This window comes from Maricaulis sp. (assembly GCF_030149425.1).
In the GTDB taxonomy this organism is placed as follows: domain Bacteria; phylum Pseudomonadota; class Alphaproteobacteria; order Caulobacterales; family Maricaulaceae; genus Maricaulis.
The window spans coordinates 56,917-113,299 of the sequence record NZ_JASBRQ010000053.1 but is presented as its reverse complement, the minus strand read 5'-3'; the positions used below and the strand labels follow the sequence as shown (position 1 = coordinate 113,299).

The window sequence follows — 56,383 nt, the reverse complement described above, 5'->3', positions numbered from 1 at the left end:
AACCCGCCGCCGCAGGCAAGCCAGCCACGCCTGACCATGGTGCCCAATGACCGGCGTATCCAGGAAGCCGGCTGGGCCCGGCGCAATGTCGCCGGCATGATCGCCATGCTCGGGGATGGCCAGTTCATCGGTGAGTATTTCGATGGCGACAGCCGCATGAACACGATTGTCCGTACGGAAGGCTGGTCGACCCCGGATGAGCTGGAGGGCCTGCCCATCGTCACGCCGACCGGCGCCGTGGTGCCGCTCGGAGATCTCGTCAGCATCCGCGAAGGCGTGGGTATTGGTGGCATCCAGCGGCTCGACCGGCGGCGCACCATCACCATCAATATCAACCAGCCCGAGGACATTACGCTCGAGGAAATCCTCGACATTGTGCAAAACGAGGTCGCACCGGCGATCGAGGCGCAATTGCCTCCTGACGGTTCGATCACCTATGGCGGCAGCGCTGACAGCCTGGAGCGCGCCAAGCGTACCATGCTCAGCAATATCGGCATGGCGCTCGTAGTGTTGTTCCTCATTCTGGCCGGCCTGTTCCGCTCCCTGCGCGATGCCGGCCTGGTTCTGGTGTCGATCCCGCTGGCTGGGGTTGGCGGCGTTATAATGCTGCAGATCCTGAACCTGTTTATATCGGTGCCGCTGGATTTGCTGACCATGATGGGGTTCTTCATCCTGCTGGGACTGGTGATCAACAATGCCATCCTGCTCGTTGATCAGACCCGTCAGGGTGAGCGGCGCGGTCTGGCCCGGCGCGATGCGGTCGATCAGGCCCTGCGCATGCGCTTGCGGCCCATTTTCATGAGCACGCTGACCAGTCTTCTGGGCATGCTGCCGCTCTTGCTGTTCCCGGGCGTTGGCAGTGCGATTTATCGCGGCCTCGCTGCAGCCATTGTCGGTGGCATGAGCGTCTCGCTCATTTTCACCCTGTTACTTATCCCGGCCTTGTTGCGTCTGGGCGAGAGCCGGCAGAGCTTGCGCCAGCCCTCTGCTCAGCCCGCTGAGTGATCCGGAGGAGATGATCCATGATCCGTCAAACCACTATCATCACCATCTTCGCCGGGTTGATCGCCCTGACCGGGCCGGATAGCGCCAGGGCGCAGAACGGGCCGCCGCCGGCAACAGTGCGTGTGGCAGAAATCGATGCCCGGCTGATGTCCCGCACGATCACGTCTCCCGCCAGTGTGATCTCCCGCAATGACGCGCACATATCTGCGGAGACGACCGGTCGCATAACCCAGATTGCCGAGCCCGGCGACGTCCTCGAGAGCGGCGAAGTCATCGCTCAGATCGATGACCGGCAGGCCCGGATCCAGCTTGAAGAGGCCCGGGCGCGCCTGTCCCGCGCCAGCGCCAACGCGGCCTATCAGAACGCCGAGGCGGAGCGTTTCACCCAACTGGCAGCCAATGGAACGGTTCCGCCGACGCGTCTGCGCGAGGCCGAACTTGCGCGTGACATGGCCGCGTCGGACTTGCGCGAAGCCCGCTCAGCGGTGGCGCGCGCCGAGCTCGAGCTGGATCGCACTCAGATCCGCGCGCCGTTCACCGGGCGGGTGGTCGAGCGTCTGATCGAGGTCGGCGAACTGTCATCGCCGGGTCGTGAAGTGCTGCGTTTCGTGGATGTCTCGCGCAAGGAAGCGGTTGCGCAGGCGCCGGTCTCGATCGCGCCCTATCTCAGCGTCGGCCAGGAGGTCACCCTGACTGGCAGTGATGATCAGGCGATCAGTGCCCCGATCCGCGCCATCGTCCCGGTTGGCGACCGTGTGTCGCGAACCTTCGAAGTGCGGATTGATCTGGCCGGGTCGGACTGGATTGTCGGTTCTGCAGCGCGCGCTGTCTTCCCGGCGGAAAACCCGCGCACGCAGCTGACCGTTCCCTATGATGCGGTGATCCTGCGGGCCAATGGCAGCCATGTTTTCATCGTCGACGCTGATGATATCGCCCGCCAGGTGAGCGTTGAGCCCGGTGTACGCGAGGGCGGTTTCATCGCCATTGAGGGCGATGTCGAGGCCGGTCAGACGGTCGTTATCTCCGGCGCCGAGACATTAAGCGATGGCCGGCCGGTGCAGATACAGGGCGAGGATGCCTAGCACTCCACTACATTGACCGCGAGGCCGCCCTGGCTGGTTTCCTTGTACTTTTCCATCATGTCGAGACCGGTCTGGCGCATGGTCTCGATGACTTGGTCGAGTGACACTTTCATATCGGCGGAGGTCGCGCGCAGGGCGAGACGCGCGGCGTCGATGGCCTTGATTGCGCCGATCGCATTGCGCTCGATACAGGGGATTTGAACCAGCCCGCCAACCGGGTCACAGGTCAGACCGAGATTGTGTTCCATGCCGATCTCGGCGGCGTCTTCGATCTGGTGATTGTTGGCGCCCATGGCCGCTGCCAGTGCCCCCGCGGCCATCGAGCAGGCCACGCCGACCTCGCCCTGGCAGCCGGCTTCAGCCCCGGAAATCGAGGCGTTCTTCTTGTACAGGGATCCGATCGCTGCAGCGGTCAGGAAGAAGCGCTGCAGGGCCTCTTCATCATCCGGGTCGCGATGATAACGGTCGAAATAGCGCGCCACGGCAGGGATGATCCCCGCGGCACCGTTGGTCGGCGCTGTGACGACACGGCCACCGGCAGCGTTTTCCTCATTCACCGCCATGGCCCAAAGATTGATCCAGTCCATCGCCGCAAGCGGGTCTTCCTCGGCGGACACGGGATTGTCCTTGATATCCTTGTACATCTGCGGCGCACGTCGCTTGACCTGAAGTCCGCCCGGGAGGATCCCGTCCTGGGAAAGACCGCGATCGATACAGTCTTCCATCGTGCGCCAGAGGCCTTCAATTCCGGCCCGGATTGTGTCCTCCGGCAGGAAAGCACGCTCATTGGCCAACATGATCCGGTGGATTGAGAGCCCCGTCTTCTCCCCGATCTCCAGCAGTTCTGCCGCCGAGTTGAACGGGTAGGGTTCTCCCTCCTTCACATCCGCAGCGGAATTGCGTCCGGCTTCATGCTCATCGATGACAAAACCGCCACCGATTGAGTACCAGATCTCTTCCAGGATGACGCTTTCACCCCTCCCGATAGCGATGAATTTCATCGCGTTGGAATGGAAGGGAAGACGTACCTCTCCGCGAAAATCGAGGTGCTTCTTCTCGTCGAATTCAATCACCTCACCATTGGCGAGGTGCAGGGTTTTCTCGCTGCGGATGCGAGAGAGCCTGGCCTCGATCGTGTCCGGATCAATCTGGGCGGGGTCGTGACCTTCAAGGCCCAACAGGACAGCGGTATTCGTGCCGTGGCCCAGACCGGTCAGGGCGAGGGAGCCATAGAGCTCGCACTGCAGGCGGATGATTTCGCCCTTGCCCGAGCGTTCAAGCGCCCGGTCCACGAAGCGCTTGCCGGCTTTCATCGGGCCGACGGTATGTGAGCTGGACGGCCCGATACCGGTCTTGAACAGGTCGAAAACGCCAAAATGCATGGAAGTCGGTGTCCGCCTTAGCCTTCGCCGAGCCCGCGGTCGCGGGTGAAAGCGTTGAAGCAGATAATCGTCTGAGTGTCCTTGATACCGGAAATGGTCTGGACCTTTTGATTCACAAACCGGCCTATGTCCTCGTCATCGCTGAGAGAAAAGTGAGCAAGCAGGTCAAAGGCGCCGGAGATCGAGTGCACCATGGGCGCTTCATCAAGGTCATCGACCAGAGAGGCTGCGACATCATAGGTGCGGCCGAGCTCGCATTTGATAAAGACGTAGAATTGGCGCATGTCGCACTCCTTTAGCCGGATCAGTCCTGCAGACTTATCGTTTCCCGGCGCAGTTTGAAACGCTGAATCTTACCCGTCTGAGTCTTGGGCAAAGCGTCGATAAACTCGATGTCGCGCGGATATTTATAGGGCGCAATCATCGACTTCACATGGGTTTGCAGCGCGGTCACCAGATCGGTCGTTGCCTTGCGTCCCTCGGCCAGGACGATAAAGGCTTTGACGATGGCGCCGCGTTCTGCGTCAGGAACGCCGATGACCGCGGCTTCGCTCACAGCGTCATGGCTTAGCAGCGCTTCTTCCACTTCCGGTCCGGCGATATTGTATCCGGAGGAGACGATCAGGTCGTCGGCGCGAGAGACATACCAGTAATAGCCGTCTTCATCGCAGCGATAGAGATCGCCGGTCAGGTTCCAGCCGTCCTGCACGTAAACCCCCTGGCGCTCATCATCGAGATAAAGGCATCCGGTCGGGCCTTGCAGGGCGAGGCGGCCGATCTCGCCCTGCGAAACCGGTTTGCCGGCCGTGTCGATCAGGCAGGCGCGATATCCGGGGACCGCCTGTCCGGTTGCCCCGGGGCGGATGGCTGCGCCGGCGGCAGAGATGAAGATGTGGATCATCTCCGTGGCTCCAATACCGTCGATCAGGCGCAAACCCGTGCGTTCATGGAAGGCGTTGGACGTGGCTTCAGGCAGGTGTTCCCCCGCCGAGACGGCTTTGCGCAGCGAAGTGAGATCATAATCACCCCAGAGCACCATCATCGCGCGGTAACCGGTCGGGGCGGTGAATACGGTGGTGGCCTTGCACGCCTCAATGGTCTCGCACAAAGCCTCGAAACCGGGGCGCTCCGGCAGGGCCACGGTCAGACCGAAACGGGCGGGAAACACGAGGAAAGCCCCCAGCCCGAAGGTGAAGGCAAGCGGCGGGGTGCCGGTATAGATCTCGTCTTGTTCGGGCTCCAGCGTGTACCTGGCGAATGTATCTGCCATGGCCAGGATGGCGGAGTGAAAATGGGCGCAGGCTTTGGGTTCGCCCGTCGTACCGGACGTGCAGGCCAGCAGGGCGATGTCATCGCGTGCCGTGTCTGCATTGGTGAATGATCGGGACAAACCGGGCAGGGCATTCTCGAGATCTCCGCCTTCGCCCCAGGCGGATATCCGGTTCAGCTTGCCGGTCTCCGACGCAGCCTCTTCGACCACGCCTTTCAGCCGGCTATCGCAAAGCGCGAACTCAACCTCGGCCTTACGGGTGATCTTGCTCAGCTCGGCGGCCCGCAGCATCGGCATGGTCGTCACCGCGACGGCGCCGCACTTGATGACCGCGAACCATGCCGCCGACAGTTCGATAGAGTTGAAGCCGTGCAGCAGAACCCGGTTGCCCGGTACCACCCCCATCACTCCGGTGAGATAGTTGGCAATCCGGTTGGCTTGATCCAGCAGGGCCCTATAGCTGATCTGGCGCGTCGGCGTAATGATCGCCGGTTTGTCGCCAAACCCCTTCCTGACGGCGGCGTCGAGCAGTTCCGCGCCTGCATTGAGGCGGTCCGGATAGTTCAGCTCTGGCAGGTCAAAACGGAAAACTGGCCAGTGCTCCGCCGGCGGGAGATGATCCCGCGTGAAACTGTCTGTGTGGCCGCTTTCGATCATCGTCATGACATCCTCCCCGATGGCTGCGACGAAGCGATGGTTCAATGCGGTATGACCGCTGTGGTCTCAATTTCGACCTTGGCCCGGTCTTCGATCAGGGCGCTGACCTCAACGAAGGCCATGACCGGATAGTGCGGTCCGATCAGCTGCTTCCAGATCGCACCGATGGCGCGCAGGGAGCCGAGATACTCAGCCTTGTCGGTCACAAATCCGGTCATACGCACAATGTGTTCCGGCTCGGCCCCGGCTTCCGCAAGCACCGCCAGCGTGTTGCGCAGGACCTGTTCGAACTGCTCAGAAAAATCGTCGGACACCAGGTGTTCGTTTTCATCCCAACCGATTTGACCGGCGGTGAAGACCAGTTTGCCCTCCGCCACGATGCCGTTGGAATAGCCCTTCGGGCGGGGCCAGTTCGGGGGCTGCAAGCGCTTCATGACTGACCTCGCTGGTAGGCTTCGATTTTCTGGCGTAGAGCGTCGGGAATGCGAACCGGACGGGTCGCCTCAAGCTTGACGAAGACCAGCACTGGCCTGGCGATCAGGCGGATCTCATCCTTGCAGCGGGCGGTGATCGCGGCCTGAATTGAACTGCCGCCCATGGCCGTCACGTCGAGGGTGAAATCGAGCCAGTCATCAAGCTCGCTGGGACGCTTGAAGTCGACTTCTATCGTGGCCAGCGGCACGCCATAGCCATCGCGCCGGATCATCTGCCCGAAGCCATAGCCGATGTGCTCGAACCAGTCCTCGACCGTCGCATTGATCATTTCGAAATAGCGCGGATAGAAGACGATCCCGGCCGGGTCGACATCGGCAAAGCGGATCTGGCGGCGTGAAACGAACACTATCGCGCCCCCGCCAAATGCTGACGGGCTATGACCAGCTTTTGCACCTCCGAGGCGCCTTCATAAATGCGCAATGCGCGCACTTCCCGGTACAGGGCTTCGGGGACCGATCCCTTGGTCACCCCCAGACCGCCAAAAATCTGAACCGCTTTGTCGATACCGTGCTGGGCTGTCTCCGTGGCGTGGAGCTTGGCCATGGCAGCTTCACGGGTAATCCGTGCCGCGCCGCTATCCTTGGCCCATCCGGCCCGGTAGATCAAAAGCGCGCTGGTATCGATATCGAGCGCCATTTCCGCCAGCTGGGTCTGGACGCCTGGCAGGTCCGCGAGGCTGGACCCGAACAGCTCACGCGTCTGGGCTCGTCTGGTCGCCTCGTCGAGCGCGCGGCGGGCAAAGCCCAGCGAGGCGGCCCCGACGGTAGACCGGAAGACATCCAGCGTCGCCATGGCAATCTTGAAACCCTGACCGCGTTCACCGATGAGCCGGTCAGCGGGGATCCGCATTTTGTTAAAGCGCAAACGGGCCAGAGGATGGGGTGCAATCGTGTCGATGCGCTCAACCACGTCCAGTCCAGGGTCATTGGCTTCAATGATAAAGGCGGAGAGGCCGCGGGCGCCGGGAACGTCCTCGCTGCGGGCAAACAGGACGTAGAGATCGGCGATACCGCCGTTGGAGATATAGGTTTTCTCGCCCTCAATGACCCAGTCCCCGCCTTCAAGCCGTGCCTGCGTGGCGATGGCGGCGACATCGGATCCCGCCTCCGGTTCGGTTAGTGCAAAGGCGGCGCACAGATCGCCGCTTCCGACCCCGGGCAGGTAGCGTGCTTTCTGCTCGGGCGCGCCGAACAGGCTGATCGCCCCTGAGCCCAGGCCCTGCATGGCGAAAACGAAATCTGCCAGCCCGGACCGGTAGGCCAGGGTTTCGCGGATGAGGCATAGCGAGCGGACATCGAGCTGATTGTGGTGGCCGCCAAATTCCTCGGGAATACAATAACGTGTCAGACCCTGGGCGCCGAGCTGACGGCGGATGTCGGCGCATTCCTCGTCAATATCGCCATGATGCTCAAACCCGGTTTCACCGAACGTGTCGGCAGCAAAGGAACGCACCTGCTCCGCCAGGCTGCGGTGATCCGGGGTAAAAAACGGCCAGTTGAGGAAGCTGCTGTCCATGGTCTAATCGCCCTCAAACACAGGTTTTTCCTTGGCCACAAAGGCCTGATAGGCGCGCTCGAAATCGCGGGTCTGCATGCAGATGGCCTGGGCCTGGGCTTCAGCTTCGATGGCGGCATCGAGGCTCATATCCCACTCCATATTGAGCTGGTTCTTGGTCATGGCATTGGCGAAATTGGGCCCGGACCGGATGCGTTTCGCCCATGTTTTTGCGTGATCGTGGAGCGCTTCGGGTGCCACCACGGCGTTGAAAAAGCCCCAATCATGTCCTTCCTGTGCGCTCATCGAGCGGCCGAAAAACAATAATTCGGAGGCGCGCCCCTGACCGATAATGCGCGGGAGAATGGCGCACGCGCCCATATCGCAACCGGCCAGGCCGACACGGTTGAACAGGAAGGCGGTCTTGGCTTGCGGCGTGGCGATACGCAGATCCGACGCCATCGCCATGATCGCGCCGGCACCAACGCAGACGCCGTCAATGGCGGCGATGATCGGTTGCGGGCAGGCCCGCATGGCTTTGACCAGATCGCCGGTCATGCGCGTGAAGTCGAGCAATTGCGGCATGTCCATTTCGACCAGCGGGCCGATAATGTCGTGCACATCACCACCGGAGGAAAAATTGCCGCCGGCTCCGCTGAGGATGATCGCCTTGACCTCACGGCAATAGACCAGGTCGCGATAAAGATCGCGCAGCTCGGCATAGCTCTCGAAGGTGAGCGGGTTTTTGCGATCGGGCCGGTTCAGGGTGATGGTGGCAATCCCGTCGTCGAAGGACCACAGGAAGTGTTCCGGCTTGTAGGTCTCAGCTTGCATCGGGTGTTCGGTCCTCAGTCGGATTCATGTGCCGGCGCAGAGCGCCAAGATCGTCTCGTAATCGGTGCGTCAGCTCCGGGTCTGCGGCGCCGATGAACTCGTTCAGCCACGACGCATGGGCGCTGGCCATTTCGTCAAAATCCCGCTGTCCCTTGGCGGTCAGCTCGATAATCATGATGCGGCGATCGTCAGGATCGGCGGTGCGGGTCACCAGGCCGTCATCGACAAGGCGCGAGATCAGCCCGGTGACATTGCCATTGCTGACCAACAAGCGACGGGAAAGGGCGCCCATCGTCATCGGCTTGTCCTCGCGGACCAGCGCGGCCAGCAGGTCAAAGCGGGCCAGGCTGACCCCGAATTCCTGGGTCAGGCGGGAGCGGATGCGCTGCTCGATCAGGCCGGCTGTCTGGTAGATTTGCAGCCAGAGCCGGACCGCTTCGCGATCGCCGGTATGAGCAGCCGCCTCCGGCATCAGATGGCGCCGCCTGACACCATGATCGCCTGCCCGGACACCGAGGCCGACAATGGCGAGCACAACCAGCTCACAGCCTCGGCGACCTCTTCCGGCGCGATCAGGCGGCCCTGGGGATTATTCTTGGTCAGCTCGGCCAACGCCTCGTCGCGGGAGCGGCCGGTCTTGGCCATGATATTGGCGACGGAGTTGTCCACGATGGCGGTGTCGACATAGCCCGGGCAGATCGCGTTCACCGTCAGCTGGGTGTGGGCGTATTCCAGCGACAAGGACTTGGTCAGCCCGACGACCGCATGCTTGGACGCCACATAGGGGCTGATATAGGCGCCGCCACGCAGCCCCGCGATGGAGGCGATATTGACGATGCGGGCAAAGTCCGACTTGCGCATATCGTCGATCACGGCGAGCGAGCAGCGCACCAGGCCTTCAACATTCACCGCCTGGATGCGGCGCCATTCCTCCATGCTCGTCTTATGAAAGGCCGAGGCCGCAGCGATCCCCGCATTATTGATCAAGATGTCCACTGGCCCGCCGGCCTGGGCGCTCTTGAAGGCGTCCGCGACACTGGCATCATCGGTCACATCGAGCTGGATCGCACTGGCGCCTTCAATCTCGGCCGCCGCCGCCTGCAACCGGTCCAGATTGCGGGCCATAAGAATGACCTCGGCCCCGTGCTGGGCGAGATCACGGGCGCAGGCGAGGCCGATCCCGGTACCCCCACCGGTAATGACGGCCCGACGGCCTTGCAGCATGGTCATGCCTTCAGCTCCATTTGCTGGGCGCGCTGAAGATTGCGCGCGAGTTGGTCAAACCCCGCCTCGTATTGCGGCGGGATACGCACACCGCGATAGCCGAGCTCGGCGGCGGCGCGCAGGGTCCAGTTCGGATCGGCCAGGTGCGGACGGGCAAGGGCCACGAGATCGGCCCGGCCGGCGGCGAGAATGGAATTGACGTGGTCCGGTTCGAAAATATTTCCTACCGCCATGGTCGCGCAGCCGGTGTGGTTGCGGATTTGGTCGGAAAACGGCGTCTGGAACATGCGGCCATAAACGGGCCGGGCGCGCGGGCTGGTCTGGCCGGCGGAGACATCGATGAGATCGGCCCCGGCCTCGTTGAAGGCCTGCGCGATCCGTACACTGTCCTCACCGGTCAGGCCGTCATCGCCAAGCCAATCGGTGGCTGAAATCCGCACCGCCATGGGTTTGTCGGCCGGCCATATTGCCCGCATCGCTTCAAACACTTCCAGCGGATAGGTGAGGCGGGCGTTGAGGTCGCCGCCATATTCATCATCGCGCTGATTGGAGACCGGCGTCAGGAAGCTCGACAGCAGATAGCCGTGGGCACAATGCAGCTCCACCATGTCGAACCCGGCCGCAATGGCGCGTTCGGTCGCGGCGACAAAATCGGCTTTGACCGCATCCATATCGGCCCGGCTCATCTCCGCGGGGATCTGGTTGGCAGCGTCCCAGGCGAGGGGAGATGGACCGATTATGGGCCAATTGCCGTCCTCAAGCGGCATGTCATAGCCTTCCCAGCCCACCTTGGTGGAGCCTTTGCGGCCGGCATGGGAGAGCTGGATCGCCATTTTCGCATCGGAATTAGCGTGCGCGAAATCGGTGATCTCCCGCCAGGCCGCGACATGATCGTCATTATAGAGCCCGGCACAGCCCGGCGTGATGCGTCCGTCGCGGCTGACATCGGTCATTTCCGTATAGACCAGCCCGGCACCGCCCATCGCCCGGGCACCATAATGTATCTTGTGGAAAGCGCCGGGAAGACCATCTTCGGCCGAATACATGCACATGGGCGAGACAACGACGCGGTTTTCCAGCCGCATGTCGCGCATTTCAAACGGGGCGAACATTGGCGGGCGGGCGCGCTCCTGGCCGCAGAACCAGCGCTCGACATCGTCCAGCCAATCCGGATCGCGCTGGCGCAGATTTTCATGGCTGATGCGCTGCGACCGGGTCAGCAGCGAATAGGCAAATTGTTTCGGTTCAAAGCCGAGATAGCGATCGAGGTTTTCAAACCATTCGGTGGAATTGCGCGCGGCGCTTTGCAGTTTGAGAACCTCGACCTTGCGCGCTTCCTGATAGTCCTCAAGGCCTTGTTGAACCGGCTTGTCCGTGGCGGTCAGGACTTCTGCCAGCATGATGGCATCTTCGAAGGCCAGCTTGGTGCCGGACCCGATGGAAAAGTGTGCGGTGTGGGCGGCATCGCCCAGCAGGACCACATTCTCATGCACCCAGGTCTCGCACAGCACCCGGGGAAAATTGAGCCAGGCCGATCCGCGCAAGTGCCGCGCATTGGACATCAGGTCGTGGCCGTCCAGCCAATCGGCGAACAGAGCCTCGCAGGCGCGGCAGGTTTCGTCCTGGTCCATCCCGGCAAAGCCCAGCTTGTCCCAGGTTTCCGGCGCGCACTCGACAATAAAAGTCGAGGTGTCGTCATCAAACCGGTAGGCGTGGGCCCAGACCCAGCCATGTTCGGTCTCGGTGAAAATGAAGGTGAAGGCCTCGAAGACCTTGTTCGTGCCGAGCCAGACAAATTTATTGGTACGCGTTTCGATGTCTGGCTTGAAAGTGTCGCTGAAAGCCGTACGGATCTTCGAGTTGAGCCCATCGGAGGCCACGATCATGTCGGCATCGGAAAAGCGGGAGAGGTCGGTGTCGATCTCGGTCTCGAAATTCAGCCCGACACCGAGCTGCCGCGCCCGGTCCTGCAGGATGTTGAGCAGGTGTTTGCGGCCGATCCCGCAAAACCCGTGACCACCGGAGCGCTCGGCTGTGCCCTTGAAATGAACCTCGATATCGTCCCAGTGGGCGAGGCTGTCACCGATGGCCTTGGCGCTGACCGGGTCGTTGCCGGCCAGGTTTTCCATGGTCTGATCGGAAAAGACCACGCCCCAGCCAAATGTGTCGCCGGGCCGGTTGCGCTCATAGACATCAATCTCGCAATCGGGATCGCGAAGCTTCATCGAAATCGCGAAGTAGAGGCCGGCCGGGCCGCCGCCGAGGCACGCTATCTTCATGGCCATCCTCCCGCTATTATTTTAGACTTAAACTAATTGGGCGCGACGAGGCAAGGCCTGTTCTAGGGGGGCTTTTACTCCGGAGTGTAAGTGCCCAATCGGCCGCCGTTCTCAGCCAGTGTTTGCAGCAGGGGTGCCGGTGTCCACCATCGCGGATTGGACTGGCCGAAGGCTTCGATCCGCGCCAGCACATGATCCAGTCCGATCTCGTCGGCATAGCAGAACGGGCCGCCGCGATAGCGCGGGAAGCCATAGCCGTTGGCATAGACGACATCGACATCACTGCCACGCTGGGCGATGCCTTCGCCAAGCAGCTGGGCGCCTTCATTGATCAGGGCGAAAATACACCGTTCGACGATTTCCTCGGCGCTGATCGAGCGCGGCGTGACCTGCGCTTCGGCGCGGACTTGTTCGATGATCTCGTCAGCGAGGGGATTGGGCGATGCGGCCCGCGTTTCAGGGTCGTAGGTGTAAAAACCCGAGCCGGTTTTTTGTCCCTTGCAGCCGGCTTCCACCAGCCGGTCGTGCACCCGTGATGCGCGTTCCTCGAACAGGGCCGGGTCGAGTTTCTTGCGGTTCATATAGCCTATATCCAGCCCGGCCATGTCGCCCATGGCAAACGGGCCCATCGGCATGCCGAAATCGAGCAGGGCCTTGTCGATCTCCTGCGGTGAGGCTCCTTCTAGCAGCAACAGACCGGCTTCGCGGCCATAGCCGCTGAGCATGCGGTTGCCGATAAAGCCGTGACAGACACCGGACACCACGCCCACCTTGCGCATCCGCTTGGCCAGAGCGAGGGCCGTGGTCAGGGCTTCGTCGCTTGTTTGCGCGCCACGCACGATCTCCAGCAAGCGCATGATGTGTGCCGGGCTGAAGAAGTGCAGGCCGAGCACGCGTTCGGGGTTGGAGATGCTGGCGGCCAGCGCGTCTATGTCGAGGTAGGAAGTGTTGGAAGCGATCAGGGCATCAGGCCGCGCAACGGCATCGATCTTGGCCAGCACCTCATTCTTGACATCCATGTCCTCGAACACGGCTTCAATGATCAGGTCGCAGCTCGCATAACCGGACCAGTCCTCAAGCACGCTCAGGCGCTTGTGCCGATCGTCCGCTTCTGCCGGTGAGATCCGGCCCTTCTTGGCGTCGCCCTTGATGATGCCGTCAATCCGCCCGCGGCCATTGGCCAGCGCGTCGGGATTCGCGTCAAACAAGGCCACAGTGTAACCGCCCGCGAGCGCCGAGGCGGCAATGCCTACGCCCATCGTACCAGCTCCGACCACGCCGATCGTGTTGATGGTCTTGGGCTCGGCATGAACCGGGCTGGCCAGCTTGCCGGACAGGCGTTCGGCGAAGAAAAGATGGCGCATCGCCCGGGACTGAGCGCCGCCGACGAGACCGCTGAACAGTTCGCGTTCCTTGGCGAGGCCTTCGTCGAAGGGAAGAGCCGTGGCCGCCTCGACCGCCTCGAGAATGGCCTGAGGCGCGTTCTGGCCGCGCTGGCGCTTTGCGGCATGGCTTTTCCAGCGCTCAAACACTGTCTCGTCCATATCCGGTGCCGGCATGTCGCGGACGCGACGCTTGGCAAGGTCACCGCGGTGGGAGAAGGCGAGGGCATCAGCGAGCAGGTCATTCTGGCAGATCATGTCGGCGAGGCCCTTCTCAACCGCCAGTCGGGCCGGGATCGGCTTGCCGCTCAAAGCCAGCTGCAGGGCAATATCCAGACCGCCCAGGCGCGGCGTCCGCTGCGTCCCTCCGGCGCCCGGAATGAGACCGAGATTGACCTCGGGCAGGCCCACCTTGGCCTTGGCCTCCATAACCCGGAAATCACAACTCAGCGCGACTTCAAAGCCACCACCCAGGGCCTGGCCGTGAATGGCGGCGATCACGGGGATCGGGCAGTCTTCGATAGCGGCGAGCACGTCCGGCAGTGACGGCGCTTGCGGTGGCTTGCCGAACTCGGAGATGTCCGCCCCGGAAAAGAAGGTGCGGCCGGCACAGATAATAATGGCAGCGCGCATGCCGTCGCGCGCGGTTGCGAGGGCCTCGACGAGGCCGGCCCGCACAGCGTGAGACAGCGCATTGACGGGCGGATGGTTGACCGTGATGACAAGGCAATCGTCGCGAAGGTCTGTGGTCACAGGAAGCACGGGAAACTCCTTTTCAGGTCACGGCTGGTCAGGTCACGATAGATCAGGTTACAGCAGCACGAACGGCATATTGCGGGGCCGTCCAGCTGTCCTGGTCCATGATGTCAGCCAAGATGTCGACCGCATCGGCGACATCACGATAGCGGGTGTAGAGCGGGGTGAAGCCGAAGCGCAAAATGTCCGGTGCCCGGAAATCACCAATCACGCCGCGATCAATCAGCGCCTGCATGATGGCATAGCCCTGATCGTGGGCGATCGAGACCTGGCTTCCCCGCGCTCTGCAATCCCGCGGGGTGACCAGCTCGAACTGAGGACAGCGCGCTTCGATCAGCGCGATGAAGAGGTCGCCCAGCGCCTGCGACTTGGCCCGGATGGCTTGCATGTCGGCTTCGAGCATGAGGTCGAGCCCGCTCTCCAGAGCTGCCATACCGAGAATGCCCGGCGTGCCGCACTGGAAACGGTCAATCCCGGTGCCCGGCTCATAATGATCTGAAAAGGCAAAGGGGGCTTTGTGGCCGAGCCAGCCGGACAGGGCCGGGAAGACCTTGTCATGATGGCGCGCGGCCGCGAACAGGAAGGCCGGGGCGCCGGGCCCGCCATTGAGATATTTATAGCCGCAGCCGACGGCGAAATCGGCATTGCAGCCATTGAGGTCCACGGGCAGGGCGCCGGCCGAGTGGGACAGGTCCCAGATCACCGGAATGCCCGCCGCCTGGGCCTTGGCCGTGAGCGCGGCCATGTCGTGCAAGCGCCCGGTCTTGTAGTGGGTGTGGGTCAGCAGGAGCGCGGCGACCGTTTCATCAAGATGAGCGGCTATGGTCTCGCTGGCGACGAGCTTTTGCTCCACGCGACCGGAGGTGAGATGCGCCAAGCCTTCCATCATATAGGCGTCGGTCGGGAAATTTCCGGTTTCCGAGAGGATTATCGACCGCTCAGGTGTCAATTGAAGACAGGCGCTCAGTGCCTTGAAGACATTCACTGAAGTGGAATCGGCGCAGATCACTTCGCCGGGATTGGCCCCGATCAACCGGGCGATCTTGTCACCGAGCCGGCGCGGTGCGCCGATCCAGTTATGGGTATTCCAGGACCGGATCAGGTCTGCGCCCCACTGTTCCTGCACCACGGCCGCAACCCGCTCAGCGGTGGCCTTGGGCAGGGCGCCGAGTGAATTGCCATCGAGATAGATCACGCCTTCGGGCAGATCAAAACGCTCCCGGAAACCGGCAAGCGGATCATTGCGATCGAGATCGGCAATCTGGTCAGGCGTCATCGGGCAGGTCTCTCAAAATCGCGCGGACCGGTGAAGCATCCGCATCGGCAATCGGCAGGGGCAGGGCAATGAGTTCGAAACGGCCATCCGGCACGCCGTCCAACACCAGCCCTTCCAGGATACGCATATCATGGCGCCGCACCGCATGGTGGGCGTCGAGGGTTTTCGAGGTTTCAGGATCGAGCGAGGCGGCATCGGTGCCGATCAGCAAACAGCCCTGGCGCCCCAAGGCCTCAATCAGTTCCGGTGAAATGGCGCGAAAATCACTGTCCCAGGCGGTATGCGGGAATTCCTTATAGGTCCGGATGAGAACCCGTTTGGCGCCCTTGAGTGCATCAAGGTCGACATCCTCAGGCCGGACGGCCGGGCCGCTCCCTTTGGCCGTGACCAGCACGCAGGGGCCCAGATAGGGCGCCAGATCGACGCCGGCGATATCGCTGCCGGCCTTGTGGTAATGCTCCGGAGCGTCGGCATGGCTGCCGGAGTGGGTCGACAGGGTCAGACGCGAGACCTTGACCGGGCAATCCGGCCCGATGACCCAGCTGTCCTCGCGCACAAAGGCCGTATCGCCGGGCCAGACGGGAAGTCCGGCATGCAGGGTCTGGGTGATGTCGTAGATCCGGCTCATCGGGTCAGAGCGCGGTACGCACGGTCCACAGCTCCGGGAAGAAGTGCAGATCGAGGGCCTTGACCAGATAGGCGACGCCGGAGGTGCCGCCGGTGCCGCGGCGATAGCCGATAATGCGCTCAACCGTTTTCATGTGGTTGAACCGCCATTGCTGGAATTTGTGCTCGAGATCGACGAGTTTCTCGCCCAGCTCATAGGCTTCCCAATGGGTCTCGCTGTCCTCATAGATCAACCGCCAGGTCGTCTCGACCTCGCTGCTGGGCTTGTAGGATTGACGCCAGTCCCGGTCGAGACGGTCGGCCGGCACGGCGTAGCCCTTGCGGGCGAGGAAGGCGAGCGTCTCATCCCAGATGCTCGGGCTCTCCAGGGCCGCATTGACCATGTCGAAGGCCACCGGATTGTGCCGGTGCACCTTCGCCATGGCCGCGTTCTTATTGCCGAGCCGGTATTCCAGGCTGCGATACTGGTAGGACTGGAAGCCGGAGCTCTGGCCAAGATCGTCGCGGAAGGCGAGATAATCGCTCGGCGTCATGGTTGCGAGCACATCCCAGGCCTTGATCAGCTGTTCCTGGACGCGCGAAACGCGGGAGAACATTTTCAGCGCCGGGCCCACCTCGTCGCGGGCAATTTGCGCCGATGCGCCTTCGATCTCATGCAACATCAGCTTCATCCACAGCTCGGCGACCTGGTGGATGATGATGAAGAGCATTTCGTCATGCTCCTCGGTCAGCGGGTTTTGGCTGTCCAGGACGCGGTCGAGGCCGAGATAGCGGCCATAGGACATCGCCTTGTCGAAATCCCAGTGAATATCTTCGTCAGATACGTCGACCTGGGTCATCTGCTGATCGGTCATGGCGCTCATCCCCTTCGCCCCCGCACTTGGAATCGGCAGGGTGTTTGTCAGCCGGACGGTGACACAGCCATCGCCCGTCGCCGGGCGCAGGTCAATGGCGTTCGCTGTCAGGCGTCGGGAGAGGCACCCGGCCGGCCAAACATGATCCGCCAGCGCGCACTGGCGCTCTTGGCCTGGCCGAGATCATTGAAAAAGCGAGGCAGTTCGGAAAACCAGACGGCCAGCGGATTAACGCTGTCGAAATCGCGCGCGAGCCCGTAGCGCGGCGTTTCCTCCTCGCGCTGATAAGTGCCGAACAGGCGGTCCCAGATGATCAGGATGCCGCCGTAATTCTTGTCCAGATACTTCTCGTCACAACCATGATGCACACGGTGATTGGCAGGCGTGTTGAGAACACCGTCAAGCGGACCCAGCTTGCCGATCAACTCGGTATGGATCCAGACTTGGTAGGCCTGCACAATGATAATGCTGGCAAAGACCAGTTCGGCCGGGAAGCCGATCAGGATCATCGGGAAGTGGAAGAGGGCAGAGGTCACAGTCTCCAGCGGACCAAAGCGCACACTGACCAGGATGTTCATGAAACGCGAGGAATGATGCACCGCGTGCTGGGTCCATAACAGACGCACTTCATGGGCAAAGCGGTGTTCCCAGTAATAGACGAAATCGGCGACGATCAGGGTGATGATGGCCAGCGTCCAGCTGAACTCGAAACGCCAGCTGATCCAGGTCTCGCTGACCAGTACGAAGCCGATATAGACCCAGACCATCAGGAATATCTCGATCAAGAGATAGGGCAGCTGGGTCGAGACGCTGGCGATCATGTCGAGCAGGCTTTTGCCCGAGAGCGAGCGATTGAACGCGCCTTTGAGCAGCTCAATCACCAGGATCGCGGCGCCGATGATGAAGAAGGCATCATCAAACTGGGTGCCCAGGCTTTCGATTGCATCAGGGCTCATGCGTCCGCCTTCGGGTTGAGGGTGAAGGTTTTCCAGGCCAGGGCGCTGGCCTGATCAGGCGTCAGCTCCTGCTCCTGCACCGCCTCCCAGGCGGCGATCAGCAGCGCATCAAAGCTGCGGGCATACCAAGACACCGGGATGGCGGCCGAAAGCCCGCCCTCTGAGACGGCCGCCTTGAGCATGTCCGACAACGCTTCAGCCTGGCGCTGGTACTCTGCCTCAATCTCCTTACCGGTGGCGGTTTCGCTTAAAAGGAAACCATACTGGGTGCCCAGAGGAACCAGGGTTTGCAGGGTCAGCTTCAGCGCGTCGGTATGGCTCTGCGCGTTTTCCAAAGCCGCTTCGACGGCCGCATCCATCTCGTGCAGGGCCGCCAAGGCCAGGCAGCGAACGAGGTCATCGCGGCCGGAGAAATGCCGGTGCAGTGTGGCGCGGCCGACGCCGGCCTTGCGGGCAATATCATTGAGGCTGGCGGCTGGATCTGCCGCGAGCACCGCAAAGCCTGCGGTGATGATGGCATCGCGGGAGGAAGGACGTACGAAATCATTCATGAGACAATTATGTCTCAAAAGATAGCAGGGAGTCCAGCTCTTTCTTGGCCGCCCACGCACCTGGCCGGTATCGGGCCCGCCGCATTGAGGGGGTTAATCGCCGAGCAAATTCCCCTCGGCGAGCACATGCAGCAATGAAGCGCTGCTCATATTCGACGGTATCAGCTTGTCTTGGCCGGAATACTTCAGGACGAGTGAGCGATTGTCCGCCGTGTCGGCAAAATACGCCATGCGCCATTGGTGGAAGAGGCGCGCATCGACCATCTCGCAGGAGACGATCTCGATACTGTGATGGCGCGGATCCTTGGCGATGCGGTGGTAGGTTTCGCTCACCACCTGGCGGCCGCCTTCAAGGACCTGGACGAAATAGGTGCCATCGAACCAGAGCGCGCCCGTGATATTGGACCGGCCGTTATAATCGCGAGCGCTATAGAGCAATTGCTCGATATCAAGATCGACCTCGGCATTGCGTTCGCTACAGTAAAGCAGGCGTGTAAGATACATGCAGCCATATCCTCCTGAGCGAAAACGGTGACGCGCTTCGCAAGGGGGCGCAAGGCCGGTATTCAAATATACGCGAGGTTGTCTCGGGGCTCAGATCGCGTCGAGAACCGCCAGCATCGCATCGAGATTTGCGGCTCCCAGCTTGCGGCACCGATCCGGCGACCAGCCGTGCAGCGGATCGGGCAGATCGGCATTATCCTTGAACGGCATTTCCAGCGTCATCGCCAGGCAGCGGAACTCATTGACCATATAGTTGGTGCAGATGGACAGATCGGCGCTGCCCGGGGCATCGACCTCATACCCATGTGTCGTCTGGAAATCCGGACTGATCGCCTCCAGCGCCGATTTGTAGGCATCCAGCATGGCGCCGTCTGCCTCGGTAAAGTTCGGCGCGCCTTCGCCGCCGGCGATGAAGTTATAGGGCAGGCCTTCATCGCCATGCACATCGAGGTGAAGGTCGACCCCGGTCCGGCGGATGGCCTCGAGCACGTAGAAAACTTCCGGCGAGTTTTCCGGTGTCGCCTTGTCCCATTCGCGGTTGAGATTGACGCCTTTGGCGTTGGTGCGCAGGTGACCGCGGCGGGAGCCGTCCGGGTTCATATTAGGCACGACGTGGAAAGTGACCGCTTCGCGCAGCCGGCGGGCGACAGGGTCCGCATCATCAAGCAGGCGGGTCAGGAAGCCTTCCACCCACCATTCGGCCATGCTTTCCCCAGGATGCTGACGCGCGGTGATCCAGATCGACTTGTCGCCGTCTCCAATGGTGAGACAATCAAGGCTCTGGCCATCCAATGTATCGCCGAGCACGTCCAATCGCGCGGCGGGGTGAGTTTGCGCCCAGGCGATCAAGTCCTGGTGACGCTCCATGGAGTAGGGCGCGAAATAGGCATACCAGACGGTGTCGAGTTCCGGTTCGTGGTCGATAATCAGAACGCCGTCCTCATAGCGGGTTTCAACCCGGAACCAGGTTTCACGGTCATAGCTGGCGCAGGCCTGATAATCGGTCCAACCATCAAGATAGGCCGCCTCTGCGGCATTGATGATGCGCATCGACAAGGCCGTATCGCGGGCGCCGGACACCCGGAAATGGAACCATTGGAAGAAATCCGAGCGGTGATCGCGCCGGATCTCCAGCGAAATCGCCTGCGGGTCGGAGGCATCCTTGACGATGATATTGCCACTATCGAAACGGTCGGTGATGGAAAGCGTCGTCATGTGATCCCCGGTAAAAGCAGCTGCAATTCGGCGCTGCGGTAGCATGAACCCGTCAGTGGTGCCACTGCGCGAGGTCATTCCTGATCAGGCCTTTAGTGGACCCGGTCCGGGACGCACCCTAGTTTGCCGGCATGGAACGTATTGAACTGGATGTGGGCGAGGCAAAGCTCAGCACGCTGATCTGGCGCAAGCCCGGTGCTGTCCGCCTGCTTTTCGCTCACGCCAATGGCTTCAACGCTGGAACCTACCAGCAAATGCTTGAGCCGCTTGCAGATGAATTCGAGGTCGTTGCCCTCGATGCGCGCGGGCATGGCCGGACGACGCTGCCTGCCGATCCGGCGCGTCTGCCGGATTGGCATGTCTTTGCCCGGGACCTGGTGGCTTGGCAGAACGCGCTGGAGCCGCGGCGAAGCGTGTTTGCCGGGCATTCCATGGGCTCGGTTTGCGGCCTGCTGGCAGCAGCCAGATTCGGACTGGAGGTCGAAGCCATGGCCTTCATCGAGCCGGTTTTCATGCCGACCGGGTTCTACGCCATCCCGCATATCCCGGGCGGGGCCTATCTTTATCAGTTCAATCCGATGTCGAGCGGCGCGCGGCGGCGGCGGCGCGATTGGGACAGCCGGGAACAGGTAACCGAGCGTTATCGCGGCAAGCGGCTGTTTGCCGACTGGGCCCCCGGTGTACTCGAAGCTTACCTCGATACCGGCCTGAAAGAGACAGATGCCGGGGTCCAGCTGTCCTGTGATCCGGCCTGGGAAGCAGCGATCTTTGCGGCGCAGGGACATGATCCCTGGACGGCCTTGAAGCGGCTGCCGAAGCGGCCAGCCGTGCTTATGGCCGGGCTGCCGGGGTCGACCGTCTATGCGGACTGGCGATTGCGCCGGCTGGGCATCAAGATCGACACCATGGATGAGGCGGGGCATCTCGCGCCCATGAGCCATCCAGCGCAATGCGCCGATTGGCTAGGCCGGATGCTGCGCGCGCAGACGGGTATGACGCAGGTAGGCGAAGAGCCTGTAGCCGAGTAGGGCGGCCAGGGCCGCACCGTGTATCCAGGGGCCAAGCTGATTGCCCTTGGCCAGAAATCCATAGTGTAGAACGGCGAGCACCGAGATCGGGTAGACGGCGAGATGCAGCCGGCGCCAGAGCAATGCCCCGAGCCGCCGGATCATGGCATTGAACGAGGTCAGCGCCAGCGGAATCAAGCCGATAAAAGCGAGCATTCCCAAGGTTATGTAGGTGCGTTCGACGACATCGTCCCACAAACCGGCCATCATGCCGCTGACGGACATCCCGGCGGCGATGTACAAATCCAGCCCGAGATAGGCGATGACGTGGAGCACCGCGTACCAGAACGCGGCCAGGCCGATGCGGCGGCGAATTTTCATGACCGCCTTCCAACGGGTCAAATCGCGCAGCGGGGTCACGGCAAGAGAGGCCATCAGCACGTAAAGCGCGGTGTCGCCGAGGAAACGGTGGGTCGTTTCGATCGGGTTGAAGCCCAAGGAATGGTCCTGACCACCCAGCAGTAATCCCCATTGGGCAAAGAGCCATAGTCCGGGCAGGGCTAGAAGCCAGAACGCCAGCGGCTTCAGACCCTGGCGTTCGAACCGGGCGAGATGGGAGCGCGTTCTCGGCATCAGTGATTTTCGATCAAGTCCATGCCGGCATACATATCGGCGACCTGATCGGCATAGCCGTTGAACATTTCAGTATCCCGGCGCGCAAACACACCGCCGCCAATCACGCGTTCAGTGCGCTGACTCCATCGCGGATGATCGCGCTGCGGATTGACGTTGGAATAAAAGCCGTACTCATTCGGCGCCGTCAGATTCCAGGATGTTTCCGGCTGGTCGGCAACAAAGCTGATTTTGACGATCGATTTGATCGACTTGTAGCCATACTTCCAGGGCACAACGAGGCGGATCGGGGCGCCGTTCTGATTGGGTAAAATCTCGCCGTAGACCCCCACGGCCAGGAAGGCGAGCGGGTTCATGGCTTCATCCATCCGCAGGCCTTCGCGATAGGGCCAGTCGATTACGGGGAAACGGACACCGCGCATTTCGGAACGGTTGAGATAGGTCTCGAAGGCGACATATCGGGCGGCAGGACTCGGCCGCAATTGCTCGATTATGGCGCTCAGCGGCACACCGATCCAGGGGACAACCATGGACCAGGCCTCCACGCAGCGCAGGCGGTAGATGCGCTCTTCCAGCGCGTCGAAATCGACCAGGTCGGCAAGGGCGTAAGTGCCGGGTCGATCGGTCAGCCCGTCAACCTCGATCGACCACGGCTCGGTCGTCATCCTGTCCGCATAGCGGGCCGGGTCACCTTTTCCGAGCCCGAACTCGTAGAAATTATTGTAGCCAGTCACCGCATCATAAGGCGTCAGCGCTTCGTCGAGGCGAAAATCGCTGCGTGCATAATCGAGCTGACGCTCCGGGTCCGGGGTGTGGGTTCCGACCGGGCTTTGCGCCTGGGCCGCTGTGCTGGCATCGCTGCAACCGGCAAGACCGGCCAGGCCAATGGCGCCCGCAGAGGCGATGATTTTGCGGCGGTTCATGAATAGCGGTTTCGGCGTCACTTCATCGCCGGAGGCCTGCCAGATTTCGTTCGGGCGTCGGATCATTACGTCCTCATCGGATAGCTCTGCCCTTGAACCTAGATCATTCTCTATCCATGTCTGCCCCGCCTACAGTTTCGTGATCTTACCGGGCGAACATGTTATCCGCCGTCAACTTTGCTAACGGGTGTCTGATGATGAGAGTTCTGTTTACCCTTTTCGCCGGGCTCAGCCTGACCAGCCAGGTTCCGGCTTTTGCCCAATCAGGGCCGATCGAATGGCATAGCGAGAATGTTCAGCTCCTGCGCGGCTTTGATTACGAGCTCGGCGATGAGCAGCGGACCATCATCACCTTCGAGCATGCCAATCGCTGGAGCTATGGCGACATGTTCCTGTTCGCCGATTTCACCTTCGGAGATGACGGGCAGACCGCGGTTTATGGCGAGTTCACCCCGCGGCTGAGTCTGGCCCGGTTAAGCGGTCGGGACCCCGGTGAAGGTCTGATCCGCGATGTGTTGTTGGCCGGCAATTATGAGCGCGGCGAGCAGGGGCTTCAGCGCTATCTGGCCGGTTTCGCGGTCGATCTGAACGTGGAGGGCTTCCGCTTCCTGCGGACGCATGCCTATTACCGCGACGATCCTGAACGCCCGGGTTCAACCTGGCAGGCGACGATTGTCTGGAACCGCCCGTTCGAGATTGGCGGGCAATCCTTCCTCAGCGAGGGTTTCGCTGATATCGCCGGGGCTGAAGGGCCGGGCGTGGCGAACCAGCTTTATGTGCCGCGGTTTCTTTGGGATGCTGGCGCTGTCTATGACCGCCCCGGCCGGATTTTCCTGGGCGTGGAATGGCAATATTGGAACAATAAGTTCGGAGTTGATGGCGTCACTGAAAACGTCGCCCAGCTCCAGCTCAAATGGGTCCTGAACTAGACCAATGTTGAACGCCTATAGCGACCAGATCACGACAGAAAAGCGCCTCGATGATGCGCTTTTGGTGCAAACCATCACCGGGCGCACCGATGGCGTGCTGGTCAATACCGCGACCGCTCAACTGGCCGATGCGGTCGAGAAGGGGGGTGTTTCGCGGGTGTTGATGAATGTGGCCAAGAGCGATGCGGTCTTCACGCCGGCAGAGTTCATCGCAATGTTTCAGGGCTTTACCGCCCGTTTCCCGCAGATCCGCCGGGTCGCCTATGTGCTTGATCCGCAGACCCATGACGTCCAGCAAATGCTGCTGGAAGCCCTGGCCTGGAATATCGGCCTCGACGTGTTCTTTGCAGAAACCCTCGCCGAGGCCGAAACCTGGATTATGCGTTAGCCTTCAACGTCTTTGTGAAGGGTCCGCGCCGCCAGCACAAAGGCAGGAATAGCCAGAAGGCCAATCGCACCGACCGTGACCAGTGAATAGCGCAAGCCTTCGGCAGCGCCGTAGCTGGCCGCGAAGACATCGCTGATAATACCGGCCAGCAGCGGCCCCATTCCCAGCCCGATCAGATTGATCACGAACAGGATGACGGCTGACGCAGTCGCCCGTGTACGCGGCTGGACGAGGCTTTGCGCACTGGCAAACACCGGGCCGTACCAGATCGAGCCCAAAAGCGTCACGACGGCGAGCGCCAGAAGCGAGATCAACACATTGCCGGAGAGCATGGCGAGCAGGAAGGGCAGGAAGCCCGCCGCGCCGGCAACCGCCGGAATGAAGGCGAAATAGCGCGGATCCTTGGAGACATAACGGTCGGTCACCTGACCGCCGATAAAGGTTCCGATCGCACCGAAAATGCCGATCAGGAGACCCAGCGCGATGCCGACAAAGCCCAGGGCGCCGAAGTTCACACCCAGCGCATTATTCACCACCTCAGCCATGCCCTGCAGGCCTTCGGCGTGATTGCGCAAGTAGAAGGAGCCGTAAAAGGCGATATGGCCATAGGAGACCATGGCGTTGACTGCGGCTGCGATCGACATCCACCAGAAAGCCGGCTTGCGGGACAATTCCTCGATGGCCTCGCCCAGGCCCGGACGGTCGGCCGGGGCCATCGTGCCGCTTTTGCGACGGGGCTCGGGCAGGGTGAACCAGGCCGCGATGGCCAGCAGAACACCTGGTGCGCCGGCGACAAAGAAGGCGACGCGCCAGCCATAGGTGTCGGCGATCAGTCCGCCCAATGCCATGCCAGCCAGCGAGCCCAGCGGGATACCCATGGAGTAAAAGGCGATCGCAGAAGCACGCTTTTCCGCCGGCGTATAGTCGGAGATCAGGGAGTGCGCGGGCGGCGTACAGCCGGCCTCACCGACCCCGACGCCAATGCGGGCAATCAGTAATTGAACGAAGTTGCCGGCCAGGCCGCAGGCGACTGTAAACGCGCTCCACACGGCAACGGCGACGGAAATAATCTTGACCCGGTCTGCGCGTTCAGCGAGCCGGGCAATGGGAAGACCGAGCACGGTGTAGAACAGTGCAAAGGCCAGACCGGTCAGAGCCCCGAGCTGCCAGTCGGCGAGCCCGAGATCATTCTTAATCGGTTCGGCCAGGATGTTGACGACCTGGCGGTCGAGGAAGTTGAGAATATAGACAACAAGCAACAGGCCCAGCGCATAACGGCGTGGCCCGGCGGCAAGCGGCTCAATAGCGCTCGCCCCCGTTTTACCGGCGGTATCGGTCATGAAGGTCTCCCCTTTATCGCCTTTTGGCGTGTTATGGGCAGAGATAATGAAGCGCGGCCCCGCTCTGACAAGGCACAAGCCCAGCTAAAGCGTCGAAAACTCGTCCTTTGGTGGGGTCGGGAAACCAGCGGGTGGCGACAGGCGCCGGTCTGGCCGGTTGCTCTTTGAGCCTGGTGGCGGAGGGGGAGGGATTCGAACCCCCGGAACCTCGCGGTTCAACGGTTTTCAAGACCGCCGCAATCGACCACTCTGCCACCCCTCCTGCACCTATCCGAATAGCGCTGTTGCGGGGCTGAGCGCAAGCCGCGCATTGCAGCCGCGTGGCGCAAACGGCGCAAAAAAAGGGCCGGACCAAAACTGGCCCGGCCCATTCTCTTCGATCACTCGGAAGGATCAGAAGTCCATGTCGACGCCAAGGAAGAACATGCGGCCGCGCGGGCTGACCGGCCAGCCTTCTTGCGTGGCGAAGGGCTCTTCGTCTTCGACATTGTTGATACCGCCGAAGAGACGGACATTGTCCTTGAGATCGATGCTGCCATACAGGTTGTGCGTATAGCTTTCACCGGCCCAGGCGGAGTCGCCCAGGATGTTCTCATAGGTTTCGATTTCAGCACCGGCGAGCAGCTGGTCGCTCATGTACTGGACCTGCCAGCCGACGCGGAAATTGTCGCGGCTCCAGGTGAGGTCCACCGTGCCGGAGATTTCCGGGCGCTGAATCTCTTCCAGTTCCGGATCGACCTCGTTCGGGTCGCTCGGATTGGTGAAGAAGTCGAGCTTCTCCTGCTTGGAGCCGACGGCACGGATGCCGAAGTCATTGCCCCACAGTTCGAAGTCATAGGTGGCTGCGAAGTCGTAGCCGGATGCTTCGATAGCCGCGAAGTTAATCGGGCTCTGACGCAGGAAGTTGAAGCCGAGGAACTGAGCCGAGCTGGAGTCCCGGTTACGCGTAAAGTTGGAGCAGAACGCGTTCGGGAAGCTGGTCGAGTCGTAGCAATTGTCGACGATGTCCTGTGCGGAAACCGACGCAATCGCGTCCTCGATCTTCACATCCCAGTAGTCCACCGTGAGCGAGAAGCCCGGCAGGAAGCTCGGCTGGTACACGAAACCATAGGTCAGCGTGTCCGCAACTTCTTCTTCCAGGTTCGGGTTACCGCCCGAGACACCGGCGAAGCGAGCCGAAAGCGGATCGGTGAAGGTCGCCGGCAGGCCGTCAGCCAGACAGTTCGCCGCACGCAGAGCCGGATCCGGAGCGTTCGGGATTTCGTTCACATCACACGGATCAACCGGGCGGAAGAAAGCAGCGCTTTCCGGTGCGAACAGTTCGGAAATGTTCGGAGCGCGGATCGCCTGCGAGACCGAGGCCCGGACCGAGAGATCCGAATACGGCGTCCACAGACCAGCCACATTCCAGGTTTCCGCACCGCCGATGGTCGAGTAATCGGCATAGCGATACGCGGCATCAATGCGCAGTTCCTGTGCGAACGGCTGATCGGAAAGGATCGGTGCCGACATCTCCAGGAAGAAGTCCGTCACGTCGAACTCGCCCTGGGAATTGGCGAAGCGCGAAGTGGCGTTGAAGCCGAGCGACTGGTTGTCCGAATAATCACCGACGAATGTACCCGGGGTGAAATTCGAACCAGCCGGCAGAATGCCGAGGTCATAGTCGTTCAGCGTGTTCTGGCTCTCTTCCTTGCGGTATTCAGCGCCGACGACAAAGTCGATCGGGCCAGCCGGAAGGGAGAAGAAGTCCGCCGTGTCACCGGTCAGGATGGCCGAGAAGACAGACTGCTCAAGCGTCAGCTCATCGGTCTGAGAAGTGGTGATGAAGTTGATCGCTTCCTGGCTGATCGCACCCGGGCCACCCCAGATATTGGCCGGCTGACAAGCGCCCGAACCCGGCGTGAAGGAGTAGATACCCGCGTCAAAGTCCGGGATGCCGAAGATGGTGGTCGGCGGGGTCGAAGCCGTATCAACCTCGGAGCGACAAACCGTCCGGCCGGTCGCCGGATCCGTCACCGCATCAATAGCAGCGAAGAAACGGTCGAGGATGACCATGTTGTTGTCGGTGAAGCGACGGGTGAACTCACCGTGATTGTAGGACGCTTCCCAGGTCCAGCCGTTTTCAAACTCGCCGGAGAAACCACCGACGAAACGGAAGGTTTCACGAACCGTCTGATCGATGTTCGGGCCCAGGGAGGTCGGGTCCACGGTGATGTAGAGGCCGCCGGCACGCGTGGTGACATCAGCGAGCTCTGCCGGAAGGTACGGGTTGTCCGGTGCACCATAGAGCAGGTCGTAGAAGGTGTTGAGCGGACCACCGAAGGAGCTGGTCGAGCTGGAATACTTCACTTCCATGAAGCCACGCAGCGACGGCGTGAAGTCATAGGTAGTGTTGAAGTTCAGGGTGATCTTGTCGGTTTCCGGGATGAGGAAGTCCTCATCGAAATTGTCCTGGATCGAATCACCGCCGAAGCCGTTGAAGGTCGAGCCGATGAGGCCGTCCTGGAACGGACGCACATCACCGCCCGGATCGACAACCCAGCAACCGCCAGCCAGGCCGAAGGCACCATTGCCGAAGAAACCGGAGTTCCAGCCGACGAAGGATTCCAGACAGTCATCCACGCCATTGCCATTGGTGTCGCTACCGGCCAGGCCGCCACCGACGCCACCGCCAAGCCAGAAATCCGCCGGTGCAATCACACCGAGATTGGAGGAGATCAGGAAGTTCGGCTGCGGGAGGATCGCACGCGAAGGAGCGGTCGAGGCGCGGTCGATGAGATCGAGCTCGGTTTGGGTCAGGGTCGGAGCGGAGCCGAATTCAGCCGTGTAGTCGGCAATGAAGTCAGCGGCTGTCGGAATGCGCAGACCGTAGTGGAACAGGCCCGTCGTGGCGAAATCATAATAGGCCGAGAAGTTCGGCGTAGACGAAGCCGTGATGTCACCGCGCTGGAAGCGACGCGCCGGGTTTGGCAGGCTGCGCGAGCGACCGTTATCGGCGGCCCAGTCGCGATCGCCAAACAGCAGCTCGCTGTCATCGACATAGTCGAAAGACGCCACGAAATTACCGCGGTCGCTATCGAAATTACGACCGAAAATGCCCTGAACACTGAGGTATTCGCTATCACCTTCGCTGGAGATACCGGTGCGGACGGTGACGTTATTGCCCTCATAATCATCACGCAGGATGAAGTTGACCACGCCGGTCACAGCGTCGGAACCATAAATGGCCGAGGCGCCACCGGTGAGCACTTCCACACGCTCAACCAGCTGCGTCGGGATGGAGCCGATATCAACAGCCTGCGAACCTTCGAAGCCGGATACGTGACGGCGGCCATTGACCAGCGTCAGGGTCCGCGCTCCGCCCATGCCGCGAAGGTTGAGCGAGTTTGCACCAGTAGAACCGGCACCATTGGCGTTCACCGTGCTCGAGGCCACCAGGGCCGGAACGTCATTGACGACATCAGCGAGATTGAGCTCGCCGGAGTTTTCAAGCTGTTCTTCGCTGAGCGATTGAACCGGAATCGGCAGAGCCAGATTCGAATCACGCGCAATGCGCGAACCGGTCACCACGATCAGTTCGGTTTCCTGGGTCTCAGTTTCCTGAGCAAACGACGGTGCCGCAAAGCCCCCCGCCGCAAGTGCCAGCGTCATCGCACTGGCTGTAAGTTTAAGCCCCAACTTCATATTGCCCTCCAAGTCGCAAATGATAGGTCTGTTACAAGCCCGTCATAAAACGTTAAACGCCTGAGTTGGGATGAAAAGGGGGCGTGATGCTGCGGTGCGCAATATCATTGCGCGGTGTGGCGGAATTACCTCATTCCGGCGCAGGTCCTCTCGCCGGACACGGTTTATCGCTACACTTTTTGATTACCCGGAATTGTAACTAAATTACATACGCGTAATCGAAACAGGCGACTTACGCTCGCTTTACGAAATTGAGCCATTATCATCGCGTCAGGTAGCGGGAGCCCTTTGCGTTATGCGTTTTGCCTTCCTTGCAGTGCTGGTTTTCGCCGCGGGTTGTGCGTCTTCGCCCGAGCGTCTGCGATCATTCGAAACAGGATCCGTAACCGGAAGCGCACGGGCTGCCTCTGCGCCGGTGGATACCCGCGGCCTCATCGCCCGTTCCAGCGATCACCAGAAAGTCGGTCGCCCGTACACGATTTCCGGCCAGCGCTTCGTCCCGCGCCGTGAGGACAGCTATGACGAGATTGGCATCGGGTCCTGGTATGGCCCGAACTTCCATGGCCGGCCGACAGCGAATGGTGAAATCTTCGATCAGAATCAGATGACCGCGGCGCATACGACCTTGCCGATTCCCTCCATTGTTGAGGTCACCAATCTGGAAAACGGTCGTCAGGTCATCGTCCGGCTTAATGATCGCGGCCCCTTTGTTGATGACCGGATCATCGATCTGAGCCGCGCGGCCGCCGAAGCCCTCGATTATCGCTCACGCGGCCTGGCCCGGGTGAGGGTGCGTTATCTCGGTCCCGCACACCCCAATGCCGAACCCCCGGCCCATAGTTTTCACGTCGCGCAGGTCGGCACCCGCCGCACGGCCGAGCCCGAACCAGAACCAGTGGTCCAGGAACCTGCCGTTCCGGCGCATTCTCAGACGGTTACACTGCAGGTCGGGGCTTTTGCGGACCAGCAAAACGCCCAGGCACTGGCGTCCCGGATTTCATCGGCAGGTGATGCTTGGGTGCAGCGCGGCCAAGCCAACGGAAATGCGGTCTATCGCGTATTCTTCGGACGTTGGCCTGACCGCAATGCTGCGCACGCGGCCCGGGACAATCTGACCGGTTATGGCGTTTACGACGCCCGGATTGTCGCACTGAACTGAGCGCTCCTGTTGTTTCCGCACGCGCGGCGCTGGACGTCATGACTTTGCCGCGCTTGTATGCGCACTTCTTCGCCGAATGACCTTTTACGGCCCGGGAGTTCTCCGACGTGCGCGCATTTCTCGTTTCTCTTTTGCTTTTGACTACCGCTGGCGCTGGAGCCCAGACCAGCTATCAGACCGATGCCAGCCATGCCCTGATCATGGACTATGAGACCGGCATTATTCTCTTCGAACGCAATGGGCGTGAAGCCATGCCACCGGCGTCGATGAGCAAGCTGATGACGGTGTTGATGACGCTCGAAGCGATTCGCGATGGCCAGTTGTCGATGGATGACGAATTGCCGGTGTCCGAGAATGCCTGGCGGCGCGGCGGCGCTGCCTCCGGGTCTTCTACCATGTTCCTGGAAGTCAACAGCCGGGTCCGTGTCGAGGACTTGCTGCGGGGCGTGATCGTCCAGTCCGGTAATGATGCCTGCATTGTTATCGCCGAAGCGCTCGGCGGCAGTGAAGCCGCTTTTGCCGATATGATGACCGACCGCGCGCGCGAGCTGGGCCTTGAGAGCGCCAGCTTTGCCAATGCAACCGGGTGGCCGCACCCGGATCATCGGATCAGCGCCCGTGACCTGGCCGAGATCGCCCGCATCCTGATCCGTGATTTCCCGGACGAGTACGGCATGTGGCTTGAGCGGGAGTTCACCTATAACGGCATCCGGCAATTCAATCGTAATCCGCTGCTCGGCGTCTTCTCCGGTGCGGACGGTTTGAAGACGGGGCACACCGAAGAGGCCGGGTATGGTCTGGTGGGCTCGGCGGAGCGCGATGGCGTACGACGCATCATCGTTTTCAACGGCATGGAGTCCAATAATGCGCGGGCCAATGAGGCCGAGCGCATGATGCGCTCCGCTTTGTCGGATTACTCGATTTATGAACTGCTCGCTGCGGGTGAGCCGGTTGACCATAGCGCCGCTGTGTTCATGGGGGAGGCTGAGACGGTCGCTCTGGCTGTCGCCGAGGACGTGACCCTTGGCATGCATCGCCGGGCCCGGCGCAATATGACGGTCGAGGTTGTCTATGAAGGGCCGCTGGTCGCTCCGATCGCAGAGGGCGAGGAAGTCGGCCGCCTGGTCGTCAATATTCCCGATCAGGAGCCGCAGGAGTTTGCCCTGGTCGCGGCAGAGAGCGTTGAACGCAAAGGCTTGATGGGCCGGATCGGCGCCGCACTTGCCCACATGATCCGCGGCAACTGACGTGCGCGGACGTTTTATATCGCTTGAAGGCGGAGAGGGCGCCGGCAAAACGACGCTCATTCAGCGTTTGCAGGCGCATCTCGAAGGCAAGGGTCTGGAAGTCATCATTACCCGGGAGCCGGGCGGTACGCCCGGAGCAGAAATGCTGCGCGAGATCCTGCTGACCGGCTCTACAGATCGCTGGTCGGCGATCACGGAAGCTCTGCTCATGTACGCGGCGCGCGTGGATCATGTTGAACGCCTGATCCAGCCTGCACTGGAACGCGGTGCCTGGGTGTTGTCGGACCGGTTCGCCGATTCCACCACGGCCTATCAGGGTGCTGCCGGCGGGGTATCACTGGAGCGCATCAAGGCCTTGCACCACGCAGCACTGGGCGATTTTCACCCGGATCTGACGCTGATCCTCGACCTCGACCCGCTCGTCGGACTGCGCCGCACGGTTGAGCGGGGCGAGGACCCGACACGGTTTGAACTTCACGATACCGATTTTCACGCTCGGCTCCGGCAAGCCTTCCTGGATATTGCCAACGCCGATACGCAGCGGTGCGCCGTTCTCAATGCGGAAAATTCGCCCGATGAAGTCCTCGCCGCCGCCTTGCGCGAGATCAGAACCCGCCTGGACCGGGCGGCATGAATACCGACCCGGATATCGCGTCGGACAGCGAACCGGGGTGTTTACCGCCGCGCGAGCGCTATGACCTGTTTGCCCATGCCGATATCGAGCAGCAATTCCTGTCGGCCTGGGAGAGCGGGCGGCTGCACCATGCCTGGCTGATTTGCGGACCGCGCGGTGTCGGTAAAGCGACGCTGGCCTGGCGTATCGCACGCCGGGTTCTCGGCGCGGGCGCCTTTACCGATTACGGCCCCTTGGGTGCAGACCCATCCGATCCGGTCTGCCGCCAGCTCGAGGCGCATGCCAATCCGGACCTGCTTTTGCTGCGGCGGCCCTGGGACGAAAAACGCAAGCGCTGGCGCGCGGAAATCACCGTCGATGAAGCCCGCCGGGCGCCGTCTTTCTTTGAAAAAAGTGCCGGTGCAGGCGGCTGGCGGGTCTGCCTCGTGGACAGCGCCGACGACATGAATACCAATGCAGCCAATGCCTTGCTCAAAACTCTTGAAGAGCCACCCAAGCGCGGGCTTTTGATCCTGATCAGCCACGCTCCCGGGCGGCTGCCGGCGACGATCCGGTCGCGATGCCGTCGGCTTGATCTCCGCGTTCCCAGCATTGAGGCGACGGCGAACTGGCTGGTGGAGACCGCCAGCGTGGCGGACCCGATTACCGCCCGGCAGGCCTCCGAGCTGGCCGGAGGCGCACCGGGCCGGGCGCTTGCTTTGAGCGTCAGTGGCGGCGTGGAGCTCGCGCACCGGATCGACGCACTGGTGGAAAAAGGGGCGCGGGCCAGCGAAAGCGACCTGCGCCAGCTCGCCGAACTGGTCACCGGCAAGGCCGGGGCCGAGAAAGCGCCGGTTTTCTACCGGGCGCTTCGCGCTGCAATCCAGCGTCGGGGCAAACAGGTGGCGCTGGCAGGAGGCAATAGCGAGCCGTGGATTGATGCGTGGCGATCATTGAGCCAACTTGTCCGCGACAGCGATGCTCTCTATCTCGACCCGAAACAAACCGCACTGGCCGCGCTGTCCCTGGTGACGCAGGCCGCGCGAACAGAAATGGCCTGACGAGACCCACCCGCTGATGTTCATAGATAGCCACGTCAATCTGCACGGCGAGCAATTCGCTGACGACCTCGACGCCGTGATCGAACGGGCCCGCGCGGCCGGTGTCGACAAAATGCTGACCATTTGCTGCCAGTTGAGCGATTTCGACGCCGTATCCGCGATAGCCGAACGCTATGACGACATCTGGTGTACGATCGGCGCACACCCGCACCACGCCAAAGACCGGCCCGATATATCAGCGCAGGAATTGATCGAGATTGCGCAACATCCCAAGGTCGTCGCGATCGGCGAAACCGGCCTGGACTTCTATTACGGATACAGCCCGAAAGAAGAACAATTCCAGAGCTTTAAGACTCATATCGAAGCGGCTCGAAAAGCCGATCTTCCGCTCATCATCCATACTCGTGATGCTGATGAGGCGATGGCCGATCTGTTGGAAGAGGAAATGGGGAAGGGGGCCTTCAGGCCGCTGATGCATTGCTATACCAGCAGCGCCGCCCTGGCCCGCCGTGCTGCAAAGCTGGGTGCCTTTTTCGCCGCGTCCGGCATCATCACGTTCAAGAAGGCTGATGATGTGCGCGCGGTGTTTGCTGAAGACGTGCCGGATGACCGGGTCATCATTGAAACCGATTGCCCGTATCTGGCCCCGGTTCCGCATCGGGGAAAACGCTGCGAACCATCCTTCCTCCCAGCCGTTGCGACCGGTCTTGCCGCGGTCAAGGACTGGACCCTGGAGGAGTGCGCCGAAAAAACCAGCGATGCCTTTTATCGCCTGTTCGACAAGGTGCCGCGAACATGAGCGATATTGTCCGTCTGACCATTCTGGGCTCTGGGTCGTCAGGCGGCGTACCCCGCGCCAATGGCGATTGGGGGGCGTGCAACCCGGCCAACCCCAAGAATCGTCGGCGCCGATGCGCGGCTCTGATCGAAGCGGCCCGCTCGGCTGAGGACCTGGCCGCCGGTGAGCGCGTCACCCGCGTTGCGATCGACACATCGCCGGATTTTCGCGAACAGATGATTTCAGCCCGCGTCCCGCGACTGGATGGCGTTGTCATCACCCATGATCATGCCGACCAGACCCACGGGCTTGATGATTTGCGGGCCTTCGCCTTGCTCCAGCGTCAGCGCATCCCGGTCTGGATGGATGAACCGTCCGCTAAATCGCTTACGTCCCGCTTTGGCTATGCTTTCCAGGCACCGGCCGGTTCGCCTTATCCGGCCATTCTGGATGCCCGCTCCATGCCGGAGCCGGGCAGCGCGGTGAAGGTCGATGGCCCTGGCGGTACAGTTGAGATTATCCCGTTTGACCAGGAGCATGGCGCCATCCGGTCTTTGGGCTTCAAGATCGGCGCTATTGCGTATTCCGCCGACATCAATGCCTTACCCGATGAGAGCGCGGCGATATTGAACCAGATCGGATGCTGGGTGGTCGATGCGCTGCGCCACGAGCCCCATGGAACGCATTTCTCCGTCTCCGACGCCCTCAGCGCGCTTGATGCGGTCTCGGCGCAGCAGGGTGTGCTGACCAATCTGCACATCACGCTGGATTATGACGCCTTGTCGGCGGAACTACCTGACCACATCTCGAGCGCTTATGACGGTATGACGATCACCGAGACCGATAGCCGGATCACAGTGTCCGGAGCCTCCTAGATCAGCATTCCCGATTTCTCATAATATTTATTATGCGCCTTATTGGTATATGGTGACGGGTCGAATCTCGGCTAATCTCCGGCCAATTCAAGCTGGAGCCCCCTCATGTCCCAAACTGCGCCGATAACCGAACTGCTCGATATCATGCGCCAGCTACGCGATCCGGATACCGGTTGCCCGTGGGATATTGAGCAGGATTTCTCGACCATCGCGCCTTACACGATCGAGGAAGCCTATGAGGTCGCCGATGCGATTGACCGCAAGGATTACACCGACCTCAAGGACGAACTCGGCGATCTATTGCTCCAGGTCGTGTTCCACGCACAGATGGCCAAGGAAGCCGGCCTGTTTGATTTCAACGATGTCTGCGCCGCCATTAATGACAAGATGATCCGGCGCCATCCGCACGTCTTTGCTGACGAAGCACAGCGCGACAGCGACACTCAAACCGAAGCCTGGGAGGATCAGAAAGCGCGCGAACGCGCCGCCAAGAACCGGGCTGACAGCGTGCTGGACGATGTTCCCGTCGCCCTGCCCGCGCTGAAGCGCGCTCAGAAACTGCAAAAACGCGCCGCCCGGGTCGGTTTTGACTGGCCCGATGCAGACCGGGTGCTGGAAAAAGTGCACGAGGAAATCACCGAATTGCGCGATGCAGCAGCGCATAGCACCCAGGAGCACGTGGCTGAAGAAGTGGGTGATTTATTGTTTGTTTGCACGAACCTAGGTCGCAAACTAAAAGTGGATGTTGAAGCGGCTGCGCGCGGAGCCAATACGAAATTCGAGCGCCGTTTCCGCTATATAGAAACCCATCTCGCCGCTGCCGGACGCAAGCCCGAAGACGCAAGCCTCGATGAAATGGAAGCGCTCTGGGTCGAGGCGAAACAGAAAGAAAAGGCCGCTGCAGCGGCCTAGTACGGGTCCTCAAGCGGCAGCGGCGCCGCGAGGTGTGGGAATTGGGCCCGAAAGCGGCCGGCATCTACTGTTGAGAGCCGGTAGTCGCCTTCCACTTCCCCGGTTTCGTCATTGCGGGTTGCACGCAAGACGTCACCATTGGCCAATAACCAGGCCATGGCGCGGCCTTCCTGCGGGGGCAAAACAAGATGCAGCACCTCACCGCGCTCTGCCAGAGCCGTTTCAATCGTCGCCATCAGGCTGTCCAGATTGATCTGCTCAACCGCTGAGATCGGCAGCTTCACGACCCGGCCCGCCTTGCGGTTTGCGAGCATGCATTCCAGCTCAACCTCCTCAAAATCTTCGGCATCGAGAAGATCGGCCTTGTTCCATGCTTCGATCATGGGCTGATCAAACTCACGCCCCGCCTCGATCGCCTTGAGCACGCTTTCAACATCGGCGATGCGGCCTTCAAGATCAGGATCTGAGGCGTCAATGACATGAATGAGGATATCCGCGTCGCGCACCTCTTCCAGGGTCGCGCGAAAAGCGGCGATCAGCTCGGTTGGCAGATCGGTGATGAACCCCACCGTATCGGAAAGCAGTATCTGCATCCCGCGCGGCAGTTTCACGGCGCGTACAGTTGGATCTAGCGTGGCAAAGGGCATATCGCGGGCAAGCACTTTTGCCCCGGTTAGCGTGTTGAAAAGCGTCGACTTTCCAGCGTTTGTATAGCCCACAAGGGCGACCGTCGGGAACGGCGTGTCCTGACGCGTTTTGCGGTGCAAAGCCCGTGTGCGCCGGACTTCGTCGAGCTGCCGGCGCAGCTTGGCCATCTTGTCGGCCAGCAGACGCCTGTCCGTCTCGATCTGGGTTTCGCCCGGTCCAGCCAGGAAGCCGCGGCCGCCACGCTGGCGTTCCAGGTGGGTCCAGGTTCTCACCAGGCGGGAACGCTCATAGGCCAGACGGGCTAGCTCGACCTGAAGCACGCCTTCCTTGGTCCGTGCCCGCTGGCCGAAAATTTCCAGAATCAACCCGGTGCGGTCAACGACCTTGACCTGCCAGGCCTTTTCCAGGTTGCGTTGCTGGATCGGCGTCAGTGAGGCGTCGATGACGACGACGTCGGTTTTCGTCTCTGTCAGGCGCAGCTTGAGTTCATCGACCTTGCCCCGGCCGAAATACCGGCCGGGTTCGATTTTCCGCAAAGGAACAATGAAGGCCTCGGCCAGCTCCATATCGAGGGCTTCAGCAAGACCGGAAGCTTCCTCAAGGCGAGCATCGGCGCGATCCATGTGATCGCGCAAACCGGGGTGAATAACGGTGGCGCGGGTGACAGGCGCTTCGCGCTCGATCAATCCGCAGCACTTTCCGTCAGCGCCGCCTCGTCTTCCTTCTCCTGCTCGAAGAGCTGGACGGCCTGAGCCGGCATAATGGTCGAGATCGCGTGCTTGTAGACGAGTTGAGACAAGCCGTCACGACGCAGCAAGACGCAGAAATTGTCGAACCAGGTCACAACACCCTGCAACTTGACACCATTGACCAAAAATATCGTTAGAGGCGTCTTGGACTTGCGTACTGAATTGAGGAAAACATCCTGCAAGTTTTGTTTTTTATCGTGAGACATAGGGGCTCCACGTCTGTCGCTCTTGATGGGCGATTCGTTATTTAACCTATACAGCCCTCACCGCTCGCTGCAACCGTCTCATTTTAAAAACAAAGACGAAGCCGACACTCGTGTGGTTTTAGCCGCACCTGAATTCCGGTCATCTAGTCCGCTAACGGCGCATGACGAGGGCTGCAATGGCCGTCAGTGCTGCAAGCACCTCCAGCCGGCCCAGGATCATCACCGGGATCAACCATGTCCGCGCCGCTTCACTGAGATCGGACCAGTTTTGATCCTCCTGCATCGTGATGTAGAGCGGACCAGCGTTGGCCAGCGCTGCAGCGACGGCACCGAATGATTGCTCGAAGGCAGTCCCGGCGATTGCCAGTACAATGGTGCCGAAACCCAGAACCGCCGCAAAAGCCAACACATAGGACCAGACTGACAGCAGGCTGCGATCCGGTGCTGCACGGTCACGGAAAGTCACCGGTGCGACGCTGGACGGATCCGCAAGCACAGCGAGCTCGGTGCCCATTCGCTTCCACAACATCAGGATCCGCGAGATTTTCACCCCGCCCGTGGTGGACGCGGCAGCGCCGCCAATCAAGGCCGCAAAAAGCGCCGCAAGCGGAGCCGCCGACAGCTCTGAAGCGGTGGTGTATCCCGCTGTGCTGACCACAAACAACGCGTCGGCTGCGTGACGCAGCGGGTTTTCCGGTTCGGAAATGTAGAACAGCAATCCGACACCGGCGACAAGCGCAGCCAGCCCGGCAAGATCGGGATCCCGAAAAGCAGACCGGTCGCGCAGGGCATCCCAGAACAGCGAGATATTAAGGGCACCTATCAGGCAGGTCAGCGCCATGAGGAAGGTCACGACCGGACCGAGGGAGCCCAGCAATGGCCCGGAGAACGGCGCATATCCGCCTGTGGAAATGGCCCCCATAGCCAGGATGCTGGCATCGAAAAGGCTTTCCCCTGCCATCATTATGGCGATCCCGGCGATCGCGGTAATGACAACATAGAGCAGGCCAATGCGTTGGGCCGCCAAGCGGAGATGGGAGAACACATTGTCGGGGCGAATGGTCAGCAAAGAAGAGCGCCGGATCGCCGGAAGATCCTTGTCCAGAGCCGCGAAGATTGCCGCCGCCAGCATCAGGGTCGCATAACCACCCATCCAGCTGAGGAGCGCCCGCCAGAGCACCAGGGAGCGCGGTAATTCCTCGGCCGGCAAGAGCACGGCGCCTGTTGTGGTCACCGCCGAATAGGCCTCGAAGAAGGCGTCGCTCTGGCTGAAATAGCCGGACAGGTAAAACGGCAAGGCTGCGAAGGCCGGGGTCGTCGACCAGGCGATCAGCGCGAGAAGTACAGCGTCGACAGCGCTCGCTGAGACCCGCATGCCTCGGGTCGCCGTCAGGATCATCAGGCCTGGAACACCAGACAGAAGCGCCGAGGCCATGAACAGGCCCGCAAGATGGCCCTCGCCGAGCGAAAAGGAAAACAGCGCAGCAAGCAGGGCGAGCGTGCCGAACAGGCTCCATAACCCTGCCAGAGGACGGAGTAGCGCGCTGGTTCCCATATCCTAGAAATATTCCAGACTGACCCGGAACAGGTGCTCGACCTTGGCAATCATCGCAGCGCTGCAGAATAGAAGGACGCGGTCATTCTCGCGCACGCGTTCATCATCCCCGGGCAGAATCACCTGATCGCCACGCACCACAGCACCCAGCGCAACGCCATCGGGTAAATCAAGGTCGAGTATCGGACGCCCCACGAGCGGGGATGTAGCCAAGGCTATGCCTTCAAGCGCTTCGGCCTGACCTCCACCCAGCGTCTGCAACCCGGTGATCCGGCCGCGGCGGATATGCTGCAGGATGGTCGAGACGGTCGTGGCGCGCGGGTCGATCAGGACGTCGATCCCTAAAGGTTCGCGCAAGTCCTCGAATGCGCGCTCATTGATCAGGCTGAGGGCGCGCTGCCCCCCTTCCCGCTTGGCCATGACTCCGGAGAGCATGTTGACCTTGTCATCATTGGTCACGCAGACCACGAGCTCCGCATCGGACACGCCGGCCTCGCGCATAATACGGGCATCAAGGCCGTCGCCATGCAGCACGACGGTTTTCTTGAGTCGCTCGGCGGCCGCCTCGGCGCGGGCCTTATTCGCCTCTACCAGCCTGACCTTCACCCCGCCGGCACGCTCCAGGGCCCGGGCGACATAAACCCCGATATTCCCGGCCCCGACGATCACCACGCGGCGGACGGCCTCGGTGTCGCGGCCGAAAATGTCCAGCACCCGGCGCGCTTGTGCGCCCGGCGTGACGACGTAGACATCGTCACCCGCCAGCAAGGGATCCCCGGGCTGCGGAATGAACAGTGTCTGTTCCCGCTGCACGCCGACAACGGCGACGCGCAAATCGGGGAAAAGCTCCATCAGCTGCTCGCTCGACGAGCCCGCTGCCGGAGAGCTTTCCTCCAGCCTCAGACCCAGCAATTGAACCCGGCCGCCGGAAAACACCGCAGTATTGAAGGCGCCCGGAGTTTCCACGCGCTGCAGGATCGCCCGCCCCACTTCAAGTTCGGGCGAGATAATGACGTCGATGGGCAGGTTTCCGGTGGTGAACAAGTCACCCCAGGCCGGGTCGAGATAGTTCTGCGCCCGGACCCTCGCGATCCGCATCGGGGTCTCAAACAGAGAATGGGCGACCTGGCAGGCCACCATATTGGTTTCATCGGAATGGGTGACGGCCACGATGAGATCGGCATCCGCCGCTCCGGCCCGCTCAAGCACGTCGGGATGCGAGCCATGCCCGACGACACCGCGCACATCGAGGTCCGTGACGATATTGTCGATTAGATCGGTGGACCAATCGACAACCGTAACTGCATTGCCTTCCTGGGCGAGCGCGCGAGCGATGCCGAACCCGACCTGACCCGCGCCGCAAACGATGGCTTTCATGCCGGCACCCTATCAGGACGAGGTCGGCGCCGCATCCTTTTGCGGTCCGCCTACCCCCAGGGATTTCAGTTTGCGGTGCAAGGCGGAGCGTTCCATGCCGATAAAGGCGGCGGTACGCGAGATATTGCCGCCGAAGCGATCGATCTGTGCCTTGAGGTATTCACGCTCGAAGCTCTCCCGGGCCTCGCGTAGCGACAACGCGATCATTTTCTCGCTGTCAAAACCCGATTCCTGATTATCCCGTGCCACCACTTCAGACGGCAAAGACGCCAGTGTGATCGGTTCATCCGGGGCTCCGGTGGCCAGGATCAGCAAGCGCTCCACATTATTGCGCAATTGGCGGACATTGCCCGGCCAGCTGTGGGCTTGCAGCGCCGCCATAACATCATCGCCAAAGCCGCGGCGCGGGAGGCCCGCCGAGGCGGTCAGATTGTGCAGGAAATGCTCGACCAGTGCCGGGACATCTTCACGCCGCTCGGCCAGGGCCGGAACATTCACCGGGACCACGGCGAGGCGGTGATAAAGGTCTTCCCGGAAAGCCCCCGCTTCGATCGCGGAATGCAGATCGCGCGCCGAGCTGGAAATGACCCGAACATCAACTTTCACGTCCTCGGTGCCACCGACGCGCCGGAAGCGTTGCTCGACGAGCAGACGCAGGAGTTTGCTCTGCGTTTCCTGCGGCATGTCGGCGATCTCGTCGAGATAAAGCGTGCCGCCATGGGCGCGCTCAAGCAGGCCGGGGTGTTTCAGCTTGCCGTCCTCGTGCTCACGTCCGAACAGCTCTTCTTCAAAGCGTTCCGGGGAAATGCCGGGCGCACTGACGGCGACGAAGTCGGCGCTCGCGCGCGGCGAGTTCTCGTGAATCTGCCGCGCGACCAACTCCTTGCCGGCGCCGGACGGTCCTTTGATCATGATGCGGCTATTGGTCGGCGCCACCCGGTCAATCAGCTGTTTGACCTGCACGATGCTTGAGGACGAACCGATCAGCGTGCTTTGCACTTCAGACCGCGCGCGCAACTCCGCATTCTCCTGACGCAGCCGGCTGGTTTCCAGCGCCCGTGCCACGGTCAGCAACAGCTTGTCACTCTTGAAGGGCTTTTCGATGAAATCGTAAGCGCCCTTCTGGATCGCCGCGACCGCCGTTTCGATCGTGCCGTGTCCGGAAATCACGATGACCGGCAGGTTCGGATCGATGGCGCTGAACTCGTCGAGCAGCTCGATCCCGTCGAGCCGGCTACCCTGCAGCCAGACGTCCAGGATCACCAGGGAGGGCTTGCGCGCACGAATTTCACGCAAGGCTCCATCGGCGTCGCCGGCCTCGCGGGTTTCGTAGCCATCATCCTCCAAAAGACCGCCGATGAGCTCACGAATATCGGCTTCATCGTCTACGATCAGGATGTCACGTGCCATGTATCAGGCCTCCTGTACGCTAGGCATCATGGTTTCAGTATCTTGGGCGAGCGGGAAAACCAGGCGGACAACGGCGCCGGGGCCGCTTTCCGGCACGTCCAGTTCCAGCCGTCCGTTATGGTCTTCCATCACCCGTTTGACGATGGCGAGACCCAGGCCCGTGCCCTTCTCACGCGTCGTCATGTAAGGTTCGGTCAGGCGTTCGCGGTTTGCCGTTGGCCAGCCCAGGCCGTTATCGCAAACCTCAACGATGGCAAACTCCTCATCCGACCGGAGCGAGACATCGATCCGGCCGGGCAAATCGCCACCCACTTCATTCTTCATCCGGCTCGACACGCTCTCGGCCGCATTCTTGAGGATATTGGCCAGGGCCTGGCTCGACAGGCGGGCATCACACAGCGCGAAAATCTTTTCAGAACCGGTATCATAGCCGACTTCGATCTTCGGCGACGCGACCCGTTGGGCAAAAACGGCGGCCTGGGTCAGCTCGCCCATTTCCACGACTTCCACTTTCGGCTGCGGCATGCGGGCGAAGGATGAGAATTCATCGACCATGCGCCCGATATCCATCACCTGGCGCACAATCGTGTCGGTACAGCGGTCAAACGTGTCCAGATCCGTCGTGATTTCTGCGCGATATTTGCGCTTAATCCGCTCGGCTGAGAGCTGGATCGGTGTCAGCGGGTTCTTGATTTCGTGCGCAATGCGTCGGGCTACGTCGCGCCAAGCGGCATTACGCTGCGCGTTTACCAGCCGGGTGACATCGTCAAAGGTCACGATCAGACCGGCCTCTTCATCCATCGTCGCACGGACCGAGAGATGTCGGGTCTGCTCGTCGGCGGTTTCGATATCGACCTGGGCTTCGGCGATAATGCCTGGGCGGCGACGGGCCTGTTCCACGACCGCGGCCAGTTCCTCGGATATCTCCTCGACCGGCGTGCCGATCAGGTCATCCGTGCCCGGGCTCAACAGGCTGACGGCGGAGCGGTTGATCAGGGTGACCCGATTACCCGGATCGACCCCCATGACGCCGGCGCTGACACCGGCCAGTACGGCTTCGGTGAAGGCGCGGCGCTGTTCGGACTCGGCGTGGGACTCGATCAATTCACGACGCTGAGATCGCAATTGCCGTGTCATCCGGTTGAAGGCGCGTCCGAGGGCCGCGATCTCATCATCCTCGCGACCCATTTGAACGCGAACATCAAGATCGCCGATCCGCACCCGCTCGGCTGCAGCCACCAGGCGTGAAATCGGCGTCACCACGCGTGTCGCAGCGGACAGGGCCAGCCAGATTGCACCGATAATGATCAGCGCCACGACCTCGGCATAGATCAGGAAGAAGACCGACCTCGCATTGGCTTCGCTTTCGCGCACCACACGCAGCGACTCACTGGCGTTGAGGATGTCGCGCCACAGGCTCATATCCATCTCGCGCGAAACATAGAGATAGGCGCTGTCGTAGTTTTCCAGCCGGAACAGCATGCGCATGGCTTCCGAGCCTTCGGGCAAGCCGGCGCGGACGGAAAAGAAGGGTCCCGTTGTTCCCGCCAGACCTTCATCGGCATCGTCATACATCACGGCTGTTGGCGGGATGTAGACTTCATCGGCCCGGAATTCCGCTTCCGCGAGCCGGGTGCCGCTACGGTCGATGATATAGGCCGCATCTAGCTGTGCCCGCGCTGTAACGGCGGCGAAAATCCGGTTGAACTGGATACGGCTGTTGCGGAACATGTCGACCGCTTCATCGGTCTCGATCTCTGCCGAGATGCGGCTCATCCGGCCCCGGGTCGTTTCGGCCTCTTCGAAGAACACCGCCTGCGAGGTCTGGCGCGTAGTCTCCACGAAACTGCTCACCTGCTCGCCAAACCAGTACTCCACGCCTCGCGACAGAACGGCCCCGAGAAAGATCGCGGCAAATACGGCCGGCGTTGCAGCGGCCAGGGCGAACAGGCCGACAAAGCGCAGGTGAAGGCGCGGGGCGGGCTCGCCAAATCCACGCCCGCCGATGCGGCGACGCAGGCGGACAGCGACGACGAGACCGAGCACGACGAGCAAGGCGGCATTGCCACCGAGAATGTAGAGGGCCAGCGGGTTTCCCGGATCAAGCGTGCCGAACCCGCCAAGCACAGCCACTGCTGTACCGACCAGGATCAAGGTCGCAATGACCAACCCAGCCACAAAAAGCGCAGCGGAACGCGGGGAAATATTCCGGATCAGTGTATGCGTTCCCGTTGAGGACAAACCGAATACCATTCGCAGTTTGCGGGTAGTCTTACCCGCATGTTGCGAGAAATCAACAGCCGTGCCCCAACGGCAACAAGCTAGTCGATATCCAGGCCCAGATCGCTTAGCCGGCGGGCCAAGGTGTTGCGGTTCATACCCAATTTCTCAGCCGCCTTGGATTTGTTGCCACCGCAATTATGCAGGGCCGCCCGGATCAAGGCCCGATCGAGCTCGTCCAGGGAGGCCTGCCTGGAGACGCCCGCTGCGAGCGCAGTTGCGGCCGCCCGGTCGAAAACCTGATCCTCAGAGCTTACTTCGATGGGCGCTTCGCGCAGCAGCTCTTCAACCTGCTCGGCACTGACATGATCCTGGCCGCTTTCCAGCACCGCGCGCGCCACAACCGTCCGCAATTGCGCAATATTGCCGGGCCAGACGCCTTGCTGGAGCCGGGTTAGAGCCGCCTCGGAAAGCAGCGCTCCGCGCAGCCCCTGCTCGCTGACATATTGCCGGGCAATGGCCCGGGCGATTTCCGGGATATCTTCCCGGCGTTGCCGCAAGGGCGGCAGCTCGATACGGCATTCACCCAGCCGCAGCGCCAGCGCCGGATCAAACTCGAGGCTGCGCGCCGTCGCTATGACTTCCGCAGACGCGGAACAATCCAGCCCGTCCAGCAAGGCAGAGGCGCCCTCTTCGCTCCACCGGTCCAGACGTAAAACGATCATCGGACCGCCGGCCTGGACCAGATCAAACACCTGCTGCGGTTTATGGGTCCGGGTCAGACGCTGGATCTGGTCCTTGGGATAGCCCCGCTCGGCCAGGACCAGGTCAGCGGAAAGCTGTTTACCAACGCCGCTCTCGCCGATGATCAGGACATGGCTTCGCCCGCGGATCGCCCGTCCCAGAGCCCGGAAACTGTCCTGCATCGCTGGCGCCCGGCCAATCAGTCCGAATGTCTCGGTTTGCTCGCTCTGTTTGAGATTCAGCGGCGCCAGAGCGGCTCCGACGCGGTCGATCATGTGGTTCAGATCGAACGGTTTCGGCAAATAATCAAATACGCGTTCACGCTCGGCGCCGATCGCGGTTCGCGCGGTTGATTGCGCGCTCATGAGGATAACTGGCAGATCCTTCTGCAAGCGCATCACCTGTGGCAGGCGGGTGATGAAATTTTCGCCGTCGAGCAGGACATCGGCGAGCAGGAGGTCAGCCTCCCCGCGGCGCAGCCAAGTTTCCACGGTCTGCGGAGATGCGGTGGCCCGGACCTCATAACCAGCCTTGCGCAGCGCCCGAACGAGCACATTGCGCAGGCCTTCATCATCCTCGAGCAATACAACCCGGCCCGCCATCAATCCGTCTCCGTCAGGCGCGGCAGGCGTAACCGGAACTCGGTATGGCCGCGCTCGCTGTGATAATCGATCCAGCCATCATGCAAGGCCATGACGCGGGCGCAAAACGCCAGCCCCAGCCCCTCACCCGCCGGTTTGGAGGTTACAAAAGGTGTGAACAGTCCCGGCCGGATCACCGGATCAATGCCCGGACCGTTATCCCGAACGATCAATGTAATCGGTGTGGCGGCTCCCGTTTCGGGCGCGCGTGCAGCCGGATCGAAGCGCGTCAGGATCTGGATTTCTGCGCTGTCCAGGCCTTCAACAGCACTCGCGGCATTGTCGAGCAGATTGATCAGGCACTGCCCGAGCAAATCCGCATCACCATGGATGTCGGGCAATGACGGGTCGAATTGCTGCACAAGCTTGGCAGCGATGCGGACCTGGCCTCGTTTCCAGTTATCCAGCGCGTCAACCGACAGCCGGTTGACGCTATCGCGCTGCGGGGCTGCGAGATCGATATCGCCAACCTGGCTCCAGTGATCTGCGAGGCGGGTAATCCGGTCGCTGTCCTCACGGATGGACACGGCCAGCCCGGCCATATCCTCGCTTTCCGCATCCGCTTCGATCAGTTGCGCCGCGCCCCGGATGCTGGCGAGCGGGTTTTTCAACTCATGTGCCAGCATGCGGCCAAAGCCCAGTGCCTGCAGACCCGCCGGGGCTTCGCGCTGCGGCGTGTGCAAGGCGATCAGATTGACCACCAGCCACTGATCATCTCCCGACCATCGCACATGGATTTCAAACGGCTCGCCATAGGCGACCGGTTCACGATGGGTCACATCTCGCCGCTCATCGCGCGCCCGTTCGAGAATGGCGTGAAATACGCCGGATACGGTGTCGGGGGCGCCCGGCGGTGTTCCGGCATCGAAATTCAGCCGTTCCAGCCCCTGCCATTCCTGGGCCGCCATGTTGGACCAGATCAGGTCGAGTTGCGGTGAGAACACCCAAAGCGGGCTGACCGCGTGATCAGCGGCCGCAAGGAATATACGATCCGGCAGGTCAGCACTCATGCCGCATCGCGCCGTGGGCTCGGCTCAAGGCGCGCAAGGCAGTCCCGGATGTCCTCAGGTTCAAAACTCCGGCAAAGGGTTTGTTTCGCCTGGGAAATTGTATTTCCGCTCAATTCCGCATCCGCGAAGGAGGCGAAGTGTTTGCGCATCATCCGGGTTCCCAGTTCCTCACCATAGAAGGCAAGACTGTCATCAAACTGCCGGCGCAATGCATCAAGCTTTGAAGCCCAGGGCACGAGCAGGGTACGACCCTCAAGCTCGGCACCAATCATCCCGACCAGCCAGGGCAAGCCCTGAGCGGCCCGGCCGATCATCACAGCATCGGCGCCGGACTGGTCGAGCGCGGTTTGGGCCTGGCTGGAGGTCGAGATGTCACCGTTGACGATGAGCGGAATGGTGATCGCCTCACGCACGGGCCGGACCGCTGCCCAATCCGCCTCGCCCTTGTAGAATTGCTGCCGCGTGCGCCCGTGCACGGTGACCAGCTTTACCCCGGCGTCTTGCGCCCGGCGAGCGAGCTCGGGGGCATTGATACTGTCATGATCCCAGCCCAGGCGCATTTTCAGCGTCACCGGAACATCAACCGCCGCAACCGTCGCTTCAATCAAACCCAGGGCATGATCGAGATCGCGCATCAGGGCGGAGCCGGACAAGCCCTTCGTCACCTGACGTGCCGGGCACCCCATATTGATGTCGACGATGTCGGCCCCGGCATCGACGGCAATCTTGGCCCCTTCCGCCATCCAGCGGGCCTCGCGGCCAGCGAGCTGGATAATGCAGGGTGACAGGCTGGCATCGGCCTGGGCCTTGCGGACCATATCCACCCGCCCGGCCGCAAGCGCATCACTGGCGACCATTTCGGAGACCACCATACCGGCTCCGAAACGCTGCACCTGGCGACGAAACGGCAGATCCGTCACACCCGACATCGGGGCCAGCACGGCCCGCGAGGGGATGGTGTATTGGGCAATTGAAAAGGCCATGCGACTGGACAAATCCGGGCAGTGCGTCGTAAGCGGGCAAGCTAACGAGTATGCTGCGCCGCGGCAACGGATAGGACTGCGCGTTGAAAACCGGTGTGATTATCGTAGCGGCCGGGCGCGGAGAACGCGCTGGCGGCGACCGTCCCAAGCAATATCGCGAGATCGCCGGTGAGGCGGTCCTCGCTCGCACGGTTCGTGCCTTTCAGCAGGCTCTGCCGGGCTCTGAGATCTGCGTTGTGATCAATACCGATGATCAGGCGCGTTTCGATCAGTTGGGGCTTCAAACACGGATCGCTTTTGGCGGAGCCACACGCACCGCCTCTGTGCGCGCCGGACTGGACGCCCTGGAGACCGCCGCGGTCGATAGCGTGCTGATCCATGATGCCGCACGCCCCTTTGTCTCCCGCGCTTTAATCCAAAGCGTGCTCGACAAGTTGCTGACCGCCGAAGCCGCCCTGCCCGCGCTTGGCATGACCGATGCGCTGTTATCCGCCCGCGATGGGGAAATGACCGGCTCGCTCAACCGGGATGAAGTATTTGCAGCCCAGACCCCACAGGGCTTTCACTACCAGCCCCTGATGCAGGCCTATTCCCGCCTCGGTTGCGATGCCATGCACGATGATGCCAGCGTCGCCGCCAGCGCCGGCATGACGGTCGCGATCGTCGACGGCGATCCGGCAAACTTCAAGATCACACGCCCGGAAGATTTCCAGAAAGCTGAAACCATGTTGCGCGCAAGCGAGCCAATTTTTGTTACCGGTCAGGGCTATGACGTGCACCGGCTGGAAGCCGCCGAGGTGATGTGGCTGTGCGGCGTGGAGATCCATGCCGGCCTCGGCCTGGTTGGGCATTCCGACGCCGATGCCGGATTGCATGCCCTCACCGATGCGGTCCTGGGCGCCGCCGGAGCGGGTGATATCGGTCAGCATTTTCCGCCCAGCGACCCGCGCTGGTCCGGCGCCTCGTCTGATCAGTTTCTGATGCACGCGCTGGAACTTCTGGGCCAGGCGGGAGGCGAAATCGTCCACGCGGATATCACGATAATCTGTGAGCGCCCGAAGGTCGGACCGCACCGCGATGCCATGCGTCAGCGGATTGCGGAACTGCTCGGCCTGCCCCTGGCGCGGGTCAATATCAAGGCGACCACGACAGAAAAACTCGGTTTTACCGGGCGGGGTGAGGGCCTGGCGGCGCAAGCCGTAGCGACTGCGAGAATGGGCTGATGTTCCAACCCGACCTGATTGATAGCGCCACAACCCTTCTCGACCGTGCCCGCACCGCCGGCGTCATGTTTGCCACGGCTGAGAGCTGCACCGGCGGAATGGTCTGCGCCCTGCTGACCGAAATCCCGGGATCGTCGGATATTCTCGACCGGGGCTTCGTCACCTATTCCAATGAAGCCAAGGCTGAGCTGCTCGGCATCCCGATGGCGATCATCAATGCCAATGGCGCCGTATCCGCCGAGGTCGCCAGGCGGATGGCCCAGGAAGCGCTATTACGGTCCAATGCCGATATCGCGGTTTCCATTACGGGAGTTGCGGGTCCGGGCGGATCAGCCCGCAAGCCTGCCGGCCTGGTGCATTTCGGCCTGGCTCACCGCGATGGGCCCGTGCGCACGCAGGTTCATCGTTTTGGTGATCGCGGACGCGGTGAGGTGCGCCGACAGAGCGTGAGAACGGCGCTCGGATTATTATCCCAGGGCGTTGATTTCTTCCGCTAGATCGAGAGCCTGATCGCCTGCGGGTGCGAAGCGCCGTTCCGCTTCCGCCGAAAACCGATTGACCAGTACACGGGCGGCGCGGTCGCGATTGCTGTCGAGCAGCATTTGCAGAACCGGGTTGCGGAACGCCGCATTGATGTAGAAATCGACCAGGCTGGATCCGTCCGACAGGGCATGAAAACGCCAGCGGTTTTCCAGCACGCGGAAGGGGCCGGCCACGAAGCCGACATCAATGGTGTGAGCCGCAGCGTCGGCCCGGACCTGGCTGGTGAAGCGCTCGGTGACAAACTTGTAGCGGACCCGGGCTTCTGCCGTCAGGTCCGTGACGGCTCCATCAGTGCGCTCATTGGATACCCGCATGGCGGTGATCTGCGGGATGAATTCGGGATAACGGCGGACGTCCGACACCAGGCCGAACAAGTCTTCCGGGCTGTGAAACAGACGCAGACGCTCGGTCAGTTCGGTGGTCACGACCGTGCCAGCTGCTGATCCCGCGCTGCGCGCAGTTTCTTGAAATCATCGCCGGCATGATGGCTCGACCGCGTCAGCGGGGTTGCGGAGACCATGAGGAAGCCCTTGGCCCGGGCAATGGTCTCATAGGCCTTGAACTCATCTGGCGTGACAAACCGGTCCACGGCCGCATGCTTGCGCGTGGGCTGCAGGTATTGGCCGATGGTCAGGAAATCGATCCCGGCCGAACGCATATCGTCCATCACCTGCATCACCTCTTCCTTGCTCTCGCCGAGGCCGACCATGATGCCGGATTTGGTGAACTGGGACGGGTCGCGTTGCTTCACCCGCTCAAGCAGGCGCAGGGAGTGGTAATAGCGCGCGCCCGGCCGGATCGAGAGGTAGAGACGCGGCACGGTCTCCAGATTGTGGTTGAAGACGTCGGGCCGGGCATCGATGACGATGTCTTCTGCGTTGTCCTTGCGCAGGAAGTCCGGGGTCAAGATCTCGATCGTGGTGCCCGGGGATTTGCCGCGAATGGCCTCGATTACGTCGACGAAATGCTGCGCTCCGCCATCATCGAGATCATCGCGGTCAACCGAGGTGATGACGACGTGGTTGAGGCCCATCTGGGCAACAGCTTCCGCGATACGGCGCGGCTCGTCGGTGTCGACAGCGCCCGGCAGGCCGGTCTTCACATTGCAGAAGGAACAGGCGCGGGTGCAGGTGTCGCCGAGGATCATGAAGGTGGCGTGTTTTTGATCCCAGCACTCCCCGATATTCGGACAGCCCGCCTCTTCACACACGGTGACCAGACCACCGTCCTTGACGATCTTCTGGGTCTCGGAAAACGTCTTGCCAAGCGGCGCCTTGACGCGAATCCAGTCCGGCTTGCGCAGGATCGGACTGTCCGGTCGCTTCTGCTTTTCCGGGTGGCGCGCAGCGCGCGCATCCTGGCGGGCGGTATTGTCGATCAGATTGGCCATGTGCAGCACATAATCCGCTGCGCCGACGGCTTCAAGCACCGCATACGCATGAAGGCTTGCCTTACAAGCATGGCTATACTACATTTCTGTCATGACAGAAATTACTTACAAGTTCGATCAACTCCCGCCGGCCATCCAGCGCTTTATCCTGCAATGGGGGGATATGGGCGGTCAGTGGGGCGTCAACCGCACCATCGCTCAGATTCATGCTCTGCTTTATGTCAGCGATCGCCCGCTCAATGCCGAGGAGATCGCCGAAACCCTGGGGGTGGCGCGCTCGAACGTGTCGAATTCGCTGAAGGAATTGCAGGCCTGGAAGATTGTAAAACGCGTTCCCGTTCCCGGAGATCGACGTGACCATTTTGCCGCCGAGGACGATGTCTGGGAAATGGCCATGCGCATCGCCAATGTCCGTAAGGAGCGCGAGCTCAACCCGGCCCTTGAAACCCTGGACGCCTGCCTGGCGGAAGCGGAAGGCGATAGCCGGGTTAGCGCCACTCAACGGGAACGATTGAAAAACATGCAGGAATTCACCGGCAGCATGGATCGCTGGTACGGCCAGATGCTCAAGGTTCCCCCGGCGACCCTGCTCCGCATGATCAAGATGGGCAACACGATTGTCGGCCTCCTCGGCTTCGGCGGCAAGGCCAAGAAACCGGACGAGTAGGTTCATATTTAGCCTTACATTTCTGTCTATACAGAAATGAATGATGGGAGGCGACCGAGATGAAACTGGCAGTAATACCGCAGACGGTTCCAGCCGCAGCTGAACCATTCGATATTCGCCTCGCCCGCAAAACCGGGCGGCAATGGGCCAGCTTGCCGGCCAGTGTCCGCCGCCGCTTCCTCAAATATGTTGGCGCCAGGGACTGCGTTGTGTACCGCGGTCATGTGGTCGAAACCCGGCGCAATGCCATCGGGGCAGTACTCACCCAGATCCTCCGCTTGATCGGCGCACCGCTGCCTTTGCAGGCAAAAACCGATGACGGCCCTGCCGTGGTCACCATTACCCGGGACGCAGCCAGCGGCGGGCAGATCTGGACGCGGCAATACGCTGGCCCGCGCGGACTGCCGCAGATCATTCACAGCGTCAAAGCCTTTGCCGGCCCGACCGGGCTGGAAGAACGTATCGGGGCGGGCTTTGCCATGGCGCTAACGCTGGAAGTCGCTGGTGATGCGCTGATGTTCAAAAGCGCCGGTTACCGCTGGCGGGGTTTCGGGCTGGACCTGGCTTTGCCCCACTGGCTGGCACCGGGGGACCTGACTGTAGGCCATCACCCGGCTGGCGACACCGCCTTCCACTTCACCCTCGATCTCATCCATCCCTGGTTCGGCGAATTGCTGCACCAGAGGCTCTATTTTGAAGACATGAAGGAGGCCTGACATGACCACGACACTTTGGATACTCATCTATATCCAGGTCGCGATGGGGGCGTTCGACATGATCTTCCATCATGAGTTCACCGAGCGGCTGAGCTGGCGCCCCTCCCAGCGCCATGAGCTGGCGTTACACGGGATCCGCAATCTGATTTATGGCGTCATCTTCGCGACCCTGGCTTTGTTGCAGCTGCATGGACCGCTCGCCTGGACACTCGTCGCCCTGCTCGCCATCGAGGTTCTGGTCACACTCAAGGACTTTGTCGAAGAGGATCAAACCCGCAAACTCCCGGCCAGCGAACGCGTACTGCATACGCTCCTGGCGCTGAACTACGGAGCCATCCTGGCCCTCCTCCTGCCAGTCCTGGTGAGCTGGACCGCAACAGAGCCGGCCGGTCTGGTCTGGGCGCAATACGGGTTTTGGGCCCTGCCCCTCGCCCTCGCCGCACCGGCTGTCACGCTGTTCGGCGTGCGCGACATCCTTGCGGCCCGGCGGCTTGCCCGGCTACCGAATGCGCCCGCACGGACGCTTCTGGACGATCGGCTGGCGCGTCAGCATGTCCTTGTCACCGGCGCCACCGGTTTCATCGGCAGCCGGCTGATTGAAGCGCTGCTTGCCCAGGGCCACGCCATCACGGTGCTGACCCGCGACCCGGAGAAGGCGGCCGCCTTGGGCAGCCCGCTCAAGATCGTCACCGATCTGGAGCAAATCGATGAAAGCGAACACATCGATGCAATCATCAATCTGGCCGGCCAGCCCGTAGCGGGCGGGTTATGGAGTGAAAGCTATAAAGCCCGGGTTCGTGCGTCGAGAGTTGAGACCACCGCCGCGATCAAGGCTCTGATCGACCGTTTGATCTACAAACCGGAGGTGCTGATAAACGGGTCGGCAATCGGGATTTACGGCGCGCGGCAGGATGACCCGGTCGACGAATATCAACAGCTGGCAGACGATGGCAGTTTTTCCCATGCCCTGTGCCGGGACTGGGAGAATGAAGCGGCCAAAGTGGAATGGCTCGGCGTGCGCACCGTTTATCTGCGCATCGGTTTAACCCTGGACACGGCCGGCGGGCCCCTGGGGCAAATGCTCTTCCCGTTTGAATTCGGCCTCGGCGGGCCGTTCGGCAAAGGCGATCACTGGATCAGCTGGATCACGAGAGACGATCTCGTGCGGCTCATCGGGTTTTGCATGGCCGAACCGGATCTGCGTGGACCGCTCAATGCCGTCGCGCCCAATCCGGTTACCAATGCCGTTTTCGCCGGTTGCCTGGGCCGCGCACTCAAACGCCCGGCTGTATTGAGCGTACCGGCGACACTGTTAAAGACCGCTCTGGGGGCGATGGGGCGGGAGATATTTCTGGGTAGCCAAAATGTCGTTCCGGCCAAGGCCCTCAGAGCCGGATTTGTATTTCGCCACGCCACGCTGGATGCGGCCCTTGCCGGCTTGCTGCCGTTTCAGCGCGAGGCCCGACATCCCATGAAGGAGCAGAAGCAGCCGGCGGCTTAGTCGCCGGCTTTTTTCCCGTCGCTCCCCTCTTCCGCATCAACATCGTCCAGCGTGGGCGGCACCCAACCGCGTTCATTGCGGCCGGAAAAGGCCCGCTGACCCTGGCGCAATTCGGTATTTTGCCGCTCGGTCAATTCCCGCGATTTGGCGACATAGGCCGGGTTCTGGTGGATCGGAATATCGGGATCATACAAGGCCGCCATTTCAACAATGGCTTCACGGTCGGAACGGACAAACCCACGCGCCATGCGTTCCGCTTCGAACGGGTGCACGCCGAGGGCCTCAAAGGCCGAGCGTCCGGTACGGACACCGCTGTCAAAGGTTTCACGGATGATATCCCGGCATCCCGCAGCGTAGAGATCATAGACATGCTGCCTGGCCTTCGCCCGGGCGATGATATGCACATCGGGAGAATGCTGACGGACATAGCGGGTCAGCGCGGTGATCTGCTCCTTGTCATCGATGGCGATGATCAGCATGTTCGCATCAGCAATGCCGGCGGCATGAAGCAGATCCGGCCGGGTCGCATCACCGAAATAGACCTGAAAGCCGAAAGTTCGCAGCATTTCAAGCTGTTCGGAACTATAATCGAGGACCGTCGTTTCATAGCCTTCGCGGCGCAGCATGCGGTTTACAATGCCACCGAAACGGCCGTGTCCGGCAATAATGATGCGCTTGTTCTCATCGATCTCATCGGCTTTTTCCTCGCCCTGTTTGGCGTATGCCGGGGCAATGACCTTGTCGAACAGGATGAAGAGAAGCGGTGTGATGAGCATCGACAGCGCAACCACCAGCAGGAGCTGATCGGCCAGCACTTGCGGGATGACATAATTGGCGACCGACAGCGACAGGAGCACGAAAGCAAATTCGCCGGCATGTGCGAGGCCCAGAGCAAATAGCCATTTGTCGGCGCCGCGGATCTTGAACGCGATGGCCAGTCCGAGCATGACCACGGCCTTGACCGCCATGAACCCTACAGCGGCGCCGAAGAAGGGCAAGAAATCCGCAAACAGCAGAGCGAAATTGATGCTGGCGCCAACGGTGATGAAGAACAGACCGAGCAGCAGACCTTTGAACGGATCGATATCGCTCTCAAGCTCGTGCCGGTATTCGCTGTTGGCCAGAACGACACCGGCAAGGAATGTACCGAGCGCCGGTGAAAGCCCCACCAGGGTCATCAGGAGGGCGATGCCGATGACGATCATCAAGGCCGTTGCGGTAAACAATTCGCGCAATTGCGCCATGGCGATAAAACGGAAAATCGGCCGGGTCAGATAGCTTCCGCCCAGGATGACAAAGGCAATGGCCGCAATGGTCACACCCGCCTGCTGCCAGCCGGCCAGACCATCAACAAGGCTGAGAGACCCGCCATCGTCGCCCGATGCGGCCTGCACACTATCCGCCGCAGACGGCATGAGCTCTGGCAAGGCCAGCAGCGGGATCAGCGCCAGCATCGGTATGACGGCAATATCCTGGAACAGGAGAACGGAAAAACTCCCCTGCCCGCCATCGGACTTCAACAGCCCTTTTTCCTGCAGGGTTTGAAGCACGATCGCCGTGGACGACAACATCAGGATCAGGCCGATTGCGAGGGCAACGGACCAGCTGAAACCGAACAGCATGGCGATACCCATCAAGGCCACAACTGTCAGGGCAACCTGTAATCCGCCCAGACCGAGAAGTTTTGCGCGCAGATCCCAGAGCCGTCGCGGGTCAAGCTCGATACCGACCAGGAACAGCATCATCACGACACCGAACTCTGCGAATTGCTGGATCGCGGTCACATCGACATCGATCGCGCTGAGGAGCGGGCTGATCGCGATGCCTGCGAGCAGGTATCCCAGCACCGATCCGAGCCCCAGACGCGACGCGATCGGCACTGCGATCACGCCGGCACTCAGGAAGATGAAGGCAAGAAGCAGAAAGTCACCCATGGCTTAGATCAGCTCCCGGATCGGCAATGTGTCATGAGTGAGAATGTCCTGGCTTTCGGCCTTGTCGAAGTCAAACCGGTTATCGCGGATGGCGCCGAGCATTTTCAGATATCCCAGGGCATGCGGCTCCACCTCACCCTCGCCCGGCGCCCGTAATGAGGAATGCAGGACATAAGGCGTCGCGAACCGCATCTTGCACAGATGGGCTGTTTGCTCGAGCGGCGTTAAAAACGTTCGCAAGGGGAAGCGCTGATAGCCGTCATGGGAATAGGCCTCCGACGGACCCGCGGCAGTCAATGCCAGCATCAAGGTCTTGCCGGCCAGCTTGTCGCCGCCGGCCCCATAGGCAAAGCCGTGTTCAAGCACGAGGTCCTGCCACTCCTTGATCAAAGCCGGGGTGGAATACCAGAACAGCGGGAATTGGAAGAGAATGACATCATGCTCGATGAGCCGCCGTTGTTCCCGATCGACATCAATATCCATCCGCGGGTTTTCCGCATAAAGGTCGACGCGGGTAATGCCCTCGAGTTCCTGAGCCGCAGCCCACATGGCCGAGTTGACGTGAGAGAATTGCTGCCCGGGATGGGCATAATAAAGCAAGAGCCTGGCCATAAAGTCCCCAGTCCTTGGGCGATCGAAGCCCATAAATCCCTGCCTAGATGGCACTGATCGCCGTTAAGGCCAAGAGGGGCCGGAAACTGGGTGGCCATCGTTCGATTAGATATTTGGCTAATTGTTATTGACAACAATTCGACGTTTCGCTAATTGTCTTAGCATGAGCAGTGTATTCAAAGCCCTTGCCGACCCGACCCGGCGCCGTGTTCTCGAGCTCTTGCGAGAAGAACCGATGAGCGCCGGCGATATCTCGGCCCAGTTCGATGTGTCCAAGCCCACAATGTCCGCGCATTTCGCGGTCTTGAAGGAAGCCGGCCTCGTCGATGCCACCAAACAGGGCAAGCAAGTCATCTACCGCATACGCCTCAGCGTCCTTGAAGACGCCTTGTTCGGCTTTGCCCAGGCCTTCGGTATCGGAGCGCCCTCTCAAGACAGACAGGAGGACACGAAGTGAACCCTGACCGCCCCCAAATCATCACACCCATGATCATGACCGCGCTGGTCATCACCTTTGGCTGCCTGAGCGCTTGGCTGAACCCTGATGCCGCCGTCTTGTTCCTCGCCGTTGCCGCGGGCTTCCCGGTCGTCTGGCTGCTGGTGGAACGTCTGAAATTTCGAGGCGCGGTGAGCGAGGAGGCGATGGAGGAACTTTCCTCTATTCGCAATGCCATCACGTCAGCCGGCCTGATGCTGGCAATCCCCTTGGCCATGACCGCGGCCTATACCTCTCAGCTGGTTCAGATGAATGACGATTTTGAACAACGCACAATGGGTGTGGTGTTCGGATTGGTCTTTGCCGCTTACGGAAACCTGGTGCCCAAGCGGGGCGTGTCGCTCAAATCGACCAGCTGCGATCGGG

Annotated in this window: 54 protein-coding genes and 1 tRNA gene (2 of these 55 running past the window's edge); 19 read left to right on the top strand and 36 right to left on the bottom strand. The window is 61.4% G+C overall.

The window, feature by feature from the left end:
- Nucleotides 1-1,005, top strand: partial view of an efflux RND transporter permease subunit gene (locus Q1V57_RS09215; RefSeq protein WP_300529883.1) — the final stretch only. The gene continues 2,076 nt to the left of window position 1, outside the view; only the last 1,005 of its 3,081 coding nucleotides appear in the window; its start codon lies off the left edge, out of view; it ends in the stop codon at nt 1,003-1,005.
- Nucleotides 1,006-1,022: 17 nt separating this feature from the next.
- Nucleotides 1,023-2,087 carry an efflux RND transporter periplasmic adaptor subunit gene (locus Q1V57_RS09210; RefSeq protein WP_300529881.1) on the top strand — a complete coding sequence of 355 codons (1,065 nt, stop codon included), beginning with the start codon at nt 1,023-1,025 and terminating at the stop codon, nt 2,085-2,087.
- Here the strand turns inward: Q1V57_RS09210 and Q1V57_RS09205 are convergent.
- The 18 genes from Q1V57_RS09205 to Q1V57_RS09120 form a co-directional block, all read right to left on the bottom strand.
- Nucleotides 2,084-3,469, bottom strand: coding sequence for an L-serine ammonia-lyase (locus tag Q1V57_RS09205; protein WP_300529879.1), 1,386 nt, complete (start codon nt 3,467-3,469; stop codon nt 2,084-2,086). The two genes, Q1V57_RS09210 and Q1V57_RS09205, sit on opposite strands and share 4 nt — an antisense overlap.
- A 17-nt stretch (nt 3,470-3,486) precedes the next feature.
- Nucleotides 3,487-3,753, bottom strand: coding sequence for an Lrp/AsnC ligand binding domain-containing protein (locus tag Q1V57_RS09200; RefSeq protein ID WP_300529877.1), 267 nt, complete (start codon nt 3,751-3,753; stop codon nt 3,487-3,489).
- A 20-nt stretch (nt 3,754-3,773) separates the two neighbouring features.
- Nucleotides 3,774-5,402, bottom strand: a complete 1,629-nt coding sequence (locus Q1V57_RS09195) for an AMP-binding protein (protein ID WP_300529875.1) — start codon at nt 5,400-5,402, stop codon at nt 3,774-3,776.
- A 35-nt stretch (nt 5,403-5,437) separates the two neighbouring features.
- A complete protein-coding gene (locus Q1V57_RS09190) occupies nt 5,438-5,830 on the bottom strand; it encodes a RidA family protein (protein WP_300529873.1) in 393 nt (130 codons plus the stop codon).
- Nucleotides 5,827-6,237: a thioesterase family protein gene (locus tag Q1V57_RS09185; protein ID WP_300529871.1), complete on the bottom strand. Its 411-nt coding sequence runs from the start codon at nt 6,235-6,237 to the stop codon at nt 5,827-5,829. The genes Q1V57_RS09190 and Q1V57_RS09185 overlap by 4 nt, the downstream gene beginning before the upstream one ends.
- Nucleotides 6,237-7,406, bottom strand: coding sequence for an acyl-CoA dehydrogenase family protein (locus tag Q1V57_RS09180; RefSeq protein ID WP_300529869.1), 1,170 nt, complete (start codon nt 7,404-7,406; stop codon nt 6,237-6,239). Before Q1V57_RS09180 ends, Q1V57_RS09185 begins: the two co-directional genes overlap by 1 nt.
- Before the next feature lie 3 nt (nt 7,407-7,409).
- Entirely contained in the window at nt 7,410-8,219 is an 810-nt protein-coding gene (locus Q1V57_RS09175; RefSeq protein WP_300529867.1) for an enoyl-CoA hydratase family protein, read from the bottom strand.
- Nucleotides 8,209-8,691 carry a MarR family transcriptional regulator gene (locus Q1V57_RS09170; RefSeq protein WP_300529865.1) on the bottom strand — a complete coding sequence of 161 codons (483 nt, stop codon included), beginning with the start codon at nt 8,689-8,691 and terminating at the stop codon, nt 8,209-8,211. The genes Q1V57_RS09175 and Q1V57_RS09170 overlap by 11 nt, the downstream gene beginning before the upstream one ends.
- Nucleotides 8,691-9,449, bottom strand: coding sequence for an SDR family oxidoreductase (locus Q1V57_RS09165; RefSeq protein WP_300529864.1), 759 nt, complete (start codon nt 9,447-9,449; stop codon nt 8,691-8,693). The genes Q1V57_RS09170 and Q1V57_RS09165 overlap by 1 nt, the downstream gene beginning before the upstream one ends.
- Complete coding sequence (locus tag Q1V57_RS09160) at nt 9,446-11,722, bottom strand: bifunctional salicylyl-CoA 5-hydroxylase/oxidoreductase (protein ID WP_300529862.1); 2,277 nt, start codon at nt 11,720-11,722, stop codon at nt 9,446-9,448. The genes Q1V57_RS09165 and Q1V57_RS09160 overlap by 4 nt, the downstream gene beginning before the upstream one ends.
- Nucleotides 11,723-11,796: 74 nt before the next feature.
- A complete protein-coding gene (locus tag Q1V57_RS09155; protein WP_300529861.1) occupies nt 11,797-13,866 on the bottom strand; it encodes a 3-hydroxyacyl-CoA dehydrogenase NAD-binding domain-containing protein in 2,070 nt (689 codons plus the stop codon).
- Nucleotides 13,867-13,909: 43 nt separating this feature from the next.
- Nucleotides 13,910-15,136: a kynureninase gene (kynU, locus tag Q1V57_RS09150; protein ID WP_300529859.1), complete on the bottom strand. Its 1,227-nt coding sequence runs from the start codon at nt 15,134-15,136 to the stop codon at nt 13,910-13,912.
- Nucleotides 15,126-15,764 carry an arylformamidase gene (gene kynB / locus Q1V57_RS09145; protein ID WP_300529857.1) on the bottom strand — a complete coding sequence of 213 codons (639 nt, stop codon included), beginning with the start codon at nt 15,762-15,764 and terminating at the stop codon, nt 15,126-15,128. Before kynB ends, kynU begins: the two co-directional genes overlap by 11 nt.
- Nucleotides 15,765-15,768: 4 nt before the next feature.
- Complete coding sequence (kynA, locus tag Q1V57_RS09140) at nt 15,769-16,617, bottom strand: tryptophan 2,3-dioxygenase (protein WP_300529855.1); 849 nt, start codon at nt 16,615-16,617, stop codon at nt 15,769-15,771.
- A gap of 107 nt (nt 16,618-16,724) precedes the next feature.
- On the bottom strand, nt 16,725-17,573 hold the full coding sequence (locus Q1V57_RS09135) for a sterol desaturase family protein (protein ID WP_300529853.1): 849 nt from the start codon (nt 17,571-17,573) through the stop codon (nt 16,725-16,727).
- The gene (locus tag Q1V57_RS09130) at nt 17,570-18,124 is read right to left on the bottom strand and encodes a TetR/AcrR family transcriptional regulator (RefSeq protein WP_300529852.1); all 555 of its coding nucleotides are present in this window, start codon (nt 18,122-18,124) and stop codon (nt 17,570-17,572) included. The genes Q1V57_RS09135 and Q1V57_RS09130 overlap by 4 nt, the downstream gene beginning before the upstream one ends.
- Before the next feature lie 93 nt (nt 18,125-18,217).
- Nucleotides 18,218-18,628: a BLUF domain-containing protein gene (locus Q1V57_RS09125; protein ID WP_300529851.1), complete on the bottom strand. Its 411-nt coding sequence runs from the start codon at nt 18,626-18,628 to the stop codon at nt 18,218-18,220.
- Between the two features lie 90 nt (nt 18,629-18,718).
- Complete coding sequence (locus tag Q1V57_RS09120) at nt 18,719-19,843, bottom strand: M14-type cytosolic carboxypeptidase (RefSeq protein WP_300529850.1); 1,125 nt, start codon at nt 19,841-19,843, stop codon at nt 18,719-18,721.
- A gap of 131 nt (nt 19,844-19,974) precedes the next feature.
- Here Q1V57_RS09120 and Q1V57_RS09115 point away from each other — a divergent pair, with 131 nt between their 5' ends.
- Nucleotides 19,975-20,871 carry an alpha/beta hydrolase gene (locus tag Q1V57_RS09115; RefSeq protein WP_300529849.1) on the top strand — a complete coding sequence of 299 codons (897 nt, stop codon included), beginning with the start codon at nt 19,975-19,977 and terminating at the stop codon, nt 20,869-20,871.
- On the opposite strand, the gene Q1V57_RS09110 is transcribed toward Q1V57_RS09115, so the two are convergent.
- Complete coding sequence (locus Q1V57_RS09110) at nt 20,806-21,483, bottom strand: protein-methionine-sulfoxide reductase heme-binding subunit MsrQ (RefSeq protein ID WP_300529848.1); 678 nt, start codon at nt 21,481-21,483, stop codon at nt 20,806-20,808. The genes Q1V57_RS09115 and Q1V57_RS09110 overlap by 66 nt on opposite strands.
- On the bottom strand, nt 21,483-22,472 hold the full coding sequence (gene msrP, locus Q1V57_RS09105; RefSeq protein ID WP_300529847.1) for a protein-methionine-sulfoxide reductase catalytic subunit MsrP: 990 nt from the start codon (nt 22,470-22,472) through the stop codon (nt 21,483-21,485). Before msrP ends, Q1V57_RS09110 begins: the two co-directional genes overlap by 1 nt.
- A gap of 128 nt (nt 22,473-22,600) precedes the next feature.
- Here msrP and Q1V57_RS09100 point away from each other — a divergent pair, with 128 nt between their 5' ends.
- Nucleotides 22,601-23,335, top strand: a complete 735-nt coding sequence (locus Q1V57_RS09100) for a hypothetical protein (RefSeq protein ID WP_300529845.1) — start codon at nt 22,601-22,603, stop codon at nt 23,333-23,335.
- Nucleotides 23,336-23,339: 4 nt separating this feature from the next.
- Nucleotides 23,340-23,723 carry an STAS/SEC14 domain-containing protein gene (locus Q1V57_RS09095; protein ID WP_300529844.1) on the top strand — a complete coding sequence of 128 codons (384 nt, stop codon included), beginning with the start codon at nt 23,340-23,342 and terminating at the stop codon, nt 23,721-23,723.
- On the opposite strand, the gene Q1V57_RS09090 is transcribed toward Q1V57_RS09095, so the two are convergent.
- The 3 genes from Q1V57_RS09090 to Q1V57_RS09080 form a co-directional block, all read right to left on the bottom strand.
- A complete protein-coding gene (locus Q1V57_RS09090) occupies nt 23,720-25,063 on the bottom strand; it encodes an MFS transporter (RefSeq protein ID WP_300529843.1) in 1,344 nt (447 codons plus the stop codon). The genes Q1V57_RS09095 and Q1V57_RS09090 overlap by 4 nt on opposite strands.
- 174 nt (nt 25,064-25,237) lie before the next feature.
- Nucleotides 25,238-25,325, bottom strand: a tRNA-Ser gene (locus Q1V57_RS09085).
- A gap of 131 nt (nt 25,326-25,456) precedes the next feature.
- Nucleotides 25,457-28,747, bottom strand: coding sequence for a TonB-dependent receptor (locus Q1V57_RS09080; protein WP_300529842.1), 3,291 nt, complete (start codon nt 28,745-28,747; stop codon nt 25,457-25,459).
- 295 nt (nt 28,748-29,042) lie between these two features.
- On the opposite strand from Q1V57_RS09080, the gene Q1V57_RS09075 reads away from it, so the two are divergent.
- The 7 genes from Q1V57_RS09075 (at nt 29,043) to mazG (ending at nt 35,392) form a co-directional block, all read left to right on the top strand.
- Nucleotides 29,043-29,906 carry a septal ring lytic transglycosylase RlpA family protein gene (locus Q1V57_RS09075; RefSeq protein ID WP_300529840.1) on the top strand — a complete coding sequence of 288 codons (864 nt, stop codon included), beginning with the start codon at nt 29,043-29,045 and terminating at the stop codon, nt 29,904-29,906.
- Between the two features lie 107 nt (nt 29,907-30,013).
- Nucleotides 30,014-31,153, top strand: a complete 1,140-nt coding sequence (locus Q1V57_RS09070) for a D-alanyl-D-alanine carboxypeptidase family protein (protein ID WP_300529839.1) — start codon at nt 30,014-30,016, stop codon at nt 31,151-31,153.
- Nucleotide 31,154: 1 nt separating this feature from the next.
- Nucleotides 31,155-31,787: a dTMP kinase gene (tmk, locus tag Q1V57_RS09065; RefSeq protein WP_300529838.1), complete on the top strand. Its 633-nt coding sequence runs from the start codon at nt 31,155-31,157 to the stop codon at nt 31,785-31,787.
- The gene (locus Q1V57_RS09060; protein ID WP_300529836.1) at nt 31,784-32,827 is read left to right on the top strand and encodes a DNA polymerase III subunit delta'; all 1,044 of its coding nucleotides are present in this window, start codon (nt 31,784-31,786) and stop codon (nt 32,825-32,827) included. Before tmk ends, Q1V57_RS09060 begins: the two co-directional genes overlap by 4 nt.
- Before the next feature lie 16 nt (nt 32,828-32,843).
- Complete coding sequence (locus tag Q1V57_RS09055) at nt 32,844-33,626, top strand: TatD family hydrolase (RefSeq protein WP_300529835.1); 783 nt, start codon at nt 32,844-32,846, stop codon at nt 33,624-33,626.
- On the top strand, nt 33,623-34,480 hold the full coding sequence (locus Q1V57_RS09050) for an MBL fold metallo-hydrolase (RefSeq protein ID WP_300529834.1): 858 nt from the start codon (nt 33,623-33,625) through the stop codon (nt 34,478-34,480). The genes Q1V57_RS09055 and Q1V57_RS09050 overlap by 4 nt, the downstream gene beginning before the upstream one ends.
- Before the next feature lie 105 nt (nt 34,481-34,585).
- Nucleotides 34,586-35,392, top strand: coding sequence for a nucleoside triphosphate pyrophosphohydrolase (gene mazG, locus Q1V57_RS09045; protein WP_300529832.1), 807 nt, complete (start codon nt 34,586-34,588; stop codon nt 35,390-35,392).
- On the opposite strand, the gene hflX is transcribed toward mazG, so the two are convergent.
- The 9 genes from hflX to dusB all read right to left on the bottom strand — a co-directional run bounded on the left by hflX (nt 35,389) and on the right by dusB (nt 46,935).
- The gene (hflX, locus tag Q1V57_RS09040; protein WP_300529830.1) at nt 35,389-36,726 is read right to left on the bottom strand and encodes a GTPase HflX; all 1,338 of its coding nucleotides are present in this window, start codon (nt 36,724-36,726) and stop codon (nt 35,389-35,391) included. The genes mazG and hflX overlap by 4 nt on opposite strands.
- On the bottom strand, nt 36,723-36,995 hold the full coding sequence (hfq, locus tag Q1V57_RS09035; RefSeq protein WP_300529829.1) for an RNA chaperone Hfq: 273 nt from the start codon (nt 36,993-36,995) through the stop codon (nt 36,723-36,725). The genes hflX and hfq overlap by 4 nt, the downstream gene beginning before the upstream one ends.
- A gap of 151 nt (nt 36,996-37,146) precedes the next feature.
- A complete protein-coding gene (locus Q1V57_RS09030; protein WP_300529827.1) occupies nt 37,147-38,550 on the bottom strand; it encodes a potassium transporter TrkG in 1,404 nt (467 codons plus the stop codon).
- Nucleotides 38,551-38,553: 3 nt separating this feature from the next.
- Complete coding sequence (gene trkA / locus Q1V57_RS09025) at nt 38,554-39,927, bottom strand: Trk system potassium transporter TrkA (protein WP_300529825.1); 1,374 nt, start codon at nt 39,925-39,927, stop codon at nt 38,554-38,556.
- 12 nt (nt 39,928-39,939) lie between these two features.
- Nucleotides 39,940-41,337, bottom strand: coding sequence for a sigma-54 dependent transcriptional regulator (locus tag Q1V57_RS09020; protein ID WP_300529823.1), 1,398 nt, complete (start codon nt 41,335-41,337; stop codon nt 39,940-39,942).
- A gap of 3 nt (nt 41,338-41,340) precedes the next feature.
- A complete protein-coding gene (locus Q1V57_RS09015; RefSeq protein WP_300529822.1) occupies nt 41,341-43,515 on the bottom strand; it encodes an ATP-binding protein in 2,175 nt (724 codons plus the stop codon).
- Nucleotides 43,516-43,658: 143 nt separating this feature from the next.
- On the bottom strand, nt 43,659-44,903 hold the full coding sequence (locus tag Q1V57_RS09010; RefSeq protein WP_300529820.1) for a response regulator: 1,245 nt from the start codon (nt 44,901-44,903) through the stop codon (nt 43,659-43,661).
- Nucleotides 44,903-45,952 carry an ATP-binding protein gene (locus Q1V57_RS09005; protein WP_300529818.1) on the bottom strand — a complete coding sequence of 350 codons (1,050 nt, stop codon included), beginning with the start codon at nt 45,950-45,952 and terminating at the stop codon, nt 44,903-44,905. The genes Q1V57_RS09010 and Q1V57_RS09005 overlap by 1 nt, the downstream gene beginning before the upstream one ends.
- Entirely contained in the window at nt 45,949-46,935 is a 987-nt protein-coding gene (dusB, locus tag Q1V57_RS09000) for a tRNA dihydrouridine synthase DusB (RefSeq protein WP_300529816.1), read from the bottom strand. Before dusB ends, Q1V57_RS09005 begins: the two co-directional genes overlap by 4 nt.
- Before the next feature lie 83 nt (nt 46,936-47,018).
- On the opposite strand from dusB, the gene Q1V57_RS08995 reads away from it, so the two are divergent.
- Nucleotides 47,019-48,158: a bifunctional 2-C-methyl-D-erythritol 4-phosphate cytidylyltransferase/2-C-methyl-D-erythritol 2,4-cyclodiphosphate synthase gene (locus Q1V57_RS08995; protein ID WP_300529814.1), complete on the top strand. Its 1,140-nt coding sequence runs from the start codon at nt 47,019-47,021 to the stop codon at nt 48,156-48,158.
- A complete protein-coding gene (locus Q1V57_RS08990; RefSeq protein WP_300529812.1) occupies nt 48,158-48,655 on the top strand; it encodes a CinA family protein in 498 nt (165 codons plus the stop codon). Before Q1V57_RS08995 ends, Q1V57_RS08990 begins: the two co-directional genes overlap by 1 nt.
- Here Q1V57_RS08990 and Q1V57_RS08985 read toward each other — a convergent pair.
- A complete protein-coding gene (locus Q1V57_RS08985; protein WP_300529810.1) occupies nt 48,626-49,126 on the bottom strand; it encodes a type II toxin-antitoxin system RatA family toxin in 501 nt (166 codons plus the stop codon). The two genes, Q1V57_RS08990 and Q1V57_RS08985, sit on opposite strands and share 30 nt — an antisense overlap.
- Nucleotides 49,123-50,091 (bottom strand): lipoyl synthase, encoded by a 969-nt coding sequence (lipA, locus tag Q1V57_RS08980; RefSeq protein WP_366145121.1) that lies wholly within the window; start codon nt 50,089-50,091, stop codon nt 49,123-49,125. The genes Q1V57_RS08985 and lipA overlap by 4 nt, the downstream gene beginning before the upstream one ends.
- 91 nt (nt 50,092-50,182) lie before the next feature.
- Here lipA and Q1V57_RS08975 point away from each other — a divergent pair, with 91 nt between their 5' ends.
- The 3 genes from Q1V57_RS08975 to Q1V57_RS08965 are packed head-to-tail and all read left to right on the top strand — an operon-like array spanning nt 50,183 to nt 52,975.
- Entirely contained in the window at nt 50,183-50,758 is a 576-nt protein-coding gene (locus Q1V57_RS08975) for a MarR family transcriptional regulator (RefSeq protein ID WP_300529806.1), read from the top strand.
- A gap of 59 nt (nt 50,759-50,817) precedes the next feature.
- A complete protein-coding gene (locus Q1V57_RS08970; RefSeq protein ID WP_300529804.1) occupies nt 50,818-51,474 on the top strand; it encodes a DUF4166 domain-containing protein in 657 nt (218 codons plus the stop codon).
- A 1-nt stretch (nt 51,475) separates the two neighbouring features.
- Nucleotides 51,476-52,975, top strand: a complete 1,500-nt coding sequence (locus tag Q1V57_RS08965; protein WP_300529802.1) for a TIGR01777 family oxidoreductase — start codon at nt 51,476-51,478, stop codon at nt 52,973-52,975.
- Here Q1V57_RS08965 and Q1V57_RS08960 read toward each other — a convergent pair.
- Both Q1V57_RS08960 and Q1V57_RS08955 read right to left on the bottom strand, forming a co-directional pair.
- Nucleotides 52,972-54,909 carry a monovalent cation:proton antiporter-2 (CPA2) family protein gene (locus Q1V57_RS08960; protein WP_300529800.1) on the bottom strand — a complete coding sequence of 646 codons (1,938 nt, stop codon included), beginning with the start codon at nt 54,907-54,909 and terminating at the stop codon, nt 52,972-52,974. The two genes, Q1V57_RS08965 and Q1V57_RS08960, sit on opposite strands and share 4 nt — an antisense overlap.
- A 3-nt stretch (nt 54,910-54,912) precedes the next feature.
- Nucleotides 54,913-55,521 carry an NAD(P)H-dependent oxidoreductase gene (locus Q1V57_RS08955; protein ID WP_300529798.1) on the bottom strand — a complete coding sequence of 203 codons (609 nt, stop codon included), beginning with the start codon at nt 55,519-55,521 and terminating at the stop codon, nt 54,913-54,915.
- A 163-nt stretch (nt 55,522-55,684) separates the two neighbouring features.
- On the opposite strand from Q1V57_RS08955, the gene Q1V57_RS08950 reads away from it, so the two are divergent.
- Nucleotides 55,685-55,978, top strand: a complete 294-nt coding sequence (locus Q1V57_RS08950; protein ID WP_300529796.1) for an autorepressor SdpR family transcription factor — start codon at nt 55,685-55,687, stop codon at nt 55,976-55,978.
- Nucleotides 55,975-56,383: the 5' portion of a hypothetical protein gene (locus Q1V57_RS08945; protein ID WP_300529794.1), read on the top strand. Its footprint extends 179 nt past the window's final position; the window shows 409 of its 588 coding nt (coding positions 1-409); the start codon lies at nt 55,975-55,977; its stop codon lies off the right edge, out of view. The genes Q1V57_RS08950 and Q1V57_RS08945 overlap by 4 nt, the downstream gene beginning before the upstream one ends.

Excerpts from the sequence above, each read along its gene's own strand:
- Q1V57_RS09210 (WP_300529881.1), top strand. The coding sequence starts at position 1,023 with ATGATCCGTCAAACCACTATCATCACCATCTTCGCCGGGTTGATCGCC.
- Q1V57_RS09205 (WP_300529879.1), bottom strand. The coding sequence starts at position 3,469 with ATGCATTTTGGCGTTTTCGACCTGTTCAAGACCGGTATCGGGCCGTCC.
- Q1V57_RS09200 (WP_300529877.1), bottom strand. The coding sequence starts at position 3,753 with ATGCGCCAATTCTACGTCTTTATCAAATGCGAGCTCGGCCGCACCTAT.
- Q1V57_RS09195 (WP_300529875.1), bottom strand. The coding sequence starts at position 5,402 with ATGACGATGATCGAAAGCGGCCACACAGACAGTTTCACGCGGGATCAT.
- Q1V57_RS09190 (WP_300529873.1), bottom strand. The coding sequence starts at position 5,830 with ATGAAGCGCTTGCAGCCCCCGAACTGGCCCCGCCCGAAGGGCTATTCC.
- Q1V57_RS09180 (WP_300529869.1), bottom strand. The coding sequence starts at position 7,406 with ATGGACAGCAGCTTCCTCAACTGGCCGTTTTTTACCCCGGATCACCGC.
- Q1V57_RS09175 (WP_300529867.1), bottom strand. The coding sequence starts at position 8,219 with ATGCAAGCTGAGACCTACAAGCCGGAACACTTCCTGTGGTCCTTCGAC.
- Q1V57_RS09170 (WP_300529865.1), bottom strand. The coding sequence starts at position 8,691 with ATGCCGGAGGCGGCTGCTCATACCGGCGATCGCGAAGCGGTCCGGCTC.
- Q1V57_RS09165 (WP_300529864.1), bottom strand. The coding sequence starts at position 9,449 with ATGACCATGCTGCAAGGCCGTCGGGCCGTCATTACCGGTGGGGGTACC.
- Q1V57_RS09160 (WP_300529862.1), bottom strand. The coding sequence starts at position 11,722 with ATGAAGATAGCGTGCCTCGGCGGCGGCCCGGCCGGCCTCTACTTCGCG.
- kynU (WP_300529859.1), bottom strand. The coding sequence starts at position 15,136 with ATGACGCCTGACCAGATTGCCGATCTCGATCGCAATGATCCGCTTGCC.
- kynB (WP_300529857.1), bottom strand. The coding sequence starts at position 15,764 with ATGAGCCGGATCTACGACATCACCCAGACCCTGCATGCCGGACTTCCC.
- kynA (WP_300529855.1), bottom strand. The coding sequence starts at position 16,617 with ATGACCGATCAGCAGATGACCCAGGTCGACGTATCTGACGAAGATATT.
- Q1V57_RS09135 (WP_300529853.1), bottom strand. The coding sequence starts at position 17,573 with ATGAGCCCTGATGCAATCGAAAGCCTGGGCACCCAGTTTGATGATGCC.
- Q1V57_RS09130 (WP_300529852.1), bottom strand. The coding sequence starts at position 18,124 with ATGAATGATTTCGTACGTCCTTCCTCCCGCGATGCCATCATCACCGCA.
- Q1V57_RS09125 (WP_300529851.1), bottom strand. The coding sequence starts at position 18,628 with ATGTATCTTACACGCCTGCTTTACTGTAGCGAACGCAATGCCGAGGTC.
- Q1V57_RS09120 (WP_300529850.1), bottom strand. The coding sequence starts at position 19,843 with ATGACGACGCTTTCCATCACCGACCGTTTCGATAGTGGCAATATCATC.
- Q1V57_RS09115 (WP_300529849.1), top strand. The coding sequence starts at position 19,975 with ATGGAACGTATTGAACTGGATGTGGGCGAGGCAAAGCTCAGCACGCTG.
- Q1V57_RS09110 (WP_300529848.1), bottom strand. The coding sequence starts at position 21,483 with ATGCCGAGAACGCGCTCCCATCTCGCCCGGTTCGAACGCCAGGGTCTG.
- msrP (WP_300529847.1), bottom strand. The coding sequence starts at position 22,472 with ATGATCCGACGCCCGAACGAAATCTGGCAGGCCTCCGGCGATGAAGTG.
- Q1V57_RS09100 (WP_300529845.1), top strand. The coding sequence starts at position 22,601 with ATGATGAGAGTTCTGTTTACCCTTTTCGCCGGGCTCAGCCTGACCAGC.
- Q1V57_RS09095 (WP_300529844.1), top strand. The coding sequence starts at position 23,340 with ATGTTGAACGCCTATAGCGACCAGATCACGACAGAAAAGCGCCTCGAT.
- Q1V57_RS09090 (WP_300529843.1), bottom strand. The coding sequence starts at position 25,063 with ATGACCGATACCGCCGGTAAAACGGGGGCGAGCGCTATTGAGCCGCTT.
- Q1V57_RS09080 (WP_300529842.1), bottom strand. The coding sequence starts at position 28,747 with ATGAAGTTGGGGCTTAAACTTACAGCCAGTGCGATGACGCTGGCACTT.
- Q1V57_RS09075 (WP_300529840.1), top strand. The coding sequence starts at position 29,043 with ATGCGTTTTGCCTTCCTTGCAGTGCTGGTTTTCGCCGCGGGTTGTGCG.
- Q1V57_RS09060 (WP_300529836.1), top strand. The coding sequence starts at position 31,784 with ATGAATACCGACCCGGATATCGCGTCGGACAGCGAACCGGGGTGTTTA.
- Q1V57_RS09055 (WP_300529835.1), top strand. The coding sequence starts at position 32,844 with ATGTTCATAGATAGCCACGTCAATCTGCACGGCGAGCAATTCGCTGAC.
- Q1V57_RS09050 (WP_300529834.1), top strand. The coding sequence starts at position 33,623 with ATGAGCGATATTGTCCGTCTGACCATTCTGGGCTCTGGGTCGTCAGGC.
- mazG (WP_300529832.1), top strand. The coding sequence starts at position 34,586 with ATGTCCCAAACTGCGCCGATAACCGAACTGCTCGATATCATGCGCCAG.
- hfq (WP_300529829.1), bottom strand. The coding sequence starts at position 36,995 with ATGTCTCACGATAAAAAACAAAACTTGCAGGATGTTTTCCTCAATTCA.
- Q1V57_RS09030 (WP_300529827.1), bottom strand. The coding sequence starts at position 38,550 with ATGGGAACCAGCGCGCTACTCCGTCCTCTGGCAGGGTTATGGAGCCTG.
- trkA (WP_300529825.1), bottom strand. The coding sequence starts at position 39,927 with ATGAAAGCCATCGTTTGCGGCGCGGGTCAGGTCGGGTTCGGCATCGCT.
- Q1V57_RS09020 (WP_300529823.1), bottom strand. The coding sequence starts at position 41,337 with ATGGCACGTGACATCCTGATCGTAGACGATGAAGCCGATATTCGTGAG.
- Q1V57_RS09010 (WP_300529820.1), bottom strand. The coding sequence starts at position 44,903 with ATGGCGGGCCGGGTTGTATTGCTCGAGGATGATGAAGGCCTGCGCAAT.
- Q1V57_RS09005 (WP_300529818.1), bottom strand. The coding sequence starts at position 45,952 with ATGAGTGCTGACCTGCCGGATCGTATATTCCTTGCGGCCGCTGATCAC.
- dusB (WP_300529816.1), bottom strand. The coding sequence starts at position 46,935 with ATGGCCTTTTCAATTGCCCAATACACCATCCCCTCGCGGGCCGTGCTG.
- Q1V57_RS08990 (WP_300529812.1), top strand. The coding sequence starts at position 48,158 with ATGTTCCAACCCGACCTGATTGATAGCGCCACAACCCTTCTCGACCGT.
- lipA (WP_366145121.1), bottom strand. The coding sequence starts at position 50,091 with ATGGCCAATCTGATCGACAATACCGCCCGCCAGGATGCGCGCGCTGCG.
- Q1V57_RS08975 (WP_300529806.1), top strand. The coding sequence starts at position 50,183 with ATGACAGAAATTACTTACAAGTTCGATCAACTCCCGCCGGCCATCCAG.
- Q1V57_RS08970 (WP_300529804.1), top strand. The coding sequence starts at position 50,818 with ATGAAACTGGCAGTAATACCGCAGACGGTTCCAGCCGCAGCTGAACCA.
- Q1V57_RS08965 (WP_300529802.1), top strand. The coding sequence starts at position 51,476 with ATGACCACGACACTTTGGATACTCATCTATATCCAGGTCGCGATGGGG.
- Q1V57_RS08960 (WP_300529800.1), bottom strand. The coding sequence starts at position 54,909 with ATGGGTGACTTTCTGCTTCTTGCCTTCATCTTCCTGAGTGCCGGCGTG.
- Q1V57_RS08955 (WP_300529798.1), bottom strand. The coding sequence starts at position 55,521 with ATGGCCAGGCTCTTGCTTTATTATGCCCATCCCGGGCAGCAATTCTCT.
- Q1V57_RS08950 (WP_300529796.1), top strand. The coding sequence starts at position 55,685 with ATGAGCAGTGTATTCAAAGCCCTTGCCGACCCGACCCGGCGCCGTGTT.